Below are 57671 nucleotides of genomic sequence, written 5' to 3' on the forward strand. Positions count from 1 at the left end.
CGGCTGGGTTTTTTGCGTTCAGAAAGAAAAAACACCCCTAGCCCTCTCTAACAACGTGGCCACCGCACGTCGTTCCCGAGTCACCACGCCGTCATTCCCGAGTGGGGGTATCGGGAATCCACCTTGACATTGACCTGCAGCAGCCCAAAACCCCAGGTCAACATGGATTCCCGCTAAGGGCCTGCGGGAATGACAAGAGCGGCTCGAAGGGCTGGGGCAAGTTATCGTCAGGCACTTATTAAGAAAAACCCCAGCTTCAGTTGAAGCTGGGGTTTTTTGTTGGTGCCTACCGCACCGTCATTCCCGAGTCACCACACCATTACTCCCGAGTGGGGGTATCGGGAATCCACCTTGACTTTGGCTTGCTGAAGCCCAAAACCCCAGGTCAACATGGATTCCCGCTGAGGGCCTGCGGGAATGACAAGAGCGGCTCGGAGGGCTGGGAGGAGTCATCGTTAGTTACTGATTCGAAAAAATCCCCTAGGGCTGGGGTTTTTCATACTTGAAAGTAAGTCATTCAATAGGGGACGTAGGAGAATAAATAGCAAAAAATACTTGCGAAGTTATTTACACACATAATCGCTTAACAATCCTTAAAACTTCACGCTATCTCTTCAGTAGACCCATGGAATTAAATACTTCACTATCAAGTATCTAGCAATAGCGTTTGTATCAGGGTGTGGGTCATTGTCAGAGTTTGTGGCAGTGGTAAGGGCGCCATAATAATGTTTCCTGACTGTTTCTAAAATCCTGATGGTAAACGACTTCGTTTAAAGACTCAGTTTAAAAATTTGAACTATACGCCATCGCTTGGGAGCAGGTGTTATGTCGGATTGGACATCGGGATACGTAGCAGATATTAATTATACCTATGGATATTACGCTGAGCTTAATCCTTTGCGCATTGCTTTAGGGTTTATCAATGCTGGCATTCGGCCGCCTAAAACTATTAATGCCTGTGAACTTGGATTTGGCCAGGGTATTAGCACCAATATTCATGCGGCCGCCTCACAAATAAATTGGTACGGGACCGATTTTAATCCCCATCAAGCGGCGTTTGCTCAGGAGTTGTCTTCTATTAGCGGTGCAGACGCTAAGCTGTACGATGATGCCTTTAGTGATTTTTGTCAGCGTGACAATTTGCCTGAGTTCGACTACATCGGTCTTCACGGTATATGGAGTTGGATTTCGGATGAAAACCGTGCGGTGATCGTTGATTTTATCCGACGAAAACTAAGAGTAGGAGGCGTGCTATATATCAGCTATAACACTCAGCCAGGTTGGGCGGCAATGGTACCAATGCGTGACTTGCTAGCGGAGTATGCTGATACTATGAGCGCCCAGGGAGCAGGCACCATTTCACGTATTGATGATGCCATTGCGTTTGCTGATAAGCTGGTCGCTGTGAACCCTGAGTATTGCAATGCTAACCCCCAGATAAAAAATCGTCTGGCTAAAATTAAGCAAGATAATAAAAACTATGTGGCCCACGAATACTTTAACCGTGATTGGGAGCCAATGGCATTTGCCAAAATGGCGCGTTGGTTAGAGCCAGCTAAAATGGACTGGGCTTGTAGTGCGAGATATGCAGATGCCATTGAGAGTATTCAGTTAACCAATGAGCAACAGGCCTTAATTAATAACATTCCTAACCCGCTATTTCGCCAGTCGGTGCGTGATTTTTGTGAGAATCGTCAATTTCGTACCGATTACTGGGTAAAAGGGGCACGCCGTTTAAGTGAGCTTGATAAAGATGAAATGTTAGGTGGTCTTCGTGTGATTATGGGAGTGCCACGTAAGGACGTACAGCTAAAAATCGCTGGGCGACTGGGTAACTTTGACTTGCCTAGCAATATTTATACGCCACTACTAGAGATGCTTTCATCCTATCAACCTGTATTTGTATCAGAGCTTTGGCAGGTTGCAGCAGAGCACGGGGTGGGGCGCTCTGCATTTAACAGTGCAATCGCCATACTTGCATCAAAAGGTATTATTTTGCCTGCCCAATCTGACGATGATATTGCTAAAGTAGCGTCCAAGACTGGTCAACTCAATCGTTTTTTAATGAGTCGGTCAAGAAGCACAACAGAGTTGAGTTATCTAGCAAGTCCTGTGACAGGAGGTGGTATTGCTGTCCCGCTTTTTCATCAGTTTTTCCTGCTTGCCTCGTTAGAGGGCGGCGATGATGCTAAAACGTTAGCTGCTTTTACGTGGCGTATTTTAGCGTCTCAAAACAAATGTCTGCTTAAAGAGGGTAAGCCAATTTCGGATGAGAATGAAAATTTGGTCGAGCTTGAGCGTCAGGCCAGAGATTTTCTAGATGAGCGGTTACCCATCTATCGAGCGTTAAAAATTATCTGATCAATGGCGCGTGTCACTATCATATGACATGTGTGTAGCGGTGGTTGTCGCTGCACACATGTCTTGAGGTTGAAGGCGGTTATCTTGCTTAGTTTTATGTCAAAATGTTGCTCTCACGGAGGAACGCTATGACACAGATGCAATGGGACCAGTTATTATCCCCTCAACGTCTTCACGATAAACGCCCTGGTAGTGTGCGTGAAGCGACTCATGAAATCGGTCGAAGCCCTTTTCATAAAGATCATGATCGTATTGTTTTCTCGGGTTCTTTTAGGCGTTTGGGGCGAAAAACGCAGGTTCATCCGCTGACAGAAAATGATCATATTCACACACGCTTAACTCACTCACTTGAAGTTGGCTGTGTTGGTCGTTCGCTAGGTATGATTGTCGGCGAGTTATTAAAGGATCGACTGCCTAGTTGGATTACACCCGCTGATTTAGGGGTGATCGTCCAAACGGCGTGTTTAGGACATGATATTGGTAATCCCCCTTTTGGCCATGCTGGTGAATATGCGATTCGTGATTGGTTTCAGCGTGCTCAAAAAAGTGGCTTGCTAGATGGTCTGTCTGACGCAGAGCGTGAAGACTTACTGACGTATGAAGGTAATGCCCAAGGCTTCCGTGTTATTACACAAATTGAATACAACCAGTTTAATGGTGGTATGCGGTTATCTGCCGCTACGTTAGGTACTCTACTTAAATATCCCTGGACGGTACGCTACAGCGGGCGTGCGGGTAAGTTTGGTTGCTACCAGTCTGAACAGGCGCTGTTAAAAGAAGTGGCTGAGGCTGTCGGGCTTCTTCCCCAGGGAGATCAACGCTGGTGTCGTCATCCGCTTGCCTGGCTTGTCGAAGCGGCAGATGATATCTGCTACGCCCTGCTTGATTTAGAAGATGGCTTAGAGATGGGGATTCTTCGCTATGAGGAAGTGGTTGAAATATTGCGCCAGATAGCCGGTGAATTTCCTCCAGAATACGCTGAGATGGAGAGGCGGAAAGTATCTCAGCGGCGTCGAATTGCGTTACTGCGCGGTGCTGCCATGGAGCGTGCAGTAAATGATGTGGGAGCTGTCTTTGTGCAGCATGAGCAAGCATTACTCAGCGGCACGTTAGGCCAGGATTTGTTAGAGCTGTGTCATCCTGATTTGGGATGGGGGGTTCAAGCTGCAAAGCAGTTGGCTCGTGAACGCATTTTTCAAAATGAGCGCAAAGCCAAGTTGGAAATTGGCGCCTACACAACGCTAGGAATTTTACTAGAAGCATTTATAGGTGCTGCTAATGAATTACATCACACAGGCCATAGCTCATTTAAACATCAACGTGTTTTGGCATTGATTGGTGAAAATACGCCACTGCAATCCTGGACGCTCTATGATAGCTATCGGCGTATGCTAGATTTTATTGGCGGTATGACCGATCACTATGCTGTCGATCTTGCACAAGAAATGGGCGGTCGCTTACGCGGTGATTAGTCTTTCAGACAGAGGGTTGGCGTAAGTGTTTGAGTTCCATAATACGTGCACGCTCAATTAATAAATGAATCACCTTATCGTGAATGGCATCGCTCATCTGGCCAGGGGTGAGTTCGGTTAGCTGACGGGCTAGCTGCTCACCGCTTACGACTAATATGTCGGGGGCGGCTTCGCTAGTGTCCACCTCCCAGCCTGGTAACACCAATACGCCTCGTACAGGCACGGGTATACCACAGCGACACTCTAACCACTGAGTCAACCAATTGACGCCCTGGCGCGTTTTATGAAGTGGACGGCGTTCTTGCCAATGAGGAAAACGCAGCCGCTCACGTTCAACGGCTACGCTATTAAGCTCTTTCCCATCGCTACCAATCGCTAATGCTCGGGCTCGCGTTTCTACCACGAAGACGCCGTGTGGTGTGACAACGACGTGGTCAATAGTAAAGCTATCAGTGGGAACATCGTGGAAGACATAGTAGGGGTGGGCTTCCGGCCTCACCATGCGCTCTAATTCCTGACCGACAGCTAGCTCGCAAGCTAAGCCAAGTTTAAGACGGCGGATACGCTGATAATCGCGGACAAGTAGCAGTGAAAACGCTAGCACTAATAGCGTGCTAAGTAAGCCATATAATGCCCACTCTACCCAGTCCTGTTTTTCTACAAATAGCATACGCCCCATGCCGTACACGAGAGGGGCCAGGCTAATGATGGGGCCGAGCGCGCCGTTTAAAAAAAGGCTAGAAAAAGCTTGGTCGAGGCGATGACGCAGGGCCTGGCCTGGTTCACGTAAAGGAGCGTTAAAGGGAGACTGAACGCGCGCATCGTGGAGGCTACGCAATGCTAAAACAATGCCACCCATAGCCGCCATGGGAAATAGAAAAATGAGTGGAAGCAGGTATTCTAGCCAATTCATTGCAGTGCCTTGCCCTTAGCGCGCGGTCTCAAGACAGAGCGCTATCACAGAGGTGTATCAGCCACCTGCTAATTTAACGTGGTAGCCTAATGAGGTTAGTGCATGTTGCAGTGTTTCTCGGTGATCGCCTTGAATCTCGATAATGCCATCTTTTACTGCACCCCCAGTACCGCAGCGTTTCTTCAATGTTTTAGCAAGCGCCTTCAACTCCGTGGTGGGGAGCGGTATACCGCTAATAGTAGTCACGCCTTTTCCCTTGCGACCACTGGTTTCACGCCGGATCCGCACAATGCCGTCTAAATCAGCAATGCGTGCTTGCTCACTGGTATCTTCACAGCGGCAGTGATCGATAGACTCACGGCAGCTAGGGCAAGTTTTGCCTTGTTCTGTTGAGTACACAAGGCCGCCGAGCTGGTCACGTAATGAAGCCATACTTATTTCTCTATTGAATGTTGAGGCATTGGCATTTGCCACTTTTCATGAGTAAGGCGCTCAACAACTGCAGGCAATTGGTACATGTTGCTGATCATAATAGCGCCTTCAGGCGTAGTTTCAGCATCTGGATAGCGGTTTAAGTGAATAACCGTCATGCCAGCTTGAAGGGCTGCTCTAATACCCACAAGGGCATCATCAATGGCAATGCAGTCTTTTGCTGCAAAACCCATGATACTAGCTGCATGGAGGTGAAGACAGGGTTCGGGTTTCCAACAGTTAGCGGTATAGCCGCTAAACAAGCGTTTACCAAAGTAGTCGGCTAGGCCGGTGGCCTTTAAAGCCGTATGAATTTTACTTTCTGGACCATTGGATACCACGGCACTTGGATAATGACGCAATACCTCAAGGGATTCACGTGCGCCAGGAATTGCCTCTAGTTCACTTGTTAGCCGATTAGCTAGGCTAGTGCGCATCGTCTGTTCCATGCTAGCTAATTGATCTTCATCGACATTACCATAGCGTTGCTGTAACTCTGCCACAATTCGTCGAAAGCGAGCACCTCGAAATTCCCCCAGATAATCGGTGGATTTGAAAGGTAAGCCTACCGAATTGAGCCCAATAGCCATTTCTTCAGCTAAAAGTGGTTCACTATTGACGAGGGTGCCATCACAGTCAAACAGCAAAAGTGGAAGCGGCATTGTCATTCCTTGCAGCGTCTTACGCGCTACCCGTGTTAGTTTAAGCCGACATCTGCTATTGAACGAGATTCCTCGCTCTTTGTGAACACTGTTTGATAATTTTTTATAGGTTTATGCCAAATTGCTTTGGTTAATGACTGACTAATGCATCTATTGCTTAGGATAAGAATGGCTTTTTAAAGCGACAACACTGGTAGCAGGACGTGTTTAGACTAAGCTGAGATAACCACAAAAAAAGGAGAGCCTTGATGCGATTTACACCTTGGGTGTTTTCAATTGCTTTTTGCACATCCCTACTGATGTCAGTGCAAGCACAAGCCGAAACGTCAGATTCAGATGATACGCAGCATGAGGCGTTAGATGACGCGGCATTAGAGGAAAAGTACGGTATTGAGGCAGGCGCACTTCAGCGCGATGAACCCGCTACCAACGACGCCGCGAACAACCGCGACGCTGAAAGTAACGATAGTGATGAAGAAGACACTGAGGGAGGCACTGGAGGCACCGGTAGTGCTGAAGATGCCATCGAAAACGGTGAGAGTGAGCAGAAGAGTAACAACGATAACGGCTAATACGATTAGCGTGATAAGCGTCGTGAATTAGCGCTGCTACGGCGGTGGTAGGGCTTCATGGCTTTTTGGCTAGTCACCCACCAAGGTGCATACTGACCGCTCATTGCATTTATTAATGTTTTTTGCATAACAAGGCCTGCTTCTGCGCTGGCCTCCATTTTTTCGCTCACCATACGTTGGTTTTCACGCATCATGGAGGGGCTAAAAAATGGCTGTGTTTGCCACATTTGTTGGCGCATAGCGATCGTAGTGAGCGAGGAACTCCATAGCTCAAATGCCATTAACCCCGCTTTCCATATATCAAACATGGCCAGTGGAGCCGCCGATGTCGTTATAGAAGAGTGCTTCATAGTGGGGTACCTGTTAGGAAATAGTTAGCTACGCTCCTCTAGTAATAGCACATATATGCTGCGTTGCAACAAAATAAGGCGGCCGATTAGGCCGCCTTATGGGTGCTACAAAAACGAAAGTTACTTCACTTTGGGGTCTAGCTCACCACGCTCGTAACGCTGGAACATAACTTCCAGGTTAATAGGTTTGATTTTACTCGCATTACCGGCGGTACCGAAGGCTTCATAGCGTGCAATGCATAGGTCACGCATGGCCGTCACGGTTTCTTTAAGGAATTTACGTGGGTCGAACTCTGAAGGGTTCTGAGCCATAAAGCGGCGTACTGCACCCGTAGAAGCAAGGCGTAAATCGGTGTCGATATTGACCTTGCGAACGCCGTGCTTAATGCCCTCAATGATCTCTTCGACCGGTACGCCGTAAGTTTCTGGAATTTGACCGCCATACTGGTTAATCACTTCCAGCCATTCCTGGGGCACAGATGAAGAGCCATGCATTACCAGGTGGGTATCGGGAATACGCGCATGAATTTCTTTAATGCGCTGAATTGAAAGCGTATCACCGGTGGGTGGCTTAGTGAATTTATAGGCACCGTGGCTGGTGCCAATGGCGATCGCTAGCGCATCGACGTGGGTCGCTTTGACAAATTCTGCGGCTTCTTCAGGATCGGTGAGCATCTGCTCCATATCCAGTTTGCCTTCGGCACCGATGCCGTCTTCCTCACCGGCCATGCCCGTTTCTAAGCTGCCCAGGCAGCCCAGCTCACCTTCTACAGAAACACCACAAGCATGTGCCATTTCCACGGCACGGCGGGTGACATCAACGTTGTAGTCGTAGTCCATTGGTGTTTTGCCATCTTCACCCAGTGAACCATCCATCATCACTGAGGAGAAGCCAAGCTGAATAGAGCGCTGACAAACGGCAGGACTAGTACCGTGGTCTTGATGCATCACGACAGGGATATGCGGGAATTCCTCTACGGCTGCCAAGATGAGATGGCGCAGAAAGGGTGCACCGGCATATTTGCGCGCGCCAGCAGAGGCTTGCACGATAACTGGCGAGTCGGTGGCGTCCGCTGCTTCCATAATGGCGCGCATCTGCTCAAGGTTATTAACGTTAAATGCTGGAATGCCGTAGCCATATTCGGCAGCGTGGTCGAGCATTTGGCGCATGCTAATCAAAGCCATGAGGTCACCTTATCTATATTGTCAAAATTGGGTTGTCTGTGTGAACGAGTGCAGTGAGCGTACTGGTTCACCTCGCTGGGTATTAACCGCGCTGCGCGGCCGCTTCTAAAGCAGCAACCGCAGGCAGCTGTTTGCCTTCAACGTATTCAAGAAATGCGCCACCGCCGGTCGAGATATAGGAAACGCGGTCAGCAATAGCGTATTTATCAATCGCCGCTAACGTATCACCGCCCCCAGCGATTGAGAAAGCGTTGCTGTCGGCAATGGCGAGGGAAAGTACTTCCGTTCCTTTGCCAAATTGATCAATCTCAAAGACGCCAACGGGGCCATTCCACAAAATAGTTCCTGCGTTTTTCAGCAGGCTAGCGAGATGGTTAGCGGTTTCGGGACCGATATCCAGGATCATTTCATCATCAGCGACTTGGTCAACTGGCTTGACGATGGCGTCAGCCGATTCAGAAAATTCGGTGGCGACGACGACGTCAGTGGGCAACGGAATGGCCACTTTGTCCATCAATGCTTTTGCCTGGCCGATTAAATCTGCTTCGTAGAGCGATTTGCCGACATTATAGCCTGCTGCCGCGATAAACGTATTGGCGATACCGCCACCGACAATGAGCTGATCGCATTTGTCAGAAAGGGCTGTGAGTACATCTAGCTTGGTAGATACTTTAGAGCCGCCGACAATTGCTGTCATAGGACGAGCAGGGGTCGCCAATGCTTTTTTAAGCGCCTCGAGCTCTTGGGCAAGCAGCGGGCCTGCACACGCCTGCGGGGCAAAGCGTGCAACGCCATGTGTAGAGGCCTGTGCACGGTGAGCGGTGCCAAAGGCATCCATTACAAAAACGTCGCATAGTGCTGCATACTGCTTGGAAAGCTGCTCGTCGTCTTTTTTCTCACCAATGTTAAAACGCACGTTTTCTAACAGCACAACATCGCCGTTAGCTAACGTTGGTGCTGTATCGAGATAATCTTTGATTAAGGCAACGGGGTGGCCTAGTAATTCGGTTAAGCGCTCTGCGACAGGAGCTAGTGAAAATTCGTCAGCAGGCTCACCTTCAGTGGGGCGGCCTAAGTGGCTCATGAGCATCACTTTCGCACCTGCTTGAGCTGCTGCCTGAATGGTGGGCAGCGCCGCGCGAAGACGGGCGTCACTGGAAACACGGCCATGTTTGATTGGCACGTTAAGGTCTTCACGAATCAGTACACGCTGCCCTTCCAGGGGCAGGTCGGTCATTTTTTGCACGTTCATGTGAGCGGTTTCCTCGTGTTCAAGCAGATAAAAAGTCGTGGTACAGGCCCAGGCCTAGCGAGCATCGTTTGTGGAAAGCGATGCCAGCCGTTGGGTGATATCCAGCATACGATTGGCAAAGCCCCATTCATTGTCAAACCAGCACAGCAGCTTAATTAAGCGTGCTCCTGCGACCCGTGTTTGCGTGGCGTCTAGGATGCCAGAGCGGGGGTCATGATTAAAATCTATCGATGCCATGGGGGCTTCGGTATAGCCCAATACGCCAGCTAAGCGTTGCTGGCTGGCACTGCGTAGTAATTCGTTAACGTGCTCGGCGTGGGTATCGGTGCGAACCGTCAATGCTACATCCATCGCTGATACATTAATGGTAGGTACGCGCACGTGTAGGCATTCAAAGCGCCCTGCTAAGCTAGGCATCAAACGGCTTATACCAACAGCCAATCCTGTATCTACAGGGACAATTGATTGCATCGCCGAGCGTGTTAGACGCAGGTCTGTTTGATGGTAGGCATCAATGACCGGCTGATCGTTCATCGCTGAGTGGATGGTGGTGGTAACACCATGCTCAAGCCCTAAGGCTTCGTCTAGTACTGTCAGTAACGGCACCAGGCAGTTAGTGGTGCAGGAGGCTGCGGAAAGAATACGCTGGGAGAGCGCTAATTCATGCTCGTTGATGCCCCAGACAATGGTTGCATCCACATCGCTTTCTGCAGGTTGGGAAAACAGCATCCGCTTAGCCCCTGCTGTTAAGTGCTGCTCAGCCGTTGCTCGGTCTTTAAAACTGCCAGAGCACTCCAACACTAGGTCAACGCCCAACGCTGCCCAGGGCAGCGCTTGCGGGTCGCGCTCACAAAGCACCTGGATCCGCTGGCCATTAATCAGCAGCACTTCGCCATCATGATCCACCTCGCCCGGAAAACGACCATGGGTAGTGTCGTAGCGGGTAAGATAGGTGATGGTCGCAAGGTCAGAAAGCTCGTTGATAGCGACCACTTCAAGCTCAGGGAGGTTGCGTTCAACCAGGGCTCTTAGCACGCACTGACCAATGCGCCCGTAACCATTAATGGCAATACGATACTTTGAGGTTGCGTTAGCCATGTCGCGAAGCGGCTCTTAAGAAAATATGCGCGATGATAGCGTATTTCAGCTGGCGATGCTTATCAGCTGCCAGGCGAGTGGCAGTAGTAGCGCGGTAAAAATGCCCGTTAAGCTCATGCCCAGCGAGGCAAAAGCGCCCGCCGTCGGGCTTAGTTCAAAGGCACGCACAGTGCCAATAGCATGGCCATTAAGCCCCAGTGCGAAACCGATAATGCGCTCATCGTCTATTTTTAATAGCCGAGCCGAAATGCTAACGAAGGGGATGGTGATCACGCCAGTCACCAGCAAGGCGCCCATTAGCAGCGCCACGCTGCCACCTAGCTGTTCGGTAATGCCGATAGCGATGGGCGCGGTGACTGACTTAGCGGCAAGTGACGCCAAAATGGAAGGGCTGGCACCGAGCAACCACGCTATCGCCAAGGCATAGCAAGCGGCAAGCGACGCCGCTATCGGTAGGCAAAGCGTCAGCGGTCGCCATAGTTCGCGGATGCGCGGCAACTGTTGGTAAAGTGGCATACCTAAGGCAACCGTGGCCGGTCCCAATAAGATGGTTAGCCAAGCAGCGCCCTGTTGGTAAGTGTCGTAGGGTAAACCCAGCGCGGCTAGCGCGCCTGCCAGCAGCAGTGCGGCAATTAATATTGCCGGTAACCAGGAGGGATTGCGCAGACGTTTAAACAGCGCGCTGCCGAGCAAGTATGCCGCCAGTGTTAAGGCAACGGCAAAGAGCGGCGTTATGGTTAAAGTAGACAGCAAATTAGTGAGCATGGGAGCGTCCAATTAACCGCTTTAACACCCACAGCGTGGTGATAACACTTAGCAGTGTGCCCAATAGTAAGGCAAACAAAATAGCGAACCACTGGCCTGCCAACTCATCCAGAATAAAAAACACACCGACAACGCCGGGCATAATCAGCATGGCGAGAAGCGCAATAAGCGGTTGGGCAGCAGCGGCTAAACTTGAAGGCACACGTCCAAGAACGGTAAGGGTGGCGCATAGCAACAGCATACCAACCACCCCTGAAGAAAAAGGTAGGCCGGAGAAGTGGACCACCACTTCTCCGATTAACCAGTAGCTAATTAGCCATAGCAGACCATTTAGCGCGGGCATGGCAAAGCCCGCACTAGATCAGTCTGCGTGGCGTTAGCCCAACAGCTCATTAGCCTGTTTAACAATATTTTCAACCGTAAAGCCGAAATGTTTAAACAGCTCGCCAGCCGGTGCCGATTCGCCATAGGTGGTCATGCCGATAACACGACCATCTAAACCAACGTACTTATACCAGTAGTCGGCGTGACCCGCTTCGATTGCAATCCGTTTGGTGACTGCCTTAGGCAGTACACTTTCACGGTATTCCGCATCCTGGCCGTTAAAGCGGTAGGTTGACGGCATGGAAACCACGCGCACCGCTTTACCCTGCTGTTCCAGTTCTGCTGCTGCGTCCATGGCAAGTGATACTTCAGAGCCAGTGGCAATCAAGATCAGCTCGGGCGTGCCGTCGCTGTCTTTCAAAACGTAACCGCCGCACTGAATAGCAGCTAACTGCGCCTTGGTGCGTTGCTGGTGAGGCAGGTTCTGGCGCGAGAGCACCAACGCGGTGGGGCCAGAGTGGCGTTTCACTGCGGCATCCCAGGAAGCCGCAGTTTCAACGGCGTCACAGGGGCGCCATGTGTTCAGGTTAGGCGTTGTCCGCAGGCTGGTCAGCTGCTCAATCGGCTGGTGGGTGGGACCATCTTCGCCCAGGCCAATAGAGTCATGGGTAAATACGTAAATGGCTTGCTGGCCCATCAGTGCTGCCATACGCACGGCGTTACGCATGTATTCCATGAAAATCAGGAAAGTCGCGCCATAAGGAACGAAACCACCGTGAAGGGCGATACCATTCATCACCGCGCCCATGCCAAACTCACGTACCCCGTAGTGCAGGTAGTTGCCGCTAGCGTCTTCCGGAGTAATTGCTTTGGCGCCCTTCCAGAAGGTCAAGTTAGACGGCGCAAGATCAGCGCTACCGCCGAGCAGCTCGGGCATTTGCGGGCCGATAACATTTAACGCTTCAAAAGAGGCCTTGCGCGAGGCAATGCTTTCACCTTTCTCTTGAGCCTGCTCAATAAGAGCGGCGGTAGAAAGTTCTGCCGGTAGCTGCGCCTTCATGCGGCGTTCAAACTCTTTAGCTTCGCCTGGGTATGCTTCGGCATAACGGGCGAAGCGGGTATCCCACTCTTGCTGGCGGGTTTTGCCAGCGTTACGGGCATCCCAAGCAGAATAAATGGGCTCAGGGATATGGAACGGTGCGTGTTCCCAGCCGAGTTGCTTACGGGCGAGGGCAACTTCGTCGTCACCTAATGGTGCGCCGTGAGCCTCTTCTTTACCTTGTTTATTTGGTGCGCCAAAGCCAATGATAGTTTTGCAGATAATTAGGCTAGGTTTATCGCTGTGGCTCTTAGCTAATTCAATGGCCGCTTTGATCTCTTCCGGTTTATGGCCGTCGACGTTCGGCACCACGTGCCAGCCGTACGCTTCAAAGCGCTTGGCGGTGTCGTCGGTGAACCAGCCTTCAACCTCACCATCAATAGAGATGCCGTTGTCGTCATACAGGGCAATCAGCTTGCCAAGCTGCTGTGTACCCGCCAGCGACGCGGCTTCATGGGAAATGCCTTCCATCAAGCAGCCGTCACCCAGGAAGCACCAAGTGTGATGATCAACAATGGTGTGGCCAGGGCGGTTAAACTGCGCAGCTAGCGTTTTTTCAGCAATCGCAAAACCAACGGCGTTAGCAAAACCTTGGCCCAGTGGACCGGTAGTCGTTTCAATGCCAGGGGCGTAGCCAAATTCCGGATGACCAGCGGTGGGCGAGTGCAGCTGACGGAAGTTTTGCAGCTGTTCCAGGCTTAATTCATAGCCGCTTAGGTGCAGCAGAGAATAAAGCAGCATTGAACCGTGGCCATTAGACAACACGAACCGGTCGCGATCGGCCCACTTAGGGTCTTCGGGGTTGTGCTTGAGGTAGTCATTCCACAGCACCTCGGCAATATCAGCCATGCCCATGGGCGCGCCAGGGTGGCCAGATTTGGCCTTCTGAACAGCATCCATGGAAAGGGCGCGAATGGCATTGGCCAGCTCAAAACGGGACGGCATGGGGGTGCTCCTCGCCTGAAAACGGAAATAATAAAGATGCTATTGTCGCTGACTTCCCCGGCGGCGGCAAATTCTGGGGTCACGTTCTGGGAAGAATCCCCAACAGCGTGTAGACTCTGCCTCCCGAAGTGGTCGCCAAAACAAGTAGCACCGCTTCTTTATATGGGCAGGGAACCTCCTGCCGTGATTTCCTGCTGATGCTGCGGTCACTATGCAGCCGTCATACAGAGGGTCGAGTGCGCGATGAGCGAATATTCCCTGTTTACCTCCGAGTCTGTCTCGGAAGGCCATCCCGATAAGATTGCCGACCAGATTTCCGACGCGGTTCTAGATGCCATTATCGCCCGAGATAAACAGGCCCGCGTTGCCTGTGAAACCATGGTGAAAACGGGCGTTGCCATTATTGCCGGTGAGATCACCACCTCTGCGTGGGTTGACCTGGAAGCGCTGGTGCGTGATGTGATCACCGATATTGGTTACACCTCGTCTCACGTCGGCTTTGATGGCGCAACCTGTGGGGTAATCAACCTGATCGGCAAGCAGAGCGTTGATATCGCTCAGGGCGTTGACCGTACCAAGCCCGAAGACCAGGGCGCTGGCGACCAGGGGTTGATGTTTGGCTACGCAACCAACGAAACCGACTCGTTCATGCCCGCGCCGATTCACTACTCGCACCGTTTGGTTGAGCGTCAGGCCGAGCTGCGCAAAAACAGTCTGTTGCCGTGGCTGCGCCCGGACGCCAAGAGCCAGGTTACCTTCCGGTATAATGCCGAAGGTCAGCCATGTGGCGTAGATGCCGTCGTGCTGTCTACCCAGCATGACCCAGAAATCGCTCAAGATGATCTGCGTAAAATGGTCAAGCGGGAGATCGTCGAGCAGGTGATTCCCGCTGAATGGCTTGATGAAAATACCCAGTACCACATTAACCCAACCGGTAAATTTGTTATTGGTGGCCCGGTGGGCGATTGTGGCCTAACAGGGCGTAAAATTATCGTCGATACCTACGGCGGTATGGCGCGTCATGGTGGCGGTGCTTTCTCGGGCAAAGACCCCTCTAAGGTTGACCGCAGCGCCGCTTACGCTGGCCGGTACGTGGCTAAAAACGTGGTGGCTTCAGGGCTTGCCGACAAGTGTGAAATTCAGGTTTCTTACGCCATCGGTGTTGCCGAGCCGACGTCGGTATCCATCGATACCTTTGGCACCGGTAAAATCGACGATACGAAAATCGTTGATTTAGTGCGCCAGCATTTTGATCTGCGTCCTTACGCGATTACCAAAATGCTCGACTTGTTACATCCTATGTACCGCCTTACGGCTGCCTATGGTCACTTCGGTCGTGCGCCATTTGAGCACAGCTACCACTGGACAGACGACAAAGGTCAAGTGCATACCGAAACCTTTACCGCCTTCCCATGGGAAAAAACCGACAAAGCCGACGCCCTGCGCCAGGCTGCTGGCCTATAAAAAGATATCTGACTGCCTTATATGCAGTTAAGACCGTGCCCCTTGGCCAATGCCAAGGGGCTTTTTTTTACGTTGAATGTTTATTTTCAGTCATGCGCTAAGGTCACTCTTCTCATCTGGCGTCTTGTTTAGTCGCCGCTAGTTAAAAGGAAAGCGCTATCACAAGGTGCTGAGAGGGCGTATGGATACCAACAGAAAAGCATGCAGACGATGGTTATTGATCACTGCTTTATTGAGACTCGTATTGGGAAGAGCAACGTTATTAAGCGTAGTGTTATTAAGTGCGGGCTTACTGAGTGTCACCTTATCCGCACAGGCCAGTGCGTGTCCTGATTGGCCCCGTGCACAGCTGGTGCAAGAGAGCCAAGCGTTAAGCGAGCGCATTGCACGTTGGGACAGTGCCTATCACGATCAGGGCGAATCGCTAATTGACGATGAGTTATACGATCAAGCAGTCGCTCGGTTAGCCAACTGGCAAGTCTGCCTGGGTGAAATGGCCCGGCAGCGACCACTAACCAGAGTAACCCGTAGCGATGGCACCTTAGATCACCCTGTCGCGCAAACGGGCTTAAATAAAGCCGATGATGACGGCGTGCGACGCTTTATCAGCCGCCGAGACGATCTTTGGATTCAGCCCAAGGTTGATGGTGTCGCGATAACGCTGCGCTACGAAGAAGGCGTGTTGGTCGAAGCGGTTAGCCGCGGTGATGGCGAGCGCGGGCAGAACTGGACGGCTCGTGTACAGCAGCTTCCTGCTGTGCCGAATAGGCTACCAACGCCGCTCTCAGCCGTATTCCAAGGTGAGCTTTACTGGACATTGGATAGCCATATTCAGTCACAGACTCCTTCCTCTGGCGCGCGGGGCGCTGTTGCTGGTGCTATGGCGCAGGCGTCGCCTACGCGCCAAACCCTTGTGCAAGTTGGGCTGTTTGTGTGGGATTGGCCTGATGGCCCCGCTGAGATGAGTGAAAGACTGAGTCACTTGACCGCATTAGGCTTTGATACCGCTGATTACACCCATCCGATTAATGACCGGCATGATGCTGCCGACTGGCGCGATAGATGGTTTAACGGGCCTCTGCCATTCGCCACCGACGGGGTGGTATTGAAACAGGCCAGACGCCCTGGCGTGCAGCGCTGGACTTCATCGCCACCGGAGTGGGCCGTGGCGTGGAAGTACCCTGCTCAGCAGGCGTTAGTTCAGGTGCGCGGCGTCGAGTTTCGCGTTGGCCGAACAGGGCGGGTGACCCCATTACTGTGGCTTTACCCAGTGACAATAGAAGGGCGACGCATCAGCCGTGTGTCGCTTGGGTCTTTGGAACGTTGGGAAGCGTGGGACGTGCGCCCGGGAGATCACGTCGCCATAACATTGGCAGGACTTACTATCCCCCAAGTAACAGAAGTGGTGTGGCAAACCCGTGAGCGGGCGCCGCTTGGTGTGCCCTCCCCAGAGCGCTATCACCTATTAAGTTGCTTTACGCTCACCACAGACTGCGACGCGCAGCTGCTGGCGCGGCTTAGTTTTTTAAGTGACCAGTTAACTATGCAGGGCGTTGGGGAAGGTACCTGGCAAGCGCTTATGGAGGCAGGTGTTGTGACTGAACTTCTGGGCTGGCTGGCAGCCACGCCGGAACAGCTTCAGCGGGCACACGGCGTGGGCGACGTTCGTGCAGTAGCGCTTGCTGCCCAGTTTGAGGCTGCAAAGACGGCCTCCTATGCTCAATGGTTAACGGCGCTGGGAGTGCCGCCTGGTGGCAGCGCTCAGCTAGGGGAGTGGGATACTTTGGCAGGCTATACACACACCGATTGGCAGGCTGAACCCGGCGTTGGTCCTCTACGTGCTGACGCGCTGGTGGCATTTTTCAGCCATCCAGACGTGCAGCGGTTGGCTGCTCAGCTTAAACAGGCGGGTGTCGAGGGCTTTTAACTTAATTAGAAGCTTCCAAGCCCGGTAAGGCGCAGCATGACGTGCAGATAGAAAGGAATTAGCAGAGGCGCTAGTAGCGTGGTGGTAAGCACCGCCAGTGCTCCTTTCTGGGGCTGAATGCCCAGCTCCATCGCCACGACCACCACGTTAGAGGCCATAGGCACCACGCCTAGCAGTAGCAATGCCATACCGAGTTCTGGCGTAAGCGTCCCTAGGGATTGAAGTAATAGAACGGCGATTAGCATCACTAACGGCCAAAGTAGATACCGTAAGCCCACGCAGGTGGCAACAAAGCGGGAGTCCCAGGCAGCTAGCGTTACTTGGCTAAGCGTCATGCCAATAATCATCATGCCTAGCAGGGTGTAAGTGGCGGGGAAAACCTCAAGCGAGTTCATCAGGGCGCTGGGAAGGGTCACGTCGAGTGCGCTCAGTAGCAGTGCAGACAAAAACGCATAAATCAGTGGCAGTCGAGAAATTTTGATTAGACTTTGGCGCACGGAAAAGTGGCCGCGGGCACTCAAGTAAAATCCCACCGTAAACTCGTAGAGATTAATTCCCAGCATGCAGAACAGATACAGCGTGACACCCTCTGGTGGCAGTAAAATCAGCGCCACGGGCAGACCAAAGTAACCGGTGTTGCCTGTTCCAGAGGAGAACGCTAACAGCGCCCCTTCCTGAGGCCCAAAGCGGTGTTGGGTAAACCAGCGGACAGCCAGCGCCATAGCACTCACTAGGATGAACAGCGCCAGCGTTAACAGCAGATAACCCGCCGTGGGGCCACCGTTCATCAATGCGCGGAAAATGGTTAGCGGTGCAATCAAGTACACTAGTAGCGTGGCGATGGGACGCGGGTCGATCGTTAAACGTCGTGCAGCGATCCACCCCAACCCTACAAACCCTAATAACATTACTAGTGGCCCCATTAAGGCGCTTGGTGCTAAATCCATTTCTGAATCCTAATCGTTAGATGATGGCGCTGTTATTTAAATAGCCCAGTAGTTGCCTAAGTAACCCAGTAGTTTTGTAAATAGCTAACATGAGCCGAATTAAAGGCCGATCGTGAAATCTTTCATTAGCTCCAACACGGTAGAAAGAGGAGAATAACTTAAATTATCACGATGTTAACGCTTTGCGAGGAAGTCCCATGAGCAGTCAAGAGCACCCGTTAGGTATTAGCTTTGAATTTTTCCCGCCCAATACCGATGCAGGAAAAGAGAAGTTAATACACGTACGCGATGAACTGGCCGCTCGAAAGCCGCGCTTTTTCTCGGTCACTTATGGTGCCGGTGGTTCTACCCAAGCGCGTACACGCGATATCGTGCGCACCGTTAGCCAGAGCGGAATCACTACCGCGCCACACCTTTCCTGCATTGGCAGTGAAAAAGCCCAGCTGCGCGACCTGCTGGCGCAGTACCGTGAAGAGGGCGTAGACAGCTTAGTGGCGCTACGTGGGGACATGCCATCAGGCATGGCAAGCATCGGCGAACTGCGTTACGCCAATGAGCTCGTTGAGTTTATCCGTACAGAGACAGGCGACCATTTTGAAATCGCGGTAGCTGCCTACCCAGAGTCTCATCCACAGGCACCGAGCCTTGATAAGGATATGGAAAACTTTGCTCGTAAGATGAAGGCTGGCGCCAATATGGCAATTACTCAGTACTTCTTCACTGCAGATGCTTACTTTCACTTTGTTGAAAAAGCACGGGCGCTCGGTGTGGAGCAGCCGATTATTCCAGGCATTATGCCGATTACTAACTACACCAAATTGGCGCGTTTTTCAGACGCTTGCGGCGCAGAAATTCCCCGTTGGATTCGTAAGCAGCTAGAAGCCTATGGTGATGACAGCGAAGCTATTGCCGCCTTTGGTACGGAGGTTGTTAGTCGTTTGTGTGAGCGGTTACTTGATGGTGGTGCGCCGGGCTTACACTTTTACACACTCAACCAGGCAGCACCGGTGCTAAAAATTGTTGATAACCTGAGAGGCTAGTGTTCTCTTAAAGAAATTGGCCTGGTGAACAAGAAGAACGCCCACTCGATAGCACTCGAGCGGGCGTTTTTGTTGGGCTTAACTGCTAATGGTTAAGTGAAAAGCGGGCGCCGTTACGTGGCACTGGGTGTCGCCTTATTGCCATACTGCTTACGCTGCATAATGAACAGCGCTCCGCCAATGGCCAGGCCAGCAATATCACTGTAGATGCCGCCGTAAATCATGAACATAGCGCCAACCAGCATAACCACACGCTGCAAGGTGTTTACCGGCCCAAAGAACCATGCTTGCACCATGCCTGAAAGCAAGATGATCCCTAGTGTTGCGGTCACACCGACACGAAGTATCTGCATTGCAGAACCTTCCATCAGCATGGCTGGGCTGTAGAAGAACATAAACGGCACGATAAACGCAGCAAGACCAATTTTGAACGAAGCGACCGATGTACCCATGGGGTTATCCCCAGAAATACCGGCGGCGGCGTAAGAGGCTAACGCCACTGGCGGCGTAATAGCGGATACAACCGCAAAATAGAACACGAAGAAGTGTGCTACGAGAGGCTCGATGCCAATATTGATAAGGCCGGGAGCCACTACTGATGCGGCTACCGCGTACGCTGCCGTCGTAGGCATACCCATGCCAAGCAGAATACTGATCAACATCGCAAAGACCAATGCCAATAATTGGCTAACTCCGGCAAGGCCTAACAGCAGTGAAGAGAAACGCGCGCCAACACCAGTCAGTGAAATGACACCAACAATGAGGCCCGCACAAGCACATACGGCGATGATCTGAATCGACATAGTGCCCGCTAGTTGGAGTGCGCGCAAAATAGCCCGGATGCCCATTTTATTGGGCGAGATCCAGCTGACAACTGCCGCTGAGGCTGTCGCTAGTGTACCGGCACGAATGACGGAGTAGCCCATAAAGAGAGCGACAATAAGAATGATAATAGGCGCAAATAGGTAGACTTGTTTAACCAATTTAGAGAATAGCGGAATTTCATCTTTACGCATGCCGCGCATGCCTTTACGTGCCGCTTCAAAATCCACCATAAAGTAGATAGAAGCAAAGTAAAGTATAGCCGGAATGACGGCTGCAATCGCAATTTCTGTATAAGGAATGCCCGTCACTTCCGCCATAATAAAGGCGCCCGCACCCATAATCGGCGGCATAATCTGCCCACCGGTAGATGCTGCTGCTTCAATAGCGCCAGCGCTACGCGCGGGGTAGCCTACTTTCTTCATTAGGGGGATGGTTAGCGAGCCAGTCGATACCACGTTACCCGCTGAGGTGCCGTTGATCATTCCCATCAAGCCAGAAGCAAAAATAGATACTTTCGCCGGGCCGCCACGGGCACGGCCAGCGGCTGCAAACGCAAAGTTGACGAAGTAATCACCTACTTTAGAAGCCTGTAAAAACGCCGCAAAAATAATAAACAAAATGATATAGGTGGATGACACCGCTGTTGTTGGGCCAAGAATGCCCGCATCGGTATAGACCTGACTAAAGAAGCGTTGAACAGACAGGCCTGGGTAGCCTAAAAATCCAGGTAAATACTGACCAGCAAAGACATAAACCAAGAAAACCGCTGAAATAACCACCAATGCTAAACCCGCTACGCGACGAGTAAGCTCTAGAATCAGCAGTGACCCCGCAATGGCCGCCCAGGAAATGCCGGGAGGAGCAAACGAAGTGCCTGTCGACATACGCATATTCGTATTAAAGGCCATTAATAAGTAAGCAGCGCTGGCGATAGCGCAGACCATTAGCACGAGGTCCGCAGGATTAAAGCGGTGGCGCGCCTGTCGATAGAACCAAGAAAGGACAATGGCAATTGCCGTGGTGGCAATGAGGGGATAGCCGTAATGCAGTGTCTCAATACTTGGATCGATGCGCATGGCACCGCCATTGAGGGTCTGCTGCATTAAAAATACGTGAACAAGTGAGTAAAGGGCAGGAGCGAGAAGTGCATAGCTGACCCATTTTAGCCAGGCAGGGGAAGCTTGCTGATCATCTTCAGCAAAGCGGGCACCGGCAAACAATCCGTAACCTAAAATTAGCGCACCCGCAATATGCACGATACGAAAAGACCAGGTTTCCATCGGGTACACATTGAGCGAAATCAGGTGGAAGCCTGAATAACCAATCGCCAGTGCGGCAAATAAAAAGAACTGCCAACCAACAAACAAGCGGCGATTGGATTCGAAAACTTCTTCATCGACACCCTCGGCGATTGACTCAGGTATCGATGAAGCAGTTTGGGCATCATCCTTGAGGCCGTTGGGGTCTTGATCGGTATTGTGACTCATTAGAGGTCACCCTCACAGCAAAAGCAGAAAAGAGGCGGTAGCGAACGCTGCCCCGTCCGGCCAGCGGAAAACGGGGCAGCGTAAGAAGGTGCTTGGCTTAGTTGATCATGTCATCAGCGATGTCGTAGCCATTCTCTTCGTACCAGCGTGCAGCGCCCGGATGGAAGGGCAGCACGTTGTTGTGGACGATATTTTCCGGAATGGTAGTTTCAGCACTACGGTGAACAGAGCGCATACGCTCATTGTTTTCCATTGTGGCTTTGGTGACTTCGTAGATAAAGTCTTCCGGCAGATCACAGCCTGCAATGGCGAAGTTCCACATAGACACAGCGCGTGCATCTTCTTCAAGCGTTGTGTAGGTGCTAGCCGGGATGGTGAACTCTGCAACCGGGAAGCTTTCTAGCACAGTGGCCATTTCTTCTTCGGTAAACTCGATGATATTCACATCGGTCTGTACTTCGAGTTGGCTAACGGCTGGGATCGGGATGCCCGCTGCGAAGGCGATAACATCCAGAAGACCGTCCTGTAGCTGGCCACCTAGGTCAGACCAACCGCCGTTACGGCGATCAAATTCTACGCCCAATGTTTCGAGAATAGCGGGGAAATAGGTGTCTGATGTGGAAGCTGCTGGGCCGAAACCGATACGTGCACCTGCAGGAATATCAGAAATGGATTCAATACCGGAGCTTGACAGTGCCGCAATGGAGAACGGTGTTTCATACATGGGGAACAGTGCACAAACATTGTCCATTTTCAGGCCAGGTGCCAGCGGGCTTTCCCCTTTAACAGCGTCGGAAGCGGGACCCATCGTCGTTAGGCCAAAGGCCATATCACCACTGTGTACGAGCGCTAAGTTTTGAGTCGGGCCACCGGTGACTTCGCCACCGCCTGACACATCCAGCTCATCAGCAATAAAGTTAGCCCAGCCTGAGCCATAAACGAAGTAGGTGCCGCCTTGGCTTGCGGTACCTACCGTGAAATTATTAGGCCAGTCGGAGCGGTCTGCATGGGCAGTTCCTGCGGCAAGCAAAGCACTACCGGCAACAAGAAGTGCGATAGTTTTAGGCATCGTATTGCGCATGGCGAGATTTCCTAAGCTGTTATTGGGATTATCGTCTGGCATGTATCAGTTCTGCCAGTGGCTTTATCGTTAAGCAGCTTATATAGAGCGATAGTCATGCCAGTTGAAAGCCTGGTTTTTAAAATCAGTAGCTTAAAATTTTCTTATTCAACTTTGGTTGAAATAGGAATAGCACGAAGTGTCTGGGGTTTCGCACACTGCTTGCTATTTGATGTGTGGTTTTTCGCACACTTTGAGGAGTGAGGAGTGAGGAGTGAGGAGTGAGGAGTGAGGAGTGAGGAGTTGAAGGCCTCCAACGTGGTGGAGGCTTAAATTAAAAGCGATGGCATAATGCTTGGGATAGGGGGTTAACGTTTAGGTTTGCCGGGGTCGAGAATGCGTACTGGTTGCACATCTTGCGTTTTTTGCTCTTCGCGTACTTGATTAACGCGGGTAGTCAACTCTGATGCCGACTCATCTTCAATCGGCAACTGCTCGAAAAAGTCGCAGTTAACGCATTCCCGGTAACGAATGCTGTTTTGCTCCCAGGCGCGAATTCGATCCATGGCTGCGCAGCGTGGGCAGGTTACTCCAGCAATAAAGCGTTTCACACTCGACATGAGAGGCTCCAACGGTGCGGCAGCCGATAAAGATACCGCACTTAGTGATGGTGAAAATAAACGTCAGGCTGCGCGGATACCGCTATGGCGCAGCAATGGCTCTACGCTTGGTTCACGGCCTCGGAAAGCGCGAAATAGCTCCGCTGCATCCCTCACGCCACCTGGCTCCAGGATCTCTTCGCGGAAGCGTTGACCAGTGATGGGGTCAAAAATACCAGCTTCTTCAAACGCGCTCCATGCATCAGCAGAGAGCACTTCCGCCCATTTGTAGCTGTAATAGCCCGCCGCATAGCCACCCGCAAAAATATGGCTAAAGCTATTCTGGAAGCGGTTAAAGTCAACCGTCGGCACGACAGAGGTATGGCTACGTACATCATCTAGTAGCGTTTGAACATCACTGGCGCTGGGCGCTTCCAGCTCATGGTGCAGGCGCAAATCGAATAATGAAAACTCTATTTGGCGCACCATTCCCATGGCTGATTGGAAGTTTTTGGCAGCCTGTAAACGCTCTAGCAGATCAGCGGGCAGAGGCTCGTCAGTATCGACATGCTTGGCGAGCAGGTCTAGTCCTTCGCGTTCCCAGCAGTAGTTCTCCATGAATTGGCTGGGCAGTTCAACGGCGTCCCAAGCAACGCCGTTAATACCAGAGATATCGGCGATATCCTGTTTGGTTAGCATGTGATGCAAACCGTGACCGAACTCATGAAACAGCGTGGTGACTTCATCATGTGTCAGTAGGGCGGGTTTATCGCCAACTGGGGCGGTGAAATTACAGGTTAGAAATGCTACTGGCAGCTGAAGGCCATTCTCAGTTTGGCGGCGTACGCGGCAATCAGCCATCCACGCACCACCACGTTTGCTTTCGCGAGCGTAAAGGTCCAAGTAGAAACCAGCGATCGGCTTTCCCTGTTCAGTAATACGGAAGTACTGAACATCGTTGTGATAGCTAGGCGCCTTAAGGTCTGCCTCGATTCGAACGCCATACAGGCGCTCTACGACTTGAAACAGTCCATCCACCACCCGTGGCGCAGAGAAGTAAGGGCGAAGCTGCTCTTGTGAGATGGAGTGACGCGCCTCGCGCAGTTTTTCGCTGGCATAGGCCACATCCCACGGCTCAAGCGTTTCAATCCCTAATTCTTCGCGGGCATAGCCGCTGAGCTCTGCGACTTCTTCCTTGGCCTGCGGGACGGCGCGGCGAGCGAGGTCATTCAGAAACTCAAGCACCTGTTCGGGAGAGTCGGCCATCTTCGTCGTGAGCGAATAATCAGCGTAGGTAGGAAAGCCGAGTAAATGAGCAAGCTCTTGGCGAAGTGCCAGTATCTCTTCAAGAACGGGAGCATTGTCGAACTTCCCCGTATCTGGGCCTTGATCGGAAGCACGGGTGACAAACGCGGTATATACCTCACGCCGCAATTCTCGGTTATCAGCGTAACTAATAATCGGGAAAAAACTTGGGAAATCGAGAGTAATGCGGTAGCCATCGACACCTTTAGCTTGGGCGTTTGCTTTCAGCGTATCGAGCGCACTTTCCGGCACACCGGCAAGTTCATCAAGATGACCAATATCCTTATGCCATGCTTGTGTAGCATCGAGCACGTTGTTAGAAAACTGGTTGGATAAGGTTGATAGGCGTGCTTGGATCTCACCGTAGCGGGTCTTTTTGTCAGCGGGCAAATCGACGCCGGCCAGACGAAAATCGCGCAAAGCGTTATCTACTGTGCGCTGCTGAGCAGGGGTTAGCTGCGTCCATCTATCTTTCTGCTTAAGTGCCTGCCAACCATTAAAAAGACCTTCGTGCTGTCCCATCCAAGTGCTAAACGCTGAGAGCTTTTCTAAACATGCCTGATAGGCTTCCCGCAGTTCGGGGGTGTTCATCGTGCCGTTAAGATGTGAGATAGGCGACCACGCCTGAGAAAGACGATCATTAACAGCCTCTAGCGGCGCAGCAAAGTTATCCCAACGTGGTGGCGCTGTAGCGGCCTGTTGAGCGAGTCGGTCGATGACTTCCCGGCTTTCATTTAGCAGCGCTTCCACCGCAGGCACGACGTGTTCGGCGCGAATGTCAGTGAAAGGGGGAAGCTCATGCGGCTCTAGCAACGGATTGCGGGACATAGGCACCTCGTAGGCATTAATTTTTAACTCGTAACGTTTTTAAATACGTTAGTGGCGCATAAAAACGCAATAATAATGACACAGTGCGGGCGGTGGGGCTGCGTTTCAATGTCTAAGCTTAATAGTGTGTCTTATAGCAAGGTTTGGCCTAAGCGTAAGTGCCTGCTAGTCTTGCCGACTTTTAGTGTCGCCAACTAGTGCCACCAATGGCAGGAGCAAGTGATGAGTGAAACGCTGGAGCGCTGGGGGTCAAAGCGAGCCTTCATCTTAGCGGTAACGGGAGCTGCAGTTGGGTTGGGTAATATTTGGCGCTTCCCGTACGTTGCAGGCGAGAACGGTGGTGCGGCATTTTTATTGATCTATGTGGCGTTCGTACTTCTGTTAGGTATCCCTGTAATGATGGCCGAGATTTTAATTGGGCGGGCGGGGCGCCGGGGGCCTATGCAAGCACTGAGTAGGCTAGCTGTTGAAGCAGGCGCTTCTCGACACTGGCGTTGGTTAGGGTTGTTTGGAGCATTCACCGTCTTCTGTATTTTATCGTTTTACTCGGTGGTGTCAGGTTGGTCGATTGAGTTTTTAGTCGCTTCAATAAACGGAAATTTCGATGGCGCAAGTGCCGCAGAAATAGGTGCGGGTTTCGAGGCGTTTCTGGCAAACCCAGGCCTGTTGATTTTTAATCACTCGTTGTTCCTATTTATGACCATGACAGTCGTGGCCGCTGGCGTTGCCAAAGGCCTAGAGCGGTTGAACAACCTATTAATGCCGCTGCTGTACGGTTTATTGTTGCTACTGGCTGGTTATGCCACGACCACCGACGGATTTGGTACAGCCCTTTCATGGTTGTTTTTACCGTCTTTTGGCGATGTAACGACTTCAGTGGTGTTGCATGCTATGGGGCATGCGTTTTTTACCCTTGCCGTAGGGGCCTGCGCGCTAATGGCTTATGGGGCTTATATGCCTGATGAGCAGAGCTTACCGAAAGCCGCTTTTGCAGTTGCAATGCTCGATATCAGCGTCGCCTTGTTAGCAGGGATTGCGATCTTTTCGGTGGTATTTGCCCAAGGTATGGACCCCGCTGATGGTCCTGGGTTGATGTTTGTGACGCTGCCTATTGCTTTTTCTGAGCTGCCTTGGGGAGCGTTTTGGTTAAGTGTGTTCTTTTTGCTGCTCTTATTGGCTACCTGGACGTCAGCGATTAACCTCGCTGAACCCATGGTGGCAACGTTGCAAGGGCTTGGCTGGCGTCGCAGTGTATCAACGGCCGTCGTGGCGCTTAGCGTATGGCTGTTAGGACTGCTTTCGGCATTTTCGTTTTCTACCCTCGCCGATTTTAGACCGTTGTTTGGTCGTAATGTGTTTGAGTTAGTTAGTAGTATTCCGCCTGATATTTTTCTGCCTATGGGGGGGCTATTAATTGCTATCTTTGCGGCATGGGTGATGCCCCGTACGCAGGTTGTACAGGCATTGGGTGTTGGCGAGAGAGGCTATGTACTCTGGCGTAATATTGTACGCTGGGTGTCGATTCCGCTGACGTTTATTGTATTGCTCGGCGGGTTGCTATAGTCCTTGAATATTTGAATCCAGTAGCGTTAAACAGGAGTGTGCAATGAGCAATGCCCTACGACCATTTCAAGGTATGTCGCCTCGCCTGGGTGAACGGGTTTATATCGACCCCGCCAGTGTGGTGATTGGTGATGTAGAGCTGGGCGATGACTGTTCGGTGTGGCCGACGACCGTGATTAGGGGGGATATGCATCGGATTCGCATTGGCGCTCGCACTAGCGTGCAGGATGGCAGCGTGCTGCATATTACCCATGCCAGCGATTTCAATCCTGATGGTTTCCCACTGACGATTGGTGATGATGTCACCATTGGCCATAAAGCGATTTTACATGGCTGTACGCTGGGTAGCCGTATTTTGGTGGGTATGGGGGCGATTGTGATGGATGGAGCAGTTGTCGAGGATGAGGTGATTATTGCGGCTGGCGCAGTTGTTACACCAGGCAAACGTTTGGAAAGCGGTTATGTCTATGCTGGAAACCCGGCGAAAGCGTTGCGTCCACTCAAAGATAAAGAGCGCGCTTTCTTTCCTTACACGGCAGGCAACTACGTTAAGTTAAAAGATCAGTTCCTCACTCAGTAAATTTTCTAATGTAGGCGCTAAGCAGTTGGCCTAACACTCTTTTTTCTTAAATAGTCATGTTGCGGCAGCCAAAAATCTGGTAATTTATCCAGTTTTCCAGGATGCCGCGCTATGGCGAATTTTCGCACGCACATTACGGTAGCAGCAGCAGGCGGCGTGCTAATGGCTTATGTCGGCTGGCAGGCACAGTGGTGGCCAGCGACTCAGGCGCTATTAATTATTGCCTTGGTAGCCTTTGGCGGTATTTTGCCTGACATAGATGCAGATCGTTCTCGCTCTATTCGTTTGATTTTTAACCTTCTATCAGTACCTTCACTAGTGCTGGGTGTACTGTTGCTGCAACCGTGGTTAACGCCTGGATTATTGCTAGTGGCCTGTGGAAGCATCTACTTTAGCGTACGTTACCTTGCGGCGGTGGTGTTCTCACGGCTAACGGTTCATCGAGGTATTTGGCATTCACTAATGGCTGCTATGTTGTGTGCGTTAGCGACGGCTGCGCTTAGTTTTCATTTACTGGCACAGCCGGCTTGGCTGGCCTGGTGTCACGGGGCAGCAGTACTGTTAGGGTTTATTATCCATTTAAGTCTTGATGAACTCTTTAGTGTGGATCTAGAAGGCGCGCGGCTAAAGCGTTCATTTGGAACCGCGCTGAAGCTGGGTGATGGCCGACGTCCGCTATCAAATGTCTTTATGCTGATTGCGCTATTAACGCTAGTGCCATGGGTACCGCCCTGGGATGTACTGGTTGAATTGCTTCATCAAGGGTCGCTGCTATGGCGATAATCGTCAGCGCTTAAGCTGTGTTTTTTGAGTTTGTCGTAGAAGGTTTTGCGGGGAATTCCCAGATGGCGGCACACGTCAGTGACTCTACCATGGTGGCGGGCCAGGGATTGGCTAATTAGGCTCTTTTCAAATAGCTCAACCTGCCGAGGTAGCGTGGGTTCCTCTGTGTCGGCACTGACCCCTTCTAGTAGCGCATCTAAGCGGTAGTCAAAGGCGGCTCCCAATAGCACATATCGCTCGGCAAGGTTACGCAGTTCACGAACATTACCAGGCCAGTCGTGAGCCAGCAGGGCAGCAATCGAAGGGCTATCCAGGGTGGGGGCTTCTAAGCCACTACGGTTGGCAGCGATCACCGCGAAATGTTGGAATAACAGCGGGATGTCTTCGCGTCGTTCGCGCAGTGCGGGCAGCGGTAGGGTGACCACGTTGAGTCGATAGTAGAGATCTTCGCGAAAGTATCCCTCTTCGGCAGCCGCTTTAAGGTCCACTTTGGTGGCAGCAATTACACGAATATTGAGTGGCACCGTCTCGTTGGCCCCAAGGCGCTCGACACTACGCTCTTGCAAGACGCGTAACAGTTTAACCTGGAGCGCCAATGGCATTGACTCGATTTCATCCAGGAATACGGTGCCGCCATTGGCATGCTCGAATTTACCAATTCGCCGTTCTACTGCGCCGGTAAAGGCACCTTTTTCATGGCCAAACAGCTCTGACTCTATGGTGTTTTCTGGCACCGCGCCGCAGTTGATCGCCATGAACGGGCTATTACGCCGGGCGCTGCGTTCATGAATGGCGCGGGCAACAAGGTCTTTTCCGGTGCCGGTTTCGCCAAACAGGAGTACATCAGCTTCTACTTGGCTGATGCGTTGAATCATTGCCGCTAGGCGAGAAATCACCGCCGTACGGCCAACTAAACGAGGCCCAAGAGCGGCTTGTTGTACCTCAAGTTCAGCTTTTAAACGCAGATTTTCCAAGCTTAGCTGGCGCTTTTCGATGCCTCGCCTCACAACATCAAGTAGCTGGTCGCCCGCGAAAGGTTTTTCCAGAAAATCCCAAGCGCCTGCACGCATTGCTTCTACCGCCGTCGATATATCACCGTGACCAGTGATTAAAATAATTGGCAGTGTGGCATCGCGACTATGTAACTCATTCAACAGCGTCATGCCGTCCATTCCTGGCATCCTGATATCGCTAACAATGACACCGGGGAAATTCGCTGGCAGAGCTTCCAGCGCTTGCTCAGCAGATTCAAAGCAGTGAGGTGTGTAGCCGGCAAGTTCAAGTGTTTGGCTAGCGGTGATACGCAGGTGCGGTTCATCGTCGATCACCATGACCGGCAGTGTCGACGGCTCATGCATGGTTGTTATGCTCCTTGACTGAAGGCGGCGGCAGTACGTTAGGTGTTGCTGAGCAGGGCAGCGTAACGGTGAATCTTGCCCCGCCGGTGGGCTGATTTGCTGCCTGCAACTTGCCGCCCAGATCTTCCATAATACGTGAGGAAATCGAAAGTCCTAGTCCTAATCCGCTACCGGGTGCTTTCGTGGTGAAGAAGGGTTCGAAAATTTGGCCCAAGTGATGTTCCGGGACCCCCGGGCCATTATCGGCAACGCTGATCAGCACTTGCTGTTGCGCGATTTCTACCCGTAGCGTCAGTACGGGTGACGCTACCTCTTTCATTGCCTGTAGCGCGTTGCTAATCAGGTTTACCAGCACTTGCTCCAGGCGTACTAAGTCACCTTCCACCCAAAGTGTGTCTTCAGGCCACTGCTGAACCACGGTGATGCCATCATCTCGTAAGCGGCTTTGAAATAAACGCAGTGCGTACTCAATACAGGCTTGGACAGAGATTGTTTCCTGGCGCTCGCTGCTCTTACGAGAAAACTGGCGCAGCTGGGCGCTAATGTCGGCCATGCGCTGTGTAAGCTCAACAATCTGCGCTAGGTTGGCATCCGCTTTATCTACCCGCGCTAGTTCAATAAACCGTCGACCATTTTCAGCGTAAGCGCGAATAGCGGCTAACGGTTGATTTAACTCGTGATTGATACCCGCAGCCAATTGGCCTAAGACCGCTAATTTTGCTGCTTGGATCAGTTCATCTTGGGTTTGGCGCAAATTAGCTTCTGCTCTTCGCCGTTCTTCAATTTCATCGGAAAGCCGCTGATTACTGGCAACTAAGTCACGTGTTCTTCGTTCTACGCTAACCTCTAGCTCATCTCGCACTCTTGCTAACGTTTGCCGTTCGCGCTCTGCAAATGCTTCGCGCTCTCGACGTAAACGCAAGCGTTGCCAACCAATACCACCGCCCAAGGTCACCACACCATATAAGCCTCCCGCCATGAGTGCTGCAAGCCATTGGGCGTTCACTACCGGGGTTAGTGGTTTTAAAATATGCATTTGCCAGCCAAACTCTGGGATGGGGCGCGTCAAGCTTAAATAGCGCCCGCCATCTAATGGCCCGCTAGCAAAGCTAACAAGGTAGCTATCAGCCCCGTAAGGAGCTTCAAGTTGAATACCTGAAGGCGTTAAAGGCTCCATTGCATAGCGTCGGGTTGCTCGTAGAGTGTCGCGCTGGCTGTCAGTAAGAGGGTAAAGAGCGTTCATGCGCAGCTCAGGGTGGCTGGCCATGAAAATAATATTATCGCTATCGGTAACAAACAGCTCAGCATCCTGTTCCGCCCAGCTCTCTTCAACATCGTCGAGCAGCACTTTGACGACGATAACTCCGTCGGGTTTTGCATCGGGGGAGGTATCATCAAGCCACACCGGCGCAGAAAAGTAGTAACCACGCTCAAGCGACTGTACGCCTAAACCATAGAAACGCCCTTGCCCCCCAGTAATGGCATCGGTGTAATAGCTGCGGAACGCGTAGTTTTGACCAATAAATGTATTGGGGCGGTGCCAGTTGCTGGCGGCGATGGTATCGGCGTCACGGTTTAGTAAATAAACATCGGATACCCCAGAGGTAAAACGAAAACGATCAAGCAGCAAGTTGAGTGGCATAGAGTCTTGGCTGTCTGGGGAATCTAAAAAACGTTGTACGCCTTCCCTGGTCGCCAGCATTTGCGGCAAATAATCATAGCGCAGTAGGTAACCGTTGAGGTTGGCGGCAGAAAGCCGCAGCTCGTTTTCAGCATCGTCTTGTAAGTTTGATAATGCCTGCTCGCGGGCCAATTGAGCGGCTTGCCACATGCAAAATATAAGCCCAAGCGAAATCACTATCAGCCAGAGCAGTCGCCAGCGTAGGTCTGAAAGGCGAAGTAAGTGTTTCATGCAGGTGTGCTGCTGGTGCCCTGCGCACGACGCAGTGCACGCTGAGCGCGGGTTTCGGCTCTGGCCATTTCGAGAAGACCTTCCTCAACATATACTAGGTGTTCGTGTGCTCGGGAGCGGGCGTCTTCAGCACGACCCTCTAAAATTGCATCCAGTAGTGCGCGGTGCTGCTTCATTAACTGCGCGCGTGAGTTTGGCTTTGCAAAAAGATGAGCGAGGTTATCAACGATGCTTTGCTCTAATAAATGAAAAATGCCTCGAATAGTGTGAAGTAGCAATACGTTGTGAGCTGCTTCTGCAATAGCGAGGTGGAAGGCGGCGTCTAGCTTTGCTTCTTGGGCTGGGTTGGCGCCTACAAACCCGCCGTCGAGTTCTTCAAAACGTTGGATAAGAACGGCTTTATCGGCTGGTGTTGAGCGTAATGCTGCGTAATAAGCCGAAATTCCCTCCATTGCATCGCGAAACTCAAGTAAATCCAGGTGAAACTCATTGTGTCGTGAAAGCATTTCTAACAGCGGGTCGGTGTAGCCGCTGTTTAGCGTTTCATTAACAAATGTACCGCCCCCTTGGCGGCTATTCAGCAGGCCTCGTGCGGCAAGCTTTTGGATAGCTTCGCGTAGAGAAGGGCGAGAAACGCCAAAACGTTCGGCAAGCTCTCTTTCTGGGGGCAGGCGCTGGCCAGGCTTGAGGCTACCTTCAAGAATCATTGCCTCAAGGCGCTCAGTAATTACATCAGCCAAACGTTGTTGGCGAAGGGGCGGATACGACATGAAATTCATGCTCCTATAATTGGTAATACCAATTCTAAAAGTTTCATATGTTTTGCTCAAGCATCAATTATAAACCTCAGCTTATCCATAGAGATTAGGTAGAAAGTAACTTCTTGCTTATGTAACTAAAGTATAAGCGTGGTAAAAGCCTTTGTTGGGGTTGTCAATTGACATGATGAAAGGGGCTGTTTAGTGTGGCATCTAATCAATCTGTAAATTGGTAATACCAATTTTACTTGCGGCGTTTAACATTAACGCTTCGATGACCGTGTATAGATAGTACTTATAAATAGTGCATCTATTTATTGCATAGGGCCTGCCATGATCATTTCATCACCTACGGACTACCGCCAAGCTGCCAAGCGTCGTATTCCCTCGTTTCTGTTTCACTATGCTGACGGCGGGTCATACGCAGAGCATACGTTGCGGAGCAATGTTGAAGACCTGGCGGGTGTCGCGTTGCGGCAGCGGGTGTTAAAGGATATGTCGTCGCTATCGCTGGAAACCGAGCTGTTTGGCGAAAAGATGGCAATGCCTCTTGCCTTGGCGCCGGTGGGGCTAACCGGCATGTACGCTAGGCGTGGTGAAGTCCAGGCAGCGCGGGCAGCGACCAAGAAAGGCATACCATTTACGTTATCGACGGTATCCGTATGCCCTATTGCTGAAGTGGCGTCGGCAGTTGAGCGGCCCATTTGGTTTCAGCTTTATGTACTGAAGGATCGGGGCTTTATGAAGCACGTGCTTGAGCGTGCTAAGGCGGCAGGGGTTAAAACATTAATCTTCACCGTTGATATGCCTGTACCTGGGGCGCGTTATCGCGATGCCCACTCAGGTATGAGCGGCAAAAGCGGGCCTATGAAACGTATGCTTCAGGCTGCATTGCATCCTCTTTGGGCTTGGGATGTAGGTGTTCGTGGTCGCCCGCATGATCTAGGCAACGTGTCTGATTATCGTGGTCAGCCGACAGAGCTTGAGGATTATATTGCTTGGCTTGGCGATAACTTTGATCCCTCTATTTCCTGGAAAGATCTGGATTGGATTCGTGAGCAATGGGATGGCCCAATGGTTATTAAGGGCATATTGGATGCTGAAGATGCCCGTGATGCAGTCCGCTTTGGGGCTGATGGTATTGTGGTTTCAAATCACGGTGGCCGTCAGTTAGATGGCGTGCCTTCTACCGCGCGTGCTCTGCCTGCTATTGCAGATGCAGTTAAGGGTGACTTAGCCATCCTGGCAGATTCTGGTGTGCGTAATGGGTTGGATGTAGTAAGGATGGTTGCCATGGGCGCAGATACAGTATTGATCGGTCGCGCCTTTATCTATGCGCTGGCAGCAGCAGGTGAGGCGGGGGTTGCTAACCTGCTTGAGCTTTTCGAAAAAGAGATGAGGGTGGCAATGACGCTCACCGGCGCGCGAACGATTGCTGATCTCAACACCGAGTCATTAGTGCCTGACGCGATTCCTGTACTTAAATAGAAAGGGTAATGTAGAGAAAGGGGAATATAGAAGGGTGACGTTGCTGAGTTTTTTTATAAAAGCCCTTGCCAAGACGGCAGCGAATCCGTAATGTACGCATTCGCTGCCGTCTTGGCAAGTGGTTTTTTGAGAAAACGTGAATAAACTTTAACTTTTAGGTTTAGCTTTGCGCATAACAGCCAATACGGGACCTGAGCACACGTAAGCACCAAAAAGCAGCAACAGCATCACAGAAGGCTCAACAGAGATCATTACGAACCCTAGTACCACCGCTAGAAGCACAACAAACGGGACAGGCTTTTTGAAATCGAGGTCTTTGAAGCTGTAATAACGAATATTGCTAACCATCAGCACACCCGCTGCCCCTACTACAAACAACATAAGCAGTTTAAAACCTACCGCATCTGCATCAAAGCTATGGAAGGTCCACACACTAGCGGCCACTAAAGCTGCAGCGGATGGACTTGGCAAACCGATAAACCACTTTTTATCAACACTACCAATCTGTACATTAAAGCGTGCCAATCGCAGTGCGGCACAAGCCACGTAAAGAAACGCCACGACCCAACCAGTTTTACCGATGTCTTGTAAAATCCAGGTGAAGGCCACCAATGCAGGTGCCATACCGAACGAGATCATATCGGCAAGGCTATCGTACTCTGCGCCAAACTCGCTTTGGGTATTGGTCATACGGGCAACACGGCCATCAAGCCCGTCAAGCACCATGGCGATAAAAATTGCCACTGCCGCCGAAGTGAATTCTCCGTTAATGCCAGCCACTACCGCAAAGAACCCTGAAAACAACGCAGATGTAGTAAACAAGTTAGGTAATAAGTAAATGCCTTTTCGGCGAATTTTCTTACCGTCCTCGACCGCTTCTTCAACGACTTCAGTTTCACGCAGAAAAACGCTAGCTAGATCTTCATTACTTACGTCGTCATGACTGGTGTAGCCATTATTTACCTTTTCGTGACTAGCGTCGTCTTGACCTCCAGCACTACTGCCTTCCGTTTTCTGGCCTTCTTGAGGCACTGACTGCGGGGACTGTTTACGCTCTTGATCGCGAGCATCCTGGGTCATAAATATCATCCGTTTGAAGTGAAGTCACAAGAACAGTGATCTCTTTTCATTCTACACGGTGAGGCTCACTCAGCCAGTCAATTACAGTATGCAACGCTAAACGCCTCGGGGCGCGACAGTGCGCGCCCCGAGGCTCTAACTAGAGTATTAACACGCTAACTGCTTAGTTTTTCGACTTATCAACCAACTGGTTGGCAGCGATCCACGGCATCATGCCGCGTAGCTTAGCGCCAACTTGCTCAATTTCGTGCTCAGCATTCAAGCGACGACGAGCTGTCATAGACGGGTAGTTAGTATTGCCTTCCTGAATGAACATTTTGGCATACTCACCCGTTTGGATGCGCTTGAGTGCGTTGCGCATTGCTGCACGAGACTCATCGTTAATCACTTCAGGGCCAGTCACATACTCACCGTACTCCGCATTGTTGGAGATAGAGTAGTTCATGTTGGCGATGCCGCCTTCGTACATCAGGTCAACAATCAGCTTAAGTTCATGCAGACACTCGAAGTAAGCCATCTCCGGCGCGTAGCCTGCTTCAGTCAGCGTTTCAAAGCCAGCTTTAACCAGCTCAACCGCGCCACCACACAAAACTGCTTGCTCGCCAAACAGGTCCGTTTCGGTCTCATCTTTAAAGGTAGTTTCGATAATGCCACTACGGCCACCACCGACGCCTGCCGCGTAGGAAAGCGCTAATTCTTTGGCATTACCAGACGCATCTTGGTGGATAGCGATCAGATCAGGAATACCGCCACCTTTAACGAACTCGGAGCGTACCGTGTGGCCCGGTGCTTTCGGCGCAATCATGATGACATCAAGATCTTTACGCGGCTCGATTTGGTTGTAGTGGATATTAAAGCCGTGGGCGAAGGCTAAGGTCGCACCTTCTTTCAAGTTCGGCTCTACTTCCTGCTCGTAGATCGCTTTTTGGTTTTCATCCGGCGCTAGAATCATGACAACGTCTGCGGTTTTACACGCTTCCGGTACGCTTGCCACTTTCAGACCTGCGGCTTCTGCTTTAGCTGCAGAAGAGGAACCCTTGCGCAGCGCAACAGTGACGTCGACGCCCGACTCTTTCAAGTTATTGGCATGGGCATGACCTTGCGAGCCATAACCAACAATCGTGACTTTCTTGGCTTGAATGAGGGACAGATCACAATCTTTATCGTAATAAACGTGCATAGCGAGACTCCAAAATCGAATTTGATTAAAACATGATCGTTATATAGGGATAATTTATAGATGTCGTATCAGCGTTGATGGCCACCCGTGCCGTCTTTTGCAGCACTGGGCTTTGGCGTTGAAGTCACTGTACGCCACTGACACCATTGCGTAAAACGCTATATTTGCAACATACTATTTCTAATTATGAAACATAAATCTTAACAGTGGGCTTACTATGGATTTTCGCTTACTAAAGCATGTGATAACACTAGCCGAGACACTGCACTTTGGCCGTGCTAGCGAGCTTTGTCATATCAGCCCATCCACCTTGAGCCGCTCAATTCAACAGGTTGAAGCCGAGCTAGGCACACGCCTGTTTGAGCGCGATAATCGCCATGTCACACTCACCCCCCAAGGCCTAGCGTTTCAGCACTATGCAAAAGAGACCTTAGAACAGTGGGAAATGCAGAAGCGGACACTGGCCGCCACGGCGGCACAACTACGCGGAGAAATAAGCATTTACTGCTCAGTAACTGCGAGCTATAGCTTTCTCTATGAGCTATTAAGCGATGTACGCACCCGCCACCCAGGCATCGAGCTAAAGCTGCATACCGGTGACCCCGCTGACGCCATGTCGCGGGTACTGGAAGGCGCCGACGACATGGCCATTACCCCCCGCCCGCGGATTCCACCCAGCGCCTTGGCCTTCAAATCACTTACTCGCTCGCCGCTACTGTTTATTGCACCTAGAGAAGCCCACGACTGGCTGCCAAACCAGCCAGAGAGCTCAACAGCTGAGCAATGGCGTGACGTACCGATGATTCTTTCAGAGGCAGGGCTTTCAAGGGAATATGCCAATACGTGGTTTAAAGCGATGGGTATAACGCCGCGTATTTATGCCCAAGTGGCCGGACACGAAGCCATTGTTAGCATGGTAGGGCTGGGGTTTGGCGTGGGCGTGGTACCAAAAATCGTGCTAGATAACAGCCCGCTGGCCGAACGCGTGCAGGTGCTCAACGTGAAACCGGAGCTACCCCACTACGATGTTGGAGTTTGCGTGCTTAATCGACGACTCAAAAACCCGATGATTGATGCCTTCTGGGCGACCGTGACGCCACGCTAACAAGCGTTAAATAACACCATAAAAAAAGCCGCCCTAGGTACGGACGGCTTTCTCAGTTGCTTTTTCAACGACTTACTCAGCTAGCATGCTTCGTTTACAGTGATAGCACTTTATCGCCGCGAGCAATACCAGATACCCCGGTACGCGCCACTTCGAGAATGCCTACCGGCGCCATGGCCTGCAGAAAGGCATCCAGCTTAGAGGCGTCACCGGTAATCTGAACGGTATAAAGGCTTGGCGTTACGTCGACAATCTGCGCCCGGAAAATATCTACCGTACGCTTCACTTCATCGCGGGCTGCGCCTAGCGCTTTTACTTTCACCAGCATCAATTCACGCTCAATGTGGTTACCTTCCGTCAGATCGACTAGCTTCACCACATCAATCAGTTTATTAAGATGCTTGGTGATTTGCTCAATGACCCGGTCATCACCCACGGTAGTCACCGTCAGACGTGAAAGCGACGGATCCTCAGTCGGCGCAACGTTCAGCGTTTCAATGTTGAAGTTACGCTGGGAGAACAGCCCGACTACACGTGACAGCGCACCCGGTTCGTTTTCCATCAGAATCGAGATGATATGACGCATCAGGTACGCTCCGTTTTAGACAGCAGCATGTCACGCATGGAACCTAATGGCACCTGCATCGGATAGACGTGCTCAAAAGGATCGACCTTCACATCCAGGAACACCAGTTCATGCTTGTTAGCAAAGGCGCGCTCTAGCGCCGGCTCCAATTCATCAAGGGTGTTCACGGTGATCGCGGTAAATCCGTAAGCCTCAATGAGCATATGGAAGTCCGGCAGCGACTCCATATAAGAGTGAGCATGACGGGATTTGTAGTTCAAATCCTGCCATTGGCGCACCATGCCAAGCGATGCATTGTTGAGGTTTACAATTTTGACGCCCACCCCGTACTGCTTACAGGTAGAAAGCTCCTGCATCATCATCTGGAAGCTGCCCTCTCCGGTAACGCATACCACGTCGTCGTCCGGGAAGTTTTGCTTGATGCCCATCGCGGCCGGGAAGCCAAAGCCCATTGTGCCTAGACCACCCGAGGTGATCAGTCGATTAGGCTTGTCGAACTTGTAATACTGAGCAGCAAACATCTGGTGCTGGCCAACATCCGTTGTTACATAGGCTTCACCACGCGTAACACGACACAGCGCCTCAACAACTTCCTGAGGCTTCAGCACTTCGCCTGGTTTAGAGGGCTCGTATAGCTTGCCTTCACGCTCGGCACGCCAGCCGTCAATTTTCTGCCACCATTCGGTCAGCGCTTCAGGCTGCGAAATTGTCTGGCCTTGAACCAAGCTGATCATTTCATTAATGACGCTAGCCGCAGGCCCCACAATAGGCACATCGGCACGCACGGTTTTAGACACCGAGCTTGGATCCACATCCACGTGAATAATTTTTGCCGTAGGGCAAAACTTCGACGTGTTATTAGTCACTCGGTCATCAAAACGCGCGCCAATCGCGATGATCAAATCCGCATGATGCATGGCCATATTGGACTCGTACGAGCCGTGCATACCCAACCAGCCCAGACACTGCCGGTCACTTTGCGGATAAGAACCAATGCCCATCAACGTTGTGGTAATGGGGAAGCCGAGCTGTTTGACCAAATCGGTCAAACCTTCGCTTGCCTTGCCAGTTACCACGCCACCGCCGGTATAGAACACCGGGCGCTTGGCTTTCAGCATCATCTCAACGGCTTTTTTAATTTGACCGGTATGCCCCCGAGTTACCGGGTTATAAGAGCGCATCTTGACCTTTTTCGGATAGATGTACTCATAACGCTCGGTCGGCGCGGTCATATCTTTAGGGATATCGACCACAACCGGGCCTGGGCGACCAGTTGCCGCAAGATAGAAGGCTTTTTTCAGCACTTCTGGAATCTCAGACGGATGCCGAATTGAGAAGCTGTGCTTCACGATAGGGCGAGTCACACCGATAATATCGGTTTCCTGGAAGGCGTCGTCACCGATCAGGTGGCTCATTACCTGCCCACACAGCACAACCATAGGAATGGAATCCATATAGGCCGTTGCAATGCCGGTAACCGCGTTGGTAGCACCGGGACCTGATGTAACAAGCACACACCCTGGTTTACCTGAAGCACGGGCATAGCCATCTGCAGCGTGAGTCGCCGCCTGTTCATGACGCACTAGAATGTGCTTCACTTTGTCCTGACGGAACAGCGCATCATAAATATGCAGTGCTGCACCACCGGGATAACCATAAATGTATTCAACGCCCTCATCTTGCAAGAAGCGGGCGATCATATCTGCGCCGGAAAGCAGTTCCACTGTGTTTCTCCCCTGGAGGTCTCGAGTGCGATCCGCAGGACATCCTGCGGTGTCGAGTGCGGCGGTATGCCGCTGCCGGCCCATGCCGGCACCTGATGCCAAACCCTGGCATATGGCCCGGTTAGGGCCTGCACTCTCATCGGAAGCACTGACATATTATGCAATACACCAGCGACTCCCTTACACGACGGTTTGCCGTGTCGGGGCGTTGGCCAGGTCGGGCGGTTAGCCCAAGCCCGGAAGTCCTTCGGCGGGTAAAGGCTGTCGCCTACCCTTCGCGCGGGGATTAGGGGTTGCCCGTTGGTTCCGCGCCCGCAAATCAGGAACCCACAAGATTCCATTAGCGCCCTCAACCTGTCAACCTCCGATCAAGACAAACGCAACAAACGTCGCAAGAAGCCATTAAAAAAGCCCCGCTAGCAGAGCTAACGGGGCTTTTGCCCTATTTCATTGCGCAAGCTTGTTGTTTGCGCAGCCGTACGGACGATACAAGCTTATTGATACTTGCTTGTTAATTACCCAAACACTAGCTTGCCTTCATTGGCGCTGATATGAATGGTATCGCCTGGCGCATACTTGCCCGCCAATAAGTCTTGTGCCAACGGATTCTCGATACGGCTCTGGATTGCCCGCTTCAGTGGCCTTGCACCATACACCGGGTCGAAACCGACGACTGCCAGTTGTGCCATCGCATCATCGCTGATATCCAAGCTCAAATCATGCTCAGCTAAGCGCACTTTCAAACGCGCTAACTGAATACCGGCAATCGCCTGAATTTGCTCTTGACCAAGGGCGTGGAACACCACCACTTCATCAATGCGGTTAATCAATTCAGGCCGGAAATGGTTACCCACCACCTCCATCACTGCACTTTTCATTGCTTCGTAGTCGTTATCATCTCCGCCCATGCGCTGAATAATGTCCGAGCCCATGTTAGAAGTCATTACGATCACTGTGTTGCGGAAATCGACCGTACGGCCTTGACCATCAGTTAAGCGACCATCTTCCAGCACTTGCAGCAGGATATTGAACACGTCCGGATGCGCTTTTTCCACTTCGTCCAGTAACAGCACCGAGTAAGGCTTACGACGTACCGCTTCAGTTAAGTAACCACCCTCTTCATAACCCACATAGCCTGGGGGCGCACCAATCAACCGAGCCACGGAGTGCTTCTCCATAAACTCTGACATATCGATACGCACCATCGCTTCTTCTGTATCAAACAAGAAGTTAGCTAGCGACTTACATAGCTCTGTTTTACCTACCCCAGTGGGGCCGAGGAACAGGAACGAGCCGTTAGGCCGATTCGGATCAGACAGCCCGGCACGTGAGCGACGCACCGCATTCGCCACGGCTTCTACCGCTTCATGCTGGCCAATCACCCGCTCGTGCAGTGCTTCTTCCATGCGCAGCAGCTTGTCCCGTTCGCCTTCCAACATCTTGGAGACCGGAATACCGGTCCAGCGGGAAACCACCTCGGCAATCTCTTCTTCGGTCACGTTTGAGCGCAGCAGCTGGTGGCTGGCTGTATCAGCCTCGCCTTCACCCGCTTCGCTAATTTTCTTCTCCAGCGCCGGAATTTTGCCGTACTGAATTTCCGACATACGCCCTAAATCGCCCTGGCGACGCGCTTGTTCAAGGTCAATACGCGCCTGCTCAAGCTCTGCTTTGAATTGGGCTGCACCCTGAATACTGGCTTTTTCAGCTTTCCAGATTTCATCCAAGTCAGCGTACTCACGCTCTAGCTCGTGAATCTGGTTATTCAGCGCTTCGAGGCGTTTCTTAGTGGCCTCATCGGTCTCTTTCTTAAGCGCTTCGCGCTCCATTTTCAGCTGGATTAGACGACGATCCAAACGATCCATCTCTTCAGGCTTAGAGTCCAGCTCCATGCGGATACGAGACGCCGCCTCGTCAATCAGGTCGATGGCTTTGTCGGGCAACTGCCGATCAGTGATATAGCGGGTAGAGAGCTTCGCCGCCGCAATAATCGCTGAATCGGTAATATCCACGCCGTGGTGGACTTCGTAACGCTCTTTTAAACCGCGCAGAATAGCCACCGTATCCTCTTCAGACGGCTCATCGACCAGCACCTTCTGGAAGCGGCGCTCCAGCGCGGCATCTTTTTCAATATATTTGCGATACTCATCCAGCGTTGTTGCGCCCACACAGTGCAACTCACCACGCGCCAACGCAGGTTTAAGCATATTACCTGCATCCATCGCACCTTCGGCTTTACCTGCGCCCACCATGGTGTGCAGCTCATCAATAAACAGGATGACCCGCCCCTCTTCCTGGGAGAGCTCTTTAAGCACCGCTTTTAGGCGCTCTTCAAACTCACCACGGAATTTAGCGCCTGCCAGCAGCGAGCCCATATCCAACGAAAGTACGCGTTTGTCTTTCAGGCCTTCGGGCACTTCGCCATTCACAATGCGCTGCGCTAAGCCTTCGACAATGGCGGTTTTCCCCACCCCTGGCTCACCGATCAGCACCGGGTTATTTTTGGTACGACGCTGCAGCACCTGAATGGTGCGGCGAATTTCATCGTCGCGGCCAATCACCGGATCCAGCTTGCCATCTAACGCACGCTGGGTAAGATCCATGGTGTATTTGTTAAGCGCTTCGCGCTGGTCTTCGGCATTGGGGTCATCGACCGTTGCACCACCGCGCAAGCTGTTGATTGCAGCTTCCAAGCCTTTCCGGTTCAGCCCCGCCTCTTTCATTAACTTGGTGACAGCACTGTTCATTTCCAGAGCTGCTAATAGCACTAATTCGCTGGCGATAAACTGGTCGCCACGCTTCTGCGCTTCTCGGTCAGTTAAGTTGAATAGCTTGATAAAGTCGCGGGATGGCTGTACATCTCCGTCGAACTGGCTGACTTTCGGCAAGTCATCAAGCTGCTGCTGCAAACCGTCGCGCAGACGTGAACTACTGCCCTCGGCTTTTTCAACCAGGGCTTTGATGCCAGTGTCTTTGGTATCGAGTAACGCAAGCAGTAAGTGCGCGGGATCAAGCTGATTATGGCCGTGCCCAACGGCAAGGGATTGCGCCTCAGAAATAGCGGCCTGTAATTTGGCAGTAAATTTATCGAATCGCATGGAATTCCTCCTGGGGGTGCCGTGCGTTTGGACCCACGGTGTTTCCCAATAACTTGTCTTTAATATGCTAAAAACGTTTAGCTTGACAAGTTAAATGGCGTCAGTTCCACGCATTTCAAGAGGCGCGCAACACAAGCTTGAAGGAATCGCGCTGCTTAATTGATCCAGATCACACTTGCCATGCGTCCCGTATTGCCATTGTCTCGGCGGTAGGAGTAAAAACGCGACTCGCAGGCAGTGCAGAAATGGCCACCGCTGATGTGATGGAGCCCTAATGCTTCTAAACGAAAGCGCGCCAAGCGGTAAAGATCCGCCATATAGTGGCCAAGACGATAGGGGCTGTGGTCAAACGCATCAGCCGTCTCAGGGTGTACCGCAACAAAGGCACCATACACCTCTGGCCCAACCTCAAACTGAGCATTCGAAATAGCCGGGCCCAGCCATACCAACACGTCATCAGGGTCGCAATTCATAGCAGCAACGGTCGCTTCCAATACACCACCCGCCAGCCCTCGCCAGCCTGCGTGCGCAACCGCGACTTGGGTGCCCTGGCGATTACAAAACAGCACCGGTAGGCAGTCTGCGGTTAACACCACACAGGCATAGTCGTTGCTGTTAGCAATCGCTGCGTCTGCTTCCGGTATATCGCTTTGATACGCCTGCTGGACCCGTGCGCCATGGGTTTGGTTAAGCCACAGTAGCGGTCGATCATCGCCGATTTCTTTGTGCAGCAAACGCCGACATAGCGCGACGTGATCTGCATTATCGCCTACATGGGTCGCTGGATTGAAGGCTGCAAAATCATCCTGGCTCGGCCCTGTTTCCCGAGTAGTCACAAACGCCCGCACATTCGCGGGGGCCGGCCAGTCAGGCAACAATAACGTGGGCTTTAGATCAATCGCATCGCTCATCTCATGGTCTCGCTATCTTCGCGCAGGTAGTCCAACAACATCAGTAGATCATCGGGCAAATCAGCATGAAAAGTAAGCGTTTCTCCACTCACCGGATGCACAAAACTGAGCTTCCGAGCATGCAGCGCCTGACGCGGAAATTCACGTAGAATCTCTTTTAACGGCGCAGCAGCGCCCGGCGGCAACTTTGCACGACCACTATAAAGCGGATCACCAATCAGCGGGTAGCGGGCATGGGCCATATGAACACGAATTTGATGGGTACGCCCGGTTTCAAGCGTGCAACGCACATGGGTATGTGCACGAAAACGCTCTACCACGCGAAAGTGCGTTACCGCCGGTTTTCCAGATGCCGTAACTGCTTGGCGCTTACGGTCTTTTGGGTGTCGACCAATCGGCGCATCAATGGTGCTACCCGACACTGGTTTACCAATCACTACCGCATCGTACTGGCGGGAGACACTACGTGCCTGCAACTGTTCAACCAACGCCGTTTGTGCGGGCAACGTTTTTGCCACCATCATCAGGCCAGTGGTGTCTTTATCCAGACGATGTACGATCCCAGCGCGCGGCACTTCCGCCAGCGCAGCATGATGATGAAGCAGTGCATTTAACAGCGTGCCATCAGGGTTGCCCGCAGCAGGATGTACCACCATTCCAGCGGCCTTATTGATAACCATCACCGCGTCATCTTCATACACGATATCAAGCGGAATATCCTGAGCTTCGAAACGCGTATCGTCTTCGATGGTCGCTTTTAGTGCTAATGTTTCATGGCCGTGCAGCTTGGCCTTCGGCTTTACTTTAGCGCCGTCAACAGTGAGCTCACCGGCGTTGATCCACGCTTTCAACCGTTCGCGGGAATAATCGCTGAACAACTCAGCTGCGGCTTGGTCTAAACGCGCGCCTGCTAATGTCGCGGGTACCCGCTGCGTGGCTTCAACAATACGAGACATGAATAACCTCTTTAAGACACAAACGGCTTTTTAGGACACCAACAGCGTTGTCGCTATTTGACACTGCTTAACTTTTCAAACGGCACTGACGTGTCGCTAAGCCTGCGTTTTGCGTCTAGGTGATTTATAGTGGGTGAACTGCGACCTATTCTACCATTTCTACTTATGGCCATCGTCGCTTTTCGGTGATTGAGGCTTGTTTGCAACGAGGATGATGATGCGCGCTTTTTCCGCTGCCAACCGCTTTGGCGCCCTAGCCTTAAGCCTTGCTCTTCTGGCAGGCTGTGCCAGTAATAACGCCACCCCTGAAGAAGACGATGAATTCGAGGGTGTGCAAGAACGTGAACTCTATGAACTTGCGCGCACAGCGCTGGATAGCAACCGTTTTCCTATTGCCATTGAGCGGCTTGAAGCGCTCGATACCCGCTATCCGTTTGGCCCCCACGCCGAACAAGCCCAGCTTGAGCTGATTTACGCCTACTACGAAAACAGCAACTGGGAAGAGGCTCGCGCTGCTGCTAGTCGCTTCATTCGCCTGCACCCTGATCACCCGCAGGTGGATTACGCCTACTATTTACGCGGCCTTTCTGCTTGGCAAGCGGGACGATTTAGCCTTGAGCGACTGCGCCTGATTGATATCTCCAAGCGCGACTTGGGCGCCTCACGGGACGCTTACAACGACTTCCGCGAATTAATCCAACGCTTTCCACAAAGCGAATACGCCCCTGATGCCCAACAGCGTATTGTCTATTTACGTGAATTGCTGGCCCGCCATGAACTACATGTCGCAGACTACTACCTGCGCCGTGGCGCCTTCTTAGCCGCCATTGAACGCGGCCGCTGGGTGATTGAAAACTATCCGGAGTCCAACGCAACGCGTGATGCGTTGGCAACCATGGTAGAAGGTTATCAAGGGCTTGGTATGAAGGATCGCGCAGATGAAGTGCTTGTCGTTCTGCGAGAAAATGCACCAGACCATGAGCAGCTACGAGGCAATCGTTTTGTACCTAAACATGACAACGCTGATAATTAATAGACATCTCATACAGCGCTGATGCGTATAAAGCTATTTGACTTTTACTTTAAAACCACGTTTCGGCGTGGTTTTTTCTTGTTAGGAAATGCTTTTATTTAGACGTTATTCACACTCTGGCGCATCGTCAAAAGCTTAATAAATGTTGTACAAAAATTATGCAAAATGTACATTACTCCTACCTTAATAACAAAGTGCCTGCTCGGAGCTAATGGAATGATCGCCTCCAAATCTCGATTATCAAAGACGACTATCAGCACACGCCTAGCCTTCGCCTTCTCTACCTTATTGATATTACTTGTTATTTTAACAGCAATAGGTATTTATCAGGTTAATCAAATTAACCGCGGGCTCACCTCTATTAATGATGTAAATGGCGCTAAGCAGCGTTTTGCAGTTGATATGCGAGGCAGCGTTCATGACCGCGCCATTGCGCTACGTGACATCGTTATGACGACGGATGCTAGCCGCTTAACAACACTTAATGAAGAGATGCGGCAACTGGCTGTTAATTACGATACAGCCATTGAAGGTATGCAACGAGTGATCAGTGATACAGATACAACGCCACAAGAGCAAAGTATCTTGTCTTCTATTAGCACCCAGGCCGATATAGTAGAAGCCCTTACTCAGCAAGTACTTGATGCCAGAACCTCTGATACTCTTACCCGTGCCCAAGCCATAACACTTGAGCAGGCTGGCCCTGCTTACGCTGAGTGGCTTAATCGGATTAATCAATTTATTAATTTACAAGAGCAAATTAATAACGCTTCAACGGCGGCGGCCCGCAGCACTGCCTCTGGTTTTCAAATGCAAATGCTTGGGTTAACACTATTTGCTGTCGTGATTGGGGGAGCCATTGCGCTGTTTTTATCACGCCAACTGCTGCGCGAACTCGGTGCAGAACCTTACGAAGTGAAGGCCTTTGCAGAAGCTATTGGTCGCGGTGAGCTGACCAATCAGCCAACTCTTAAAGCAGGCGACACTCGTAGCATCATGGCATCGCAGGTTGCCATGTCAAAACAGTTACAATCCATTGTGGCGCAAGTTCGCTCTTCAGCAGACGCCGTAGCTTCTAATAGCGAACAAATTGCCGAAGGGAATAACGATCTCTCTTCACGTACCGAGCAGCAAGCCAGTGCATTAGCAGAAACAGCATCAGCGATGGAGCAGCTCAATAGTACGGTCAAGCTCAACGCAGACAATTCACAACAAGCAAGCCAGGAAGCGGCCAGCGCTTCGAAAACAGCTACTGAAGGCGGCGAAGCTGTACGTCAGGTAGTGACGACCATGAACGAGCTCAATAAAAGCTCACAAGAAATTGCCGGCATTATATCCACCATCGATGCTATCGCTTTTCAAACCAACATTCTTGCGTTAAACGCGTCTGTAGAAGCTGCCCGTGCTGGCGAGCATGGCCGAGGGTTCGCAGTAGTGGCAGAAGAAGTACGGAATCTTGCTCAACGCAGCGCTGATGCCGCCCGTGAAATAAACGACCTGATTTCTAATAACTTAGAGCGTGTTAATAACGGTAACGCGCGGGCAGAGGAAGCCAGTCGATCAACTGAAAATATCGTAGCTGCTATTGGGCGAGTTACCAGAATTATGCAGGAAATTAGCCATGCCAGCGCCGAACAAAGCACCGGTGTTCAAGAGGTTGGCCAAGCGATCACTGAGATGGATCAAGTAACCCAGCAGAACGCTGCACTAGTAGAGGAGAGCGCTAATGCTGCGAATCATCTGCGCCAGAACGCTCATCAACTGCTAGACGCCATGAGCGTTTTCAAACTGCCCGCTGGTCAACAGCACACTTATATGCAAGCAGTGGTAAGCCGCGGTAGAACGCAAGACCCAACGGCGCATAACGCTCCTAATATACCCGTTTTGAAGCGCCAGACCGCCGAGTCTTCTTGGGACAGTTTTTAAGCAATTTGAGCAGAAACTGGCGCCTTAATCGCCTGGCTGCCAACCATTCACAATCGGGTAACGTCGGTCACGCCCAAACCCCCGGGGCGTGACCCGCACTCCAACAGGGGCTTGGCGGCGCTTATATTCACAGCGGTCAACCAGCTTCACCACTTTGTAAACATCTTCCTCATCAAACCCAGCGGCGATAATCGCTTCAGCACTCATATCACCTTCAATGTAGCTCACTAGAATGGCGTCTAGCACGTCGTAATCAGGCAAGGAGTCACTATCTTGCTGGTCGGGAGCCAGCTCTGCACTGGGTGGGCGCTCAATCACCCGTTCAGGAATAGCCAGAGACTGGGTGTTGCGCCAGCGAGCCAAACGGTACACCCAGGTTTTATAAACGTCTTTAATAGCATTATAACCACCCACCATATCGCCATAGAGCGTGGCGTAACCCACCGCCATTTCGCTTTTATTACCGGTGGTCAACACCATGAGACCTTTCTTGTTGGAAATCGCCATTAACAGAACACCGCGACAGCGCGACTGCAGATTCTCTTCGGTGGTGTCCCGCTCAGTGCCAGCAAAGCTTTCCGCTAACGTGCCCATAAACGCGTCGACCATCGGCTCGATGGGCATTACGTCATAATGAACGCCCAATATGTCAGCCTGTTCGGCAGCGTCCTGTTTCGAAATATCTGCCGTATAGTGGTAGGGCATCATCACCGCCTGAACCCGCTGCGGGCCGAGTGCATCAACGGCAATAGCCAGAGAAAGTGCCGAATCAATACCTCCAGAAAGCCCCAGCACAACGCCTTTGAAACCGCTTTTGTTGACGTAATCCCGTAGTCCTGTGACTAGGGCGCAATACAGGCTCTCTTCCGGCGAAGTATCCGGCTCAATTTCACCCGCCTGAGGCTCCCAGGTATCAGCATTTTTTTGCAGTAACTGAACCGGCATTAAGCCTGCCTGCCAGTAAGGAGCCAGCACTTTGAGTTCGCCTTGGGCATCCACACAGCTAGAGCCGCCATCGAAAACCAGTTCATCCTGACCACCGATGGTGTTCACGTATACAATCGGGCGACTCACCTCCTGGGCGCGCAGCGCTAACAGGCGCAGACGCTCGTTGGGCTTATCCTGATGATAGGGAGAGGCGTTTAAGCTGATCAGCACTTCTGCACCGGCTTCACGGGCAGCATTGACAGGCGCTCCTTCCCAGAGATCTTCACAAATCAGCAGCCCTAGCTTGGCACCTTTGTGCTCATACACTAATGGCTGGGTACCCGGCGTAAAGTAGCGCTGCTCGTCAAACACCTGATAATTAGGCAGCGCCTGCTTGGCGTATTCTGCTTCCCATTGGCCGTTGTACAGTACACCTGCTAGGTTGTAGCGCTCCCCTTCACGTACGCCGGGGTAGCCAATAATCACCAGCACATCCCGGGAGATTTTTTCTGCCATTTTAGCCCGCGCTTCACGTAAGCGAGCTTCCATCGATGGGCGAAGCAGCAAATCCTCCGGCGGGTAGCCTGACAAGAAAAGCTCTGGGAAGACAACAATATCCGCCCCATGTTCGATCCTCGCTTCGCGCACCGCTTCAATGGCGCGTGCAGCATTGCCGGGAATATCTCCCACTAGAGGGTCGAGTTGGGCCATTACCAGCGTTAAGTCTTGCATGGGCGTTAAAATCTCTTGAGAATCTTTGGAATACGTTGCCGTTTACCTAAATACATTGTCCCGCAAGGACTGCCAACAGGCAAAGGTTAGGCGGCACTCATGCTATTCTAGCGATTATTACATCCCACCATGGGAGTCATAGAGGATGAACCTTTTGATCATTCGGCTGATTATTTTTGCCGTGCTGTTCTATGTGGGCCTGAAGCTTTATGGCCTCTACCGAGAGCGCAGACTTACCCACCAAGAGAGCGAACCAAAACGCCATGAAGGCGGCCAGATGGTGCGCTGCCGTTGGTGCGACGTACATGTTCCAGAAGAGGAAGCCCTGCGCGCAAGCGAACAGTGGTTTTGTTCAAGCGCTCATCGCGATCGGTATTTGCAAGAGCAACAAGACAAGCAGAAACGTGATGAGCAACGCTAACCATAGACGATCTCCATCATTCACTATGCTAATACGTCATTAACCGGTCTGGTGTCGGCTGAAAGGGTGTTGGGTCGATAAGTGCCTCACGCCCTAATAGCTGATCAACCAAAACGTGGGTAGACGCTGGTGCAAGCACTAACCCATTGCGGTAGTGGCCTGCGTTCACGTAAATATTGAACCACTCCGGTAGCGCACCAATAAATGGAATACCGTCTGGCGAACCTGGACGCAATCCTGCCCAATGATAAGCGACTGGGTAATCTGACAGCGTAGGCACTATGCTTTCTGCGGTCTGTTTAAGTGACGCTAGCGCTTCACTGTCGGTCGCTTTATCAAAGCCCGCCTCTTCTAAGGTTGAACCTACCAGCAGCAAACCATCGCCACGTGGGATAATGTAACGGCCATCTTTTAACACTACGCGCTGCACCAACCCTAGCGGCGCTTGATAAGCAATCATTTGGCCTTTTACTGGGCGTACCGGTAGGCGAATCGTTAAGTTTTCTAACAGCTTGGCTGTCCAGGCTCCACCACACACAATTACTTTTTCTGCACGTTGCTCCCCTTGCGCCGTCTTAGCGCCCAGCACCTGTCGGTCACGTGTTATAAAACCACTTACCTCGCAGCCTTCATTAAGCACCACGTTAGGCATAGCCAAAAGCCGAGCGCGCAGCGCTTGCCCTAGGCGAGGATTACGCACACTGCCTAGCGTTGGCATCCACAGTGCGCCATCCTGCGCCGAAACCACCTTAGGCTCCTTTTGATGAACAAAGTCAGCGCTGACACGCTCCAGTGGCTTGCCAAGCTGACGCGCCCACCCAAGTGCTGTTTCCGCATCGTCAACATTGAGATAGAGCAGTCCCTTTTGTCGATATTCAGGATCAATGCCAGTTTCTTCTAGCAAGCGCAGCGACAACGTGGGGTATACGCCTTCAGACCAGCGCGACAGCTGTGAGATCGGCGGCGCGTACCGCCATGGATAAAGTGGTGAGACAATCCCTCCGCCAGCCCAGGAAGACTCTTGTCCACAAATACCGCGCTCTACGATCGTGACGTGCTGTCCAGCATCTGCTAATTGCAGTGCCGTCATCATTCCGATCACGCCACCACCAATAATTAAGAAATTGCTCACAACGTTTGTCCGCTTTGGCTTACATAAAAAAAGAACAATGCGAGGTAGGCTGTAAAAAAAACAAACTGGGAGCCACCATGCCACCTTCTCTTCATGGCGTACCTCTTACGCGCACCCAAGGTTTCACCCTTCTCGAACTGGTCATTACACTACTGCTTATTTCAGCATTAGCCGCTTGGGGAATTCCAAATTTTCAGGCACTTGGCCGCAATACAGCGGTAACAGCTGATATTAACAGATTGCAGACAGCCTTTTCTCTCGCACGCAACACAGCAATTACGCAGCGTATAACCACCACCATTTGCCCAGCAAACGCTGCTAAAAGCGCTTGCACACGCGATTGGAGCAATGCTCTATTGGTCGTTAAAGGAGATTCCATTAATCACATCCGCAGCAATGACATTGTGAGGGTATTTCCAGCACAGGCAACGACAGCCATATCGTATAGCCGCGGCACACGCCGAGTAAGCTACAGCACCCTTGGTCACACAAACGGTTTTAACGGCAGTTTTAATCTTTGCGCGGAAAACACCCGAGGGAGAAAGCTTGTGCTGAGCAGACTAGGTCGGCTGCGTATTGATGAAACGCCCATCGATTGTTGAACTAATAGCGTGATCTAGTTAGACAAAACTCGATGGGCGGTAGTGAATAGTGATAATTGTTAATGCCAACTACTAACAATGGCAGTCAATCAGGCAATGCCATCTAAATAGCGCTCAGCATCTAGCGCTGCCATGCAGCCACTGCCAGCAGAAGTAATTGCTTGGCGATAGATATGATCCATCACATCACCGCAGGCAAACACACCCGGCACGCTAGTAGCTGTTGCATTGCCCTCAAGGCCTGATTTCACCTTGATATAGCCACCGTTCATTTCCAGCTGGCCTTCAAAAATCCCCGTATTAGGGCTGTGGCCGATAGCGATGAACAACCCTGGCGCGTGAATCTCTTTACTGGAACCGTCTTTAGTCGACTTAACGCGTACGCCAGTGACCCCGGTGTTATCGCCTAACACCTCGTCCACTTCATAGAACCACTCAAGAACAATTTTTCCTGCTTCAACTTTTTCGAGCAGCTTATCCTGCAGGATTTTCTCGGCGCGTAAGGTATCGCGACGATGCACTAAGGTAACCTTTGAGGCGATATTTGAGAGATAAAGTGCCTCCTCAACAGCCGTATTACCGCCCCCCACCACGATCACTTCTTGATTGCGATAAAAGAAGCCATCGCAGGTGGCACAAGCAGACACCCCTTGCCCCATAAATTGCTGCTCGGTTGGCAAGCCCAGGTAGCGTGCGCTGGCACCGGTGGCAATAATCAGCGCATCACAGGTGTAAATTCCGCTATCCCCTTTCAAGGTGTACGGTTTTTCACCTAAGCTGACCTCATTGATATGGTCAAACAGTACTTCTGTATTAAAGCGCTCAGCGTGCTGCTTCATGCGCTCCATCAACTCCGGCCCCTGAACACCTTGAGCGTCGCCCGGCCAGTTATCGACATCGGTTGTGGTGGTCAGTTGGCCACCTGCCTGCAGGCCAGTAATGAGCAGCGGCTTTAAATTAGCACGGGCTGCATACACCGCTGCCGTATATCCTGCAGGGCCGGAACCAAGAATAATTAAACGTTCATGACGCGTTTCCATGACACCACCTTTGTCATAATTGAGCAGATATCGTTTGCAAGAGAGTCTGCCTGAAATGGCGTCAAGTACAAGCAATTACAAGGGTTAACCTTCGCTATTAGGTGAAGACGACTTGAAAGCCAAGGGTGAAACACCCATGTGCTATTAAGAAGATCAGCCATACTAAGGATACGCCACATTGAAAAAAAGCCGTGACCATCGCGCCAAGTGAGTCGCCATGAACACGCTGTCAACAGCAATTCGCTCAAGGCCAAGCAATTAGAGGAGAAAACAATGGGCAAGATACCCGATACGCTCACTACCCTAGACGTGGGCAACCACACGTATCATTACTACAGCCTACCAAAAGCCGCCGATGCGCTCGGTAATATCGATCGGCTACCCAAAACGCTCAAAATTCTACTCGAAAACCAGCTGCGCTTTGGTGACGACGAAAGTGTTGACCAAGAAGATATTCAGGCGTTAGTGGACTGGCAAAAAGAGGGCAAATCAAGCCGTGAGATCGGCTACCGCCCTGCTCGCGTACTCATGCAAGATTTCACCGGCGTGCCTGGGGTGGTTGATCTTGCCTCTATGCGCGCTGCGGTTGAAAAGTTGGGCGAAGATCCCGCGCGTATTAACCCGCTTTCTCCGGTTGATCTTGTGATCGACCACTCGGTGATGGTCGATAAATTCGGCAACGCCGCGGCATTTCAAGAAAACGTCGATATCGAAATGCAGCGTAACGGCGAGCGCTATGAGTTTCTACGCTGGGGCCAGCAAGCGTTCGACAACTTTAGCGTTGTACCTCCCGGCACCGGCATTTGTCACCAGGTTAACCTAGAGTACCTGGGCCGAACTGTATGGACGAAAGAGGAAGATGGGCAGACGTTTGCCTATCCCGACACCTTAGTTGGCACCGACTCCCACACCACCATGATCAACGGCCTGGGCGTACTTGGCTGGGGCGTGGGCGGTATCGAAGCGGAAGCGGCGATGCTTGGTCAGCCGGTTTCGATGCTGATTCCTGAGGTTATTGGCTTCAAGCTAAACGGCAAGTTGCGTGAAGGCATTACCGCCACCGATCTTGTGCTCACGGTCACTGAAATGCTGCGCAAAAAAGGCGTGGTGGGTAAGTTTGTTGAATTCTATGGGGATGGCCTTAACGACTTACCCTTAGCTGACCGTGCCACTATCGCCAATATGGCACCGGAATATGGCGCGACCTGCGGCTTTTTCCCGGTAGACGACGAAACAATCAACTACATGCGCCTGACCGGCCGTGAAGATGAACAACTAGCTTTAGTAGAAGCATATAGTAAAGCCCAGGGCCTATGGCGCGAGCCAGGCGATGAACCGATCTTTACAGACTCTCTCAGTCTCGATATGGACGAGGTTGAAGCTAGCCTTGCTGGCCCAAAACGTCCTCAAGATCGTGTGGCGCTGAAAGACATGGCCGCTGCGTTCGACAAATTTATGAAAGAGGACACCACCGCCGACTCAACCGCAAAAGGGAAACTCTCTTCAGAAGGCGGCCAAACGGCAGTCGGGGTTGAGCGCAGTTTTAAACATGACACCAGCCAAGACGTTAAGCTCAACGACCAAGACTTCAGCCTCGACCCAGGCGCGGTGGTAATCGCAGCCATTACCTCGTGTACCAATACGTCTAATCCCAGCGTCATGATGGCAGCCGGCCTGCTGGCCCGTAATGCTCGCCAAAAGGGGCTCACCACGAAGCCCTGGGTAAAAACCTCCCTTGCCCCAGGTTCGAAGGTAGTAACCGATTACTTGGCAGCTGCTAACTTAAGCGATGACTTGAACGCGCTAGGCTTTAACTTAGTGGGTTATGGCTGCACGACCTGTATCGGCAACTCCGGCCCACTTCCCGACGAAATCGAAGAAGCAATCAATAGCGGCGACCTTGCCGTAGCATCGGTACTTTCAGGCAACCGCAACTTTGAAGGCCGTGTACACCCGCTGGTAAAAACAAACTGGCTCGCCTCACCGCCCCTGGTGGTCGCCTATGCGTTAGCCGGTAATGTGCAGTGCGACTTAACCACCGAGCCACTCGGCCAGGATAGCGAAGGCAACCCGGTTTACCTCAAAGATATCTGGCCTTCTCAGGCAGATATCGCCAATGCCGTTGAGCAAGTCAACACCGAGATGTTCCGTAAAGAGTATGGCGCGGTATTTGAGGGCGACGATACCTGGAAAGCAATCAACGTCCCTGAAAGTAAGGTATACCAGTGGCCTGAATCAACTTACATCCAGCATCCGCCATTTTTTGAAGGCATGGAGCGCGAGCCAGACGCTATCGAAGATGTTAAAAACGCACGCGTGTTAGCCATGCTGGGCGATTCGGTGACCACCGACCATATCTCCCCAGCGGGCTCTATCAAGCCTGACAGCCCTGCTGGGCGCTATCTTCAGGAGCACGGCGTCAAGCCTGTTGATTTCAACTCCTATGGCTCTCGTCGGGGCAATCATGAAGTGATGATGCGCGGCACCTTTGCTAACGTGCGCATTAAAAACGAAATGCTGGACGGGGTTGTCGGTGGTGAAACCCGACATGTACCCAGCGGCGAGCAAATGGCGATTTACGATGCCGCCATGAAATATAAAGAGGAAGGAACTCCTCTAGTGGTGATTGCTGGTAAAGAGTATGGCACCGGCTCTTCACGGGATTGGGCAGCCAAAGGCACCCGCTTATTGGGTGTACGCGCGGTGATTGCCGAGTCCTATGAACGTATTCACCGTTCAAACCTAATTGGCATGGGCGTGGTACCGCTGCAGTTCCCTGAAGGTGAAAGCCGTGAAACGCTTGGATTGACAGGTGATGAAGAAATCTCAATTGCTGGCTTGAGCGATTTAAGCCCAGGTGGCACTGTGAAAATTGTCATCAAAAATGAAGATGGGGAGCGCACCGTTGATGCCAAGTGCCGAATTGATACCGTCAATGAGCTGGCTTACTACCGCCACGGTGGTATCCTTCACTACGTGCTGCGCAAGATGATCGGCGCAGCGTAGAAAGTAACACCTACCAATGCTTGCATCGCCCCCACTTCGGTGGGGGCTTTTTTTGCATGCTACTTTAGATTTTATTTAATTAGAAAGCTCTACGACGATAGGTGCGGTATTCTGGCGACCAACATGCTTTCTCGATACGCTCACGCAGTTCAGTGCCACTAGTTTTAAGCGCCACACCATTTTGCTGGGCCTGAGCAGCCACTTCAAAGGCAATTGATTTGCTGATATCACGAATTCGCGACAGCGGCGGTAACAGTGCACCTTTGCCCTCTTTGACCAAAGGCGCTTCGCGGGCTAAAGCCCGAGAAGCACTCATCAGCATTTCATCAGTGACACGATTAGCACCCGCCGCAATCACACCCAGGCCAATACCAGGGAAGATATAGGCGTTATTGCACTGAGCAATCGGGTAAGTGCGTCCGTTATATACCACAGGGGCGAAAGGACTGCCTGTGGCGACCAGCGCTTGGCCATCGGTCCAACAAATCACATCTTCAGGAACCGCTTCTGCCTGAGAGGTAGGGTTGGAAAGAGGCATAATCACTGGATGCTCGCACCCAGCGTGCATCGTACGCACCACTTGTTCGGTAAAAATACCGCGCTTACCGCATACACCAATGAGAATTGTCGGTTTGATCTGGGCAATCGTGTCTTCAAGCCCCTGGCTATTCCAGCTAGCGACCAGCTCAGGTGAGTGTGCCAAGCGGCGTTGAAAGTCTCGTTGCCAGGGCTGATCAGTAGTCATCAACCCATCTCGATCGACAACGAATATCCGCGCTCGAGCTTCGCTTTCAGTCAGCCCCTCTGCCTGCATAGACACAACTACCTGCTCAGCAATGCCACAACCCGCCGAACCGCCACCTACAAACACCACACGCTGCTGAGCGATGGTTTCTTGACGAGCCTGACATGCCGCCATCAAGGTGCCGACCACCACCGAGGCAGTACCTTGCACATCGTCATTAAAGCAGCACAAGTCATCTCGGTAGCGTTCTAATAGCGGCACTGCGTTCGCTTGGGCAAAGTCTTCAAACTGAAGCAATACGTTCGGCCAACGACGTTTTACAGCAGTAATAAATTCCGCCATAAACGCATCATACTCTTCTTGACTAACCCGTTCATGACGCCAACCCATGTACATAGGGTCGTCCAGCAATGCCTGATTGTTAGTACCCACATCAATCATAATCGGCAGCGTATAGGCGGGGCTAATACCTCCACAAGCGGTGTAAAGCGCTAATTTACCAATAGGAATACCCATTCCACCGATGCCTTGGTCACCCAAGCCTAGAATCCGCTCCCCATCAGTGACAACAATGACTTTCACGTTATCTTTGGTGGCACTGCGCAGGATATCGTCCATGTGCTCGCGATCTGGATAGCTGATAAACAGCCCCCGGTGATTGCGATAAATATTAGAGAACTCCTGACACGCCTGCCCGACCGTAGGGGTGTAAATAATCGGTAGCATCTCTTCCAGATGCTGGGAAACTAAACGGAAGTAAAGCGTTTCATTATCGTCTTGAATAGCACGCAGATGGATATGCTTTTCAAGATCACTATGACACTGCTGATACTGGCGATATGCTCTCGACAGCTGTTCATCAATAGACTCAACTTTTTGTGGCAATAAACCGATCAAGTTAAAGGCTAGCCGCTCCTCTTGAGTAAACGCGCTGCCTTTGTTCAATAGCGGCATTTCAAGCAAAGAAGGACCGGCATAAGGAATGTATAAGGGGCGTTTACTCATCGTGGACATAGGCACTCTCTTTTTATGTCGATTGCTATTGCAATGCAGCAACGCAGGGCGTTGGCGGCGTTTGTGCGTAATGTAACATGCTAGTACGACAAAGGTGGGAGGGACATAACTAAAGACAACAAAAAAGCGCCTTGGTGACTACCAAGGCGCCTACAAAAAGCATCGTATCTGATCAACCTCTAACAGGTTTTGGCAACCGGTCTCCGCCCTTCAACACCATCAAAAAAGAACGGGCGCAGTTTTACGCCCACCATGTTGCCGGCAAACGCCGCCACCATCCAAACCCAGCCATGCAAGCTGCCAGAGGCAATACCACTGAAGTAAGCGCCAATGTTGCAACCAAACGCCAAGCGCGCACCGTAGCCCAGCATCAGACCACCAATCACCGCCGCCAGAACAGATTTAAGCGGAATACGGAAATTAGGCGCAAAACGACCCGCTAAACTCGCAGCAGCCAGTGCTCCTAACATAATGCCAACGTTCATCACCGTCGTAATATCGCTCCACACGCTGGCCTCTAACGCTGCTGCATTACCGGGTGCTTGCCAGTAGCCCCATTGGCTAACATCACCACCAACGAGCTCAAACCCTTTCGCACCCCACAACGCGAACGCAGAGGTAATGCCCCAGGGGCGACCAGCCAAAGCTAATGTCGCGAAATTGAGTAGCGCTAGCGCCACTGCACCAGCGATCAACGGCCATGGGCCAGTTAACCAGCGCTGACTACCAGGCTTATCGACTAATGGCGCTTGCTCTAGGTGACCATGACGACGCTTTTCCATGACCACGGTAAACGCCGCAATCGCTGCAAATAGCACCAAGCTAATCGCGATTCCACCGCCAGCACCTGCCACCTTTACCAACGAAACAGGCTGAAACGCTGGCAAGCTCTGCCACCATGTAAAATGCGCCGAACCAATCACCGACCCAACAATAAAGAACAGTAGCGTGATCAACATCTGTGCATTACCGCCCCCCGCAGTAAACAGCGTGCCCGATGCACAACCGCCACCCAGCTGCATGCCAACACCGAATATAAAGGCCCCAAAAAGCACCGAGATAC

General features: G+C 51.7%; 46 protein-coding genes (1 of these 46 running past the window's edge). 16 read left to right on the forward strand and 30 right to left on the reverse strand.

Annotated features, from left to right (window positions below):
• Nucleotides 1-825 precede the first annotated feature (825 nt).
• Together CR46_RS0115740 and CR46_RS0115745 are read left to right on the forward strand one after the other, a co-directional pair.
• Nucleotides 826-2361 carry a class I SAM-dependent methyltransferase gene (locus tag CR46_RS0115740; protein ID WP_030074309.1) on the forward strand — a complete coding sequence of 512 codons (1536 nt, stop codon included), beginning with the start codon at nt 826-828 and terminating at the stop codon, nt 2359-2361.
• A 128-nt stretch (nt 2362-2489) separates the two neighbouring features.
• Nucleotides 2490-3833, forward strand: a complete 1344-nt coding sequence (locus CR46_RS0115745) for a deoxyguanosinetriphosphate triphosphohydrolase (RefSeq protein WP_030074310.1) — start codon at nt 2490-2492, stop codon at nt 3831-3833.
• A gap of 4 nt (nt 3834-3837) precedes the next feature.
• On the opposite strand, the gene CR46_RS0115750 is transcribed toward CR46_RS0115745, so the two are convergent.
• The 3 genes from CR46_RS0115750 to CR46_RS0115760 are packed head-to-tail and all read right to left on the reverse strand — an operon-like array spanning nt 3838 to nt 5879.
• On the reverse strand, nt 3838-4746 hold the full coding sequence (locus CR46_RS0115750) for a nuclease-related domain-containing protein (protein ID WP_030074311.1): 909 nt from the start codon (nt 4744-4746) through the stop codon (nt 3838-3840).
• 57 nt (nt 4747-4803) lie between these two features.
• Nucleotides 4804-5178, reverse strand: a complete 375-nt coding sequence (locus CR46_RS0115755) for a translation initiation factor Sui1 (protein ID WP_030074312.1) — start codon at nt 5176-5178, stop codon at nt 4804-4806.
• Nucleotides 5179-5180: 2 nt separating this feature from the next.
• Nucleotides 5181-5879: an HAD family hydrolase gene (locus CR46_RS0115760; RefSeq protein WP_030074313.1), complete on the reverse strand. Its 699-nt coding sequence runs from the start codon at nt 5877-5879 to the stop codon at nt 5181-5183.
• Between the two features lie 248 nt (nt 5880-6127).
• Here CR46_RS0115760 and CR46_RS0115765 point away from each other — a divergent pair, with 248 nt between their 5' ends.
• Nucleotides 6128-6451, forward strand: a complete 324-nt coding sequence (locus CR46_RS0115765; protein ID WP_030074314.1) for a hypothetical protein — start codon at nt 6128-6130, stop codon at nt 6449-6451.
• A gap of 5 nt (nt 6452-6456) precedes the next feature.
• On the opposite strand, the gene CR46_RS0115770 is transcribed toward CR46_RS0115765, so the two are convergent.
• The 7 genes from CR46_RS0115770 to tkt all read right to left on the reverse strand — a co-directional run bounded on the left by CR46_RS0115770 (nt 6457) and on the right by tkt (nt 13469).
• Nucleotides 6457-6801: a hypothetical protein gene (locus CR46_RS0115770; RefSeq protein WP_030074315.1), complete on the reverse strand. Its 345-nt coding sequence runs from the start codon at nt 6799-6801 to the stop codon at nt 6457-6459.
• Between the two features lie 120 nt (nt 6802-6921).
• Nucleotides 6922-7986 (reverse strand): class II fructose-bisphosphate aldolase, encoded by a 1065-nt coding sequence (gene fba, locus CR46_RS0115775; RefSeq protein WP_030074316.1) that lies wholly within the window; start codon nt 7984-7986, stop codon nt 6922-6924.
• Nucleotides 7987-8068: 82 nt separating this feature from the next.
• Nucleotides 8069-9238, reverse strand: coding sequence for a phosphoglycerate kinase (locus CR46_RS0115780; RefSeq protein ID WP_030074317.1), 1170 nt, complete (start codon nt 9236-9238; stop codon nt 8069-8071).
• A 54-nt stretch (nt 9239-9292) separates the two neighbouring features.
• Nucleotides 9293-10336, reverse strand: a complete 1044-nt coding sequence (locus CR46_RS0115785) for a type I glyceraldehyde-3-phosphate dehydrogenase (RefSeq protein WP_030074318.1) — start codon at nt 10334-10336, stop codon at nt 9293-9295.
• 45 nt (nt 10337-10381) lie between these two features.
• Nucleotides 10382-11101, reverse strand: a complete 720-nt coding sequence (locus CR46_RS0115790) for an LrgB family protein (RefSeq protein WP_030074319.1) — start codon at nt 11099-11101, stop codon at nt 10382-10384.
• Nucleotides 11091-11444 carry a CidA/LrgA family protein gene (locus CR46_RS0115795; RefSeq protein ID WP_030074320.1) on the reverse strand — a complete coding sequence of 118 codons (354 nt, stop codon included), beginning with the start codon at nt 11442-11444 and terminating at the stop codon, nt 11091-11093. Before CR46_RS0115795 ends, CR46_RS0115790 begins: the two co-directional genes overlap by 11 nt.
• A 33-nt stretch (nt 11445-11477) precedes the next feature.
• On the reverse strand, nt 11478-13469 hold the full coding sequence (gene tkt, locus CR46_RS0115800; protein WP_030074321.1) for a transketolase: 1992 nt from the start codon (nt 13467-13469) through the stop codon (nt 11478-11480).
• A 243-nt stretch (nt 13470-13712) separates the two neighbouring features.
• Between tkt and metK the strand changes: the two genes are divergently transcribed.
• Nucleotides 13713-14933, forward strand: a complete 1221-nt coding sequence (gene metK / locus CR46_RS0115805; protein WP_030074322.1) for a methionine adenosyltransferase — start codon at nt 13713-13715, stop codon at nt 14931-14933.
• Nucleotides 14934-15114: 181 nt separating this feature from the next.
• On the forward strand, nt 15115-16860 hold the full coding sequence (ligB, locus tag CR46_RS0115810; RefSeq protein WP_084180513.1) for an NAD-dependent DNA ligase LigB: 1746 nt from the start codon (nt 15115-15117) through the stop codon (nt 16858-16860).
• Between the two features lie 5 nt (nt 16861-16865).
• Here ligB and CR46_RS0115815 read toward each other — a convergent pair whose 3' ends face one another.
• Nucleotides 16866-17807, reverse strand: a complete 942-nt coding sequence (locus CR46_RS0115815) for an AEC family transporter (RefSeq protein ID WP_030074324.1) — start codon at nt 17805-17807, stop codon at nt 16866-16868.
• Between the two features lie 197 nt (nt 17808-18004).
• Between CR46_RS0115815 and metF the strand changes: the two genes are divergently transcribed.
• Nucleotides 18005-18847 (forward strand): methylenetetrahydrofolate reductase [NAD(P)H], encoded by an 843-nt coding sequence (gene metF / locus CR46_RS0115820; RefSeq protein WP_030074325.1) that lies wholly within the window; start codon nt 18005-18007, stop codon nt 18845-18847.
• A gap of 113 nt (nt 18848-18960) precedes the next feature.
• Here the strand turns inward: metF and CR46_RS0115825 are convergent, their stop codons facing one another.
• The 4 genes from CR46_RS0115825 to prlC all read right to left on the reverse strand — a co-directional run bounded on the left by CR46_RS0115825 (nt 18961) and on the right by prlC (nt 24951).
• Nucleotides 18961-21159 (reverse strand): TRAP transporter permease, encoded by a 2199-nt coding sequence (locus tag CR46_RS0115825; RefSeq protein WP_030074326.1) that lies wholly within the window; start codon nt 21157-21159, stop codon nt 18961-18963.
• Nucleotides 21160-21256: 97 nt separating this feature from the next.
• Nucleotides 21257-22240 (reverse strand): TAXI family TRAP transporter solute-binding subunit, encoded by a 984-nt coding sequence (locus CR46_RS0115830; protein ID WP_030074327.1) that lies wholly within the window; start codon nt 22238-22240, stop codon nt 21257-21259.
• Between the two features lie 347 nt (nt 22241-22587).
• Nucleotides 22588-22839 carry a YheV family putative zinc ribbon protein gene (locus CR46_RS0115835; protein WP_030074328.1) on the reverse strand — a complete coding sequence of 84 codons (252 nt, stop codon included), beginning with the start codon at nt 22837-22839 and terminating at the stop codon, nt 22588-22590.
• 63 nt (nt 22840-22902) lie between these two features.
• A complete protein-coding gene (gene prlC / locus CR46_RS0115840) occupies nt 22903-24951 on the reverse strand; it encodes an oligopeptidase A (RefSeq protein WP_030074329.1) in 2049 nt (682 codons plus the stop codon).
• 222 nt (nt 24952-25173) lie between these two features.
• Here prlC and CR46_RS0115845 point away from each other — a divergent pair, with 222 nt between their 5' ends.
• The 3 genes from CR46_RS0115845 to CR46_RS0115855 all read left to right on the forward strand — a co-directional run bounded on the left by CR46_RS0115845 (nt 25174) and on the right by CR46_RS0115855 (nt 27877).
• Nucleotides 25174-26514 (forward strand): sodium-dependent transporter, encoded by a 1341-nt coding sequence (locus CR46_RS0115845; protein ID WP_030074330.1) that lies wholly within the window; start codon nt 25174-25176, stop codon nt 26512-26514.
• 43 nt (nt 26515-26557) lie between these two features.
• On the forward strand, nt 26558-27094 hold the full coding sequence (locus CR46_RS0115850; RefSeq protein WP_030074331.1) for a gamma carbonic anhydrase family protein: 537 nt from the start codon (nt 26558-26560) through the stop codon (nt 27092-27094).
• A 111-nt stretch (nt 27095-27205) separates the two neighbouring features.
• Nucleotides 27206-27877: a metal-dependent hydrolase gene (locus CR46_RS0115855; RefSeq protein WP_030074332.1), complete on the forward strand. Its 672-nt coding sequence runs from the start codon at nt 27206-27208 to the stop codon at nt 27875-27877.
• Here CR46_RS0115855 and CR46_RS0115860 read toward each other — a convergent pair.
• From CR46_RS0115860 to CR46_RS0115870, 3 genes are read right to left on the reverse strand one after another with little or no spacing between them, the layout of a single operon-like run.
• Nucleotides 27853-29235, reverse strand: a complete 1383-nt coding sequence (locus CR46_RS0115860; protein ID WP_030074333.1) for a sigma-54-dependent transcriptional regulator — start codon at nt 29233-29235, stop codon at nt 27853-27855. The genes CR46_RS0115855 and CR46_RS0115860 overlap by 25 nt on opposite strands.
• A complete protein-coding gene (locus tag CR46_RS0115865) occupies nt 29228-31147 on the reverse strand; it encodes a sensor histidine kinase (protein WP_030074334.1) in 1920 nt (639 codons plus the stop codon). Before CR46_RS0115865 ends, CR46_RS0115860 begins: the two co-directional genes overlap by 8 nt.
• Entirely contained in the window at nt 31144-31917 is a 774-nt protein-coding gene (locus CR46_RS0115870) for a GntR family transcriptional regulator (RefSeq protein ID WP_030074335.1), read from the reverse strand. Before CR46_RS0115870 ends, CR46_RS0115865 begins: the two co-directional genes overlap by 4 nt.
• Nucleotides 31918-32238: 321 nt before the next feature.
• Here CR46_RS0115870 and lldD point away from each other — a divergent pair, with 321 nt between their 5' ends.
• Nucleotides 32239-33393: an FMN-dependent L-lactate dehydrogenase LldD gene (lldD, locus tag CR46_RS0115875; RefSeq protein WP_030074336.1), complete on the forward strand. Its 1155-nt coding sequence runs from the start codon at nt 32239-32241 to the stop codon at nt 33391-33393.
• Between the two features lie 147 nt (nt 33394-33540).
• On the opposite strand, the gene pssA is transcribed toward lldD, so the two are convergent.
• Nucleotides 33541-34473 carry a CDP-diacylglycerol--serine O-phosphatidyltransferase gene (gene pssA / locus CR46_RS0115880; RefSeq protein WP_030074337.1) on the reverse strand — a complete coding sequence of 311 codons (933 nt, stop codon included), beginning with the start codon at nt 34471-34473 and terminating at the stop codon, nt 33541-33543.
• A gap of 163 nt (nt 34474-34636) precedes the next feature.
• A complete protein-coding gene (gene ilvC, locus CR46_RS0115885) occupies nt 34637-35653 on the reverse strand; it encodes a ketol-acid reductoisomerase (RefSeq protein ID WP_016916053.1) in 1017 nt (338 codons plus the stop codon).
• A gap of 217 nt (nt 35654-35870) precedes the next feature.
• On the opposite strand from ilvC, the gene ilvY reads away from it, so the two are divergent.
• Nucleotides 35871-36758, forward strand: a complete 888-nt coding sequence (gene ilvY / locus CR46_RS0115890; RefSeq protein ID WP_030074338.1) for an HTH-type transcriptional activator IlvY — start codon at nt 35871-35873, stop codon at nt 36756-36758.
• 94 nt (nt 36759-36852) lie between these two features.
• Here ilvY and ilvN read toward each other — a convergent pair whose 3' ends face one another.
• From ilvN to rluD, 5 genes are all read right to left on the reverse strand, one after another.
• The gene (gene ilvN / locus CR46_RS0115895) at nt 36853-37344 is read right to left on the reverse strand and encodes an acetolactate synthase small subunit (RefSeq protein ID WP_030074339.1); all 492 of its coding nucleotides are present in this window, start codon (nt 37342-37344) and stop codon (nt 36853-36855) included.
• Nucleotides 37344-39068 carry an acetolactate synthase 3 large subunit gene (locus tag CR46_RS0115900; RefSeq protein WP_030074340.1) on the reverse strand — a complete coding sequence of 575 codons (1725 nt, stop codon included), beginning with the start codon at nt 39066-39068 and terminating at the stop codon, nt 37344-37346. Before CR46_RS0115900 ends, ilvN begins: the two co-directional genes overlap by 1 nt.
• A gap of 515 nt (nt 39069-39583) precedes the next feature.
• Nucleotides 39584-42163 (reverse strand): ATP-dependent chaperone ClpB, encoded by a 2580-nt coding sequence (gene clpB, locus CR46_RS0115905; protein WP_030074341.1) that lies wholly within the window; start codon nt 42161-42163, stop codon nt 39584-39586.
• 155 nt (nt 42164-42318) lie between these two features.
• Nucleotides 42319-43074: a peptidoglycan editing factor PgeF gene (pgeF, locus tag CR46_RS0115910; RefSeq protein WP_030074342.1), complete on the reverse strand. Its 756-nt coding sequence runs from the start codon at nt 43072-43074 to the stop codon at nt 42319-42321.
• Nucleotides 43071-44030: a 23S rRNA pseudouridine(1911/1915/1917) synthase RluD gene (gene rluD, locus CR46_RS0115915; protein ID WP_030074343.1), complete on the reverse strand. Its 960-nt coding sequence runs from the start codon at nt 44028-44030 to the stop codon at nt 43071-43073. Before rluD ends, pgeF begins: the two co-directional genes overlap by 4 nt.
• A gap of 217 nt (nt 44031-44247) precedes the next feature.
• Between rluD and CR46_RS0115920 the strand changes: the two genes are divergently transcribed.
• Both CR46_RS0115920 and CR46_RS0115925 read left to right on the forward strand, forming a co-directional pair.
• Complete coding sequence (locus CR46_RS0115920) at nt 44248-45063, forward strand: outer membrane protein assembly factor BamD (RefSeq protein ID WP_030074344.1); 816 nt, start codon at nt 44248-44250, stop codon at nt 45061-45063.
• 216 nt (nt 45064-45279) lie between these two features.
• Nucleotides 45280-46989 carry a methyl-accepting chemotaxis protein gene (locus CR46_RS0115925; protein WP_035536918.1) on the forward strand — a complete coding sequence of 570 codons (1710 nt, stop codon included), beginning with the start codon at nt 45280-45282 and terminating at the stop codon, nt 46987-46989.
• 24 nt (nt 46990-47013) lie between these two features.
• Here the strand turns inward: CR46_RS0115925 and CR46_RS0115930 are convergent, their stop codons facing one another.
• Nucleotides 47014-48648, reverse strand: coding sequence for an NAD+ synthase (locus CR46_RS0115930; RefSeq protein WP_030074346.1), 1635 nt, complete (start codon nt 48646-48648; stop codon nt 47014-47016).
• A gap of 145 nt (nt 48649-48793) precedes the next feature.
• Here CR46_RS0115930 and CR46_RS0115935 point away from each other — a divergent pair, with 145 nt between their 5' ends.
• Nucleotides 48794-49069, forward strand: coding sequence for a PP0621 family protein (locus CR46_RS0115935; RefSeq protein WP_030074347.1), 276 nt, complete (start codon nt 48794-48796; stop codon nt 49067-49069).
• Between the two features lie 28 nt (nt 49070-49097).
• On the opposite strand, the gene thiO is transcribed toward CR46_RS0115935, so the two are convergent.
• Nucleotides 49098-50201 carry a glycine oxidase ThiO gene (thiO, locus tag CR46_RS0115940; RefSeq protein WP_030074348.1) on the reverse strand — a complete coding sequence of 368 codons (1104 nt, stop codon included), beginning with the start codon at nt 50199-50201 and terminating at the stop codon, nt 49098-49100.
• Nucleotides 50202-50278: 77 nt separating this feature from the next.
• Between thiO and CR46_RS0115945 the strand changes: the two genes are divergently transcribed.
• On the forward strand, nt 50279-50803 hold the full coding sequence (locus CR46_RS0115945; protein ID WP_030074349.1) for a GspH/FimT family pseudopilin: 525 nt from the start codon (nt 50279-50281) through the stop codon (nt 50801-50803).
• Between the two features lie 89 nt (nt 50804-50892).
• Here CR46_RS0115945 and trxB read toward each other — a convergent pair whose 3' ends face one another.
• Nucleotides 50893-51843, reverse strand: a complete 951-nt coding sequence (trxB, locus tag CR46_RS0115950) for a thioredoxin-disulfide reductase (RefSeq protein ID WP_030074350.1) — start codon at nt 51841-51843, stop codon at nt 50893-50895.
• 273 nt (nt 51844-52116) lie between these two features.
• Between trxB and acnA the strand changes: the two genes are divergently transcribed.
• A complete protein-coding gene (gene acnA / locus CR46_RS0115955; protein ID WP_030074351.1) occupies nt 52117-54849 on the forward strand; it encodes an aconitate hydratase AcnA in 2733 nt (910 codons plus the stop codon).
• Between the two features lie 79 nt (nt 54850-54928).
• On the opposite strand, the gene CR46_RS0115960 is transcribed toward acnA, so the two are convergent.
• Both CR46_RS0115960 and CR46_RS0115965 read right to left on the reverse strand, forming a co-directional pair.
• Nucleotides 54929-56608: an NAD-dependent malic enzyme gene (locus CR46_RS0115960; RefSeq protein WP_030074352.1), complete on the reverse strand. Its 1680-nt coding sequence runs from the start codon at nt 56606-56608 to the stop codon at nt 54929-54931.
• A gap of 179 nt (nt 56609-56787) precedes the next feature.
• Nucleotides 56788-57671, reverse strand: partial view of a YeeE/YedE family protein gene (locus CR46_RS0115965; protein WP_030074353.1) — the 3' portion only. It continues 328 nt past the right edge of the window; the window shows 884 of its 1212 coding nt (coding positions 329-1212); its start codon lies off the right edge, out of view; its stop codon occupies nt 56788-56790.

The sequence above is a fragment of the Vreelandella neptunia genome (genome assembly GCF_000712975.1).
GTDB lineage: Bacteria > Pseudomonadota > Gammaproteobacteria > Pseudomonadales > Halomonadaceae > Vreelandella > Vreelandella qaidamensis.

Coding starts and splice junctions, on each gene's coding strand:
- CR46_RS0115740 (WP_030074309.1), top strand. CDS start 826: ATGTCGGATTGGACATCGGGATACGTAGCAGATATTAATTATACCTAT.
- CR46_RS0115745 (WP_030074310.1), top strand. CDS start 2,490: ATGACACAGATGCAATGGGACCAGTTATTATCCCCTCAACGTCTTCAC.
- CR46_RS0115750 (WP_030074311.1), bottom strand. CDS start 4,746: ATGAATTGGCTAGAATACCTGCTTCCACTCATTTTTCTATTTCCCATG.
- CR46_RS0115755 (WP_030074312.1), bottom strand. CDS start 5,178: ATGGCTTCATTACGTGACCAGCTCGGCGGCCTTGTGTACTCAACAGAA.
- CR46_RS0115760 (WP_030074313.1), bottom strand. CDS start 5,879: ATGCCGCTTCCACTTTTGCTGTTTGACTGTGATGGCACCCTCGTCAAT.
- CR46_RS0115765 (WP_030074314.1), top strand. CDS start 6,128: ATGCGATTTACACCTTGGGTGTTTTCAATTGCTTTTTGCACATCCCTA.
- CR46_RS0115770 (WP_030074315.1), bottom strand. CDS start 6,801: ATGAAGCACTCTTCTATAACGACATCGGCGGCTCCACTGGCCATGTTT.
- fba (WP_030074316.1), bottom strand. CDS start 7,986: ATGGCTTTGATTAGCATGCGCCAAATGCTCGACCACGCTGCCGAATAT.
- CR46_RS0115780 (WP_030074317.1), bottom strand. CDS start 9,238: ATGAACGTGCAAAAAATGACCGACCTGCCCCTGGAAGGGCAGCGTGTA.
- CR46_RS0115785 (WP_030074318.1), bottom strand. CDS start 10,336: ATGGCTAACGCAACCTCAAAGTATCGTATTGCCATTAATGGTTACGGG.
- CR46_RS0115790 (WP_030074319.1), bottom strand. CDS start 11,101: ATGCTCACTAATTTGCTGTCTACTTTAACCATAACGCCGCTCTTTGCC.
- CR46_RS0115795 (WP_030074320.1), bottom strand. CDS start 11,444: ATGCCCGCGCTAAATGGTCTGCTATGGCTAATTAGCTACTGGTTAATC.
- tkt (WP_030074321.1), bottom strand. CDS start 13,469: ATGCCGTCCCGTTTTGAGCTGGCCAATGCCATTCGCGCCCTTTCCATG.
- metK (WP_030074322.1), top strand. CDS start 13,713: ATGAGCGAATATTCCCTGTTTACCTCCGAGTCTGTCTCGGAAGGCCAT.
- ligB (WP_084180513.1), top strand. CDS start 15,115: ATGGATACCAACAGAAAAGCATGCAGACGATGGTTATTGATCACTGCT.
- CR46_RS0115815 (WP_030074324.1), bottom strand. CDS start 17,807: ATGGATTTAGCACCAAGCGCCTTAATGGGGCCACTAGTAATGTTATTA.
- metF (WP_030074325.1), top strand. CDS start 18,005: ATGAGCAGTCAAGAGCACCCGTTAGGTATTAGCTTTGAATTTTTCCCG.
- CR46_RS0115825 (WP_030074326.1), bottom strand. CDS start 21,159: ATGAGTCACAATACCGATCAAGACCCCAACGGCCTCAAGGATGATGCC.
- CR46_RS0115830 (WP_030074327.1), bottom strand. CDS start 22,240: ATGCGCAATACGATGCCTAAAACTATCGCACTTCTTGTTGCCGGTAGT.
- CR46_RS0115835 (WP_030074328.1), bottom strand. CDS start 22,839: ATGTCGAGTGTGAAACGCTTTATTGCTGGAGTAACCTGCCCACGCTGC.
- prlC (WP_030074329.1), bottom strand. CDS start 24,951: ATGTCCCGCAATCCGTTGCTAGAGCCGCATGAGCTTCCCCCTTTCACT.
- CR46_RS0115845 (WP_030074330.1), top strand. CDS start 25,174: ATGAGTGAAACGCTGGAGCGCTGGGGGTCAAAGCGAGCCTTCATCTTA.
- CR46_RS0115850 (WP_030074331.1), top strand. CDS start 26,558: ATGAGCAATGCCCTACGACCATTTCAAGGTATGTCGCCTCGCCTGGGT.
- CR46_RS0115855 (WP_030074332.1), top strand. CDS start 27,206: ATGGCGAATTTTCGCACGCACATTACGGTAGCAGCAGCAGGCGGCGTG.
- CR46_RS0115860 (WP_030074333.1), bottom strand. CDS start 29,235: ATGCATGAGCCGTCGACACTGCCGGTCATGGTGATCGACGATGAACCG.
- CR46_RS0115865 (WP_030074334.1), bottom strand. CDS start 31,147: ATGAAACACTTACTTCGCCTTTCAGACCTACGCTGGCGACTGCTCTGG.
- CR46_RS0115870 (WP_030074335.1), bottom strand. CDS start 31,917: ATGTCGTATCCGCCCCTTCGCCAACAACGTTTGGCTGATGTAATTACT.
- lldD (WP_030074336.1), top strand. CDS start 32,239: ATGATCATTTCATCACCTACGGACTACCGCCAAGCTGCCAAGCGTCGT.
- pssA (WP_030074337.1), bottom strand. CDS start 34,473: ATGACCCAGGATGCTCGCGATCAAGAGCGTAAACAGTCCCCGCAGTCA.
- ilvC (WP_016916053.1), bottom strand. CDS start 35,653: ATGCACGTTTATTACGATAAAGATTGTGATCTGTCCCTCATTCAAGCC.
- ilvY (WP_030074338.1), top strand. CDS start 35,871: ATGGATTTTCGCTTACTAAAGCATGTGATAACACTAGCCGAGACACTG.
- ilvN (WP_030074339.1), bottom strand. CDS start 37,344: ATGCGTCATATCATCTCGATTCTGATGGAAAACGAACCGGGTGCGCTG.
- clpB (WP_030074341.1), bottom strand. CDS start 42,163: ATGCGATTCGATAAATTTACTGCCAAATTACAGGCCGCTATTTCTGAG.
- pgeF (WP_030074342.1), bottom strand. CDS start 43,074: ATGAGCGATGCGATTGATCTAAAGCCCACGTTATTGTTGCCTGACTGG.
- rluD (WP_030074343.1), bottom strand. CDS start 44,030: ATGTCTCGTATTGTTGAAGCCACGCAGCGGGTACCCGCGACATTAGCA.
- CR46_RS0115920 (WP_030074344.1), top strand. CDS start 44,248: ATGCGCGCTTTTTCCGCTGCCAACCGCTTTGGCGCCCTAGCCTTAAGC.
- CR46_RS0115925 (WP_035536918.1), top strand. CDS start 45,280: ATGATCGCCTCCAAATCTCGATTATCAAAGACGACTATCAGCACACGC.
- CR46_RS0115930 (WP_030074346.1), bottom strand. CDS start 48,648: ATGCAAGACTTAACGCTGGTAATGGCCCAACTCGACCCTCTAGTGGGA.
- CR46_RS0115935 (WP_030074347.1), top strand. CDS start 48,794: ATGAACCTTTTGATCATTCGGCTGATTATTTTTGCCGTGCTGTTCTAT.
- CR46_RS0115945 (WP_030074349.1), top strand. CDS start 50,279: ATGCCACCTTCTCTTCATGGCGTACCTCTTACGCGCACCCAAGGTTTC.
- trxB (WP_030074350.1), bottom strand. CDS start 51,843: ATGGAAACGCGTCATGAACGTTTAATTATTCTTGGTTCCGGCCCTGCA.
- acnA (WP_030074351.1), top strand. CDS start 52,117: ATGGGCAAGATACCCGATACGCTCACTACCCTAGACGTGGGCAACCAC.
- CR46_RS0115960 (WP_030074352.1), bottom strand. CDS start 56,608: ATGTCCACGATGAGTAAACGCCCCTTATACATTCCTTATGCCGGTCCT.